Origin of the sequence: Lentzea flava (assembly GCF_014648475.1) — a bacterium.
Lineage (GTDB): Bacteria > Actinomycetota > Actinomycetes > Mycobacteriales > Pseudonocardiaceae > Lentzea > Lentzea flava.
The window spans coordinates 173014-228578 of sequence record NZ_BMRE01000008.1 but is presented as its reverse complement, the minus strand read 5'-3'; the positions used below and the strand labels follow the sequence as shown (position 1 = coordinate 228578).

Genomic DNA, 55565 nt, shown 5'->3' with positions numbered 1-55565 from the left:
TTGGGCGGCTTCGCCGACCCGGCACATGCCCTCCTTCGTCGGGCGTGTGCCGGACCGAATTTCTGTGGCTGGGTTGCGTAAGTGGTTGCGGGGCGTGGTCAGGTGCCGTGCGGCAGGCGCCGGTCGCGTAGGTGGTCACCAGGGCGCGGGTTGCGATTTGGAGATGTGCCTTGGGAGTTTTGGCTGCCGGTTGCGTAGATGGTCACCAAGGCGCGGGTTGCGTTCCAGAGATGCGCCTTCGGATTTCCGGCTGCCGGTCGCGTAGGTGGTCGCCACGAGCGGGGATTTCCCTTGTGAGATCTGGGTTGTTCGGCTTGCGGTTGAGTGAAGGGTCGCCGAAGAGGGCTGCGATCCGGAGATTTCCCTGGATCGCAACCCTGCGTGGCCGGTGGCCGTGGTCTAGAACGGTGGCGGGTCGTCGAAAACCGGTTCCGGTTCTCGCCGGTAGGTCTTCCCCGCCGGGCTGCGGAACTGGAACCTGCCGGGCGTGGGCTGGCCGACTTCCCAGGCCGTGCGGTGCTTGACCTTGTGGTGGTAGCCGCAGAACGCGCCGAGATTGGCCTCCGACGTCGGCCCTTGCGGGAACGGCACCGTGTGGTCGAGCTCGGACTTGTGCGCGGGCCGCATACAACCCGGGAACCGGCACGTCCGATCCCGCACCCACACGAACCGCCGCAACTTCGCCGGGGGCCGGTAGGTGCTGGTGCCGAACTCCAGAGCTTCGCCGGTGACCGGATCGGTGAGCAGGCGCCGCCAGGTCGCGTCGGCGGCCAGCTCCCGCGCCAGGTCGGCGGTGATCGGACCGTACCCGGCCAGCTCCCCCGGCTGCTCGGACAGGCCCATGAGGGTGGCGGCGGAGACGGTCACGTACAGCTCGACCTTCACCGCGCTGGTCTTGTCCGGCGTGGCCAGCAACAAATCCGCCACCACGTCCGCGCGGACCTGATCCAGCGTCCGCGGATCCTCGGCGGTGTAGACGCTGCGAGCGATGGTGTCGACGCGGTCGTAACACGCCGCGGCCCGCTCCAGCGGCAGATACGCCCACAACCGCGCCATCTGGTCGGCCTGCGGGTCGACGCCGGTGCAGCGCTGAGCCTTGCGCGTCTCGGCCCGGTCCCGGTGGCCGTCCGGGTCGACGCGCATCACCACCCGACTGGCCAGCCGCCGCACCTGCGCACCCGTCCTGCCCTCGGCCCGCGCCAGCACCCGCTCCTCCACCTGCGCCGCCAGATCCGCCGACAACGGCATCGTCGAGTCGTGCAGGACGCGAGCCTTGTACAGGTCGATCTCACCCTTCTCCAGGGCGTCCAGCGTGCGCGGCAGCTTGGAGGCCAAGTCCAGCGCCAGAGCGATCTGGTGGGACGTCCAGGCCGAGGTCCAGTGCATCGCGGCGGCGATCTCGGCGTCGAAGAACTCCTCACCCTCACACGCGAGGGCGTAATCCGCGAGAATCCACAAACCCTGCGCCTGATGATAGGCGACTTGTTTCTCGTGATAGGCGAGAGCATCGAGAACCTCGACGACGTCCATACCCCAATTCTATTCGAGATCAAAAACAAAAACGGACATCAAGCACCACACCATCGGGTGAAACCGCAGCTCAAACCCTATGGCACCGTATAGCAGCCATCTCTCTCGACGGCACGCAACCACTAGCAACCACGCACGCAACAAGAACACAAACAAAGCAAAACGACCACGCCCCGCAACCACCTACGAAAACCAGGCACAGAAATTCGGTCCGGCACACGCCCGACGAAGGAGGGCATGTGCCGGGTCGGCGAAGCCGGAACTCTCAGCTTCAGGGAGCTAGCGTCGGCACAGAAGGGGGCGAGATGAAGATCGTGATTCCAGGCGGCACAGGCCAGGTCGGTGGGGTGCTCCGCAGGGCACTGCAAGCGGCCGGGCACGAGGTGGTGATCGTCAGCCGGAGCAGCGGTGTGCGCTGGGACGGGCGGACGCTCGGTGCGTGGGCCGAGGAGATCGACGGTGCCGACGTGGTGATCAATCTGGCGGGGCGGAGCGTCAGTTGCCGGTACACCAGGGAGAACCTCGACGAGATGATGCGGTCGAGGGTCGACTCGGCGCGGGTGGTCGGGGAGGCGATCGCGCGAGCGGACCAGCCGCCGAAGGTCTGGCTGCAGATGAGCACCGCGACGATTTACGCGCACCGGTTCGACGCGCCCAACGACGAGGCGACCGGGATCATCGGCGGCGACGAGGAGGGCGTGCCGGGGTACTGGGCGTTCAGCGTCGAGATCGCGAAGAACTGGGAGGCGGAGCTTGAGAAGGCCGACACCCCGCACACGCGCAAGGTCGCGATGCGGGCGGCGATGGTGATGAGTCCGGACAGGGGCGGGGTGTTCGACTACCTGTCGTGGCTGGCGCGGCTCGGGCTCGGCGGGGCCGTCGCGGGTGGGCGGCAGTACGTGTCGTGGATTCACGACGACGACTTCGTGCGGGCGGTCGCGTTGCTGATCAGGGAGCCGATCGAGGGGGCGGTGAACCTGGCGGCGCCGGAGCCGTTGCCGCAGAAGGACTTCATGCGGGAGTTGCGCAAGGCCTGGGGCAGGCCGGTCGGGTTGCCCGCGACGAGGTGGATGGCGGAGGTCGGGGCGTTCGTCATCAGGAGTGACACCGAGTTGCTGCTCAAGAGTCGCAGGGTCGTCCCGCGCAGGCTGGAGCAGGCCGGGTTCGAGTTCCACTTTCCGAACTGGGCCGCGGCGGCGCAGAATCTGGTCGAGCGCAGGAGGTGAGATGCCGAGGATCAACGACGTCGGAGGGATGGACGGGTTCGGGCCGGTGGTCGAGGAGCCCGACGAGCCGATGTTCCACGCGGACTGGGAGGCGCACGTGTTCGCGATGAACCGGGCGCTGGTCGGGCGCGGTGTCTACAACCTGGACGAGTTCCGGGACGCGGTGGAGCGGACGATGTCGCACGAGTCGTCGTACTACGAGAACTGGTTCCGGGCGATCAGGACGCTTCTCGAGGAGAAGGGTCATGTCTGAGCGGTTCCGGGAGAGCGATCGGGTGCGGACGTCCACTGTGGACCCCGATCATCACACGCGACTGCCGAACTACGCGCGTGGGCGGGTGGGCACGGTGGTCGGCGGTGATGGCGTGCATCCGCTGGCGGACCTGAGAGCACAGGGGGTTGAACGGCCGCAGCCGGTCTATCTGGTGCGGTTCACCGCGCGGGAGTTGTTCGGGCACGGGGATCACACGGTGACACTGTCCCTTTGGGAGGATTACCTCAGCGATGAGTGACGATCACGACGACTCGCCGATCGCAGCGCGCGTGCGGGAGCTGGAAGCGGTCCTGGAGGAGAAGGGGCTGCTGGACGCGGCGGAGCTCGACCGGGCGCTGGAGGCGTTCGCGCACAAGGCCACGCCTGCCAACGGGTTCCGGGTGGTGGCGCGGGCGTGGGTGGATGAGGAGTTCAAGGCGAAGCTGCTCGACGACGCGAACGAGGCGTTGCCCGCGCTCGGGCTGTCGATGGGCGGCGGGCTGCAGGTGCAGCGGCTGCACGTGGTGGAGAACACCGAGAAGGTGCACAACGTGGTCGTGTGCACGTTGTGCAGCTGCTATCCGATCGCGCTGCTCGGGCCGTCACCGACCTGGTACAAGAGCCCGGCGTACCGGTCGAAGGTGGTCAGTCACCCGCGCGAGGTGCTGGAGCAGTTCGGGTTCGAGCTGCCGGGTGACACCGAGATCAGGGTGTGGGACGCGAACGCCGAGTCGCGGTACATGGTGTTGCCGCGGCGGCCGGAGGGCACCGAGCAACTGTCCGAAGAGGAGCTTGCGCGGCTGGTGACGCGCAACGGGCTGATCGGCACGGCAGCGGTGTGAAGAGGCCGCCCCCACCGCGTGGGGGCGGCCAGGGGAACTACAGGTTCTTCATGATGTTGTCGATCGCCTTGCCGAGCTTCGCGTACTTCTGCGTGTACAGCACGGGGAACACGCCGGGCGGGTCGGCCGGGCGGTCGGCGTCGACGTAGTCGGTGCCGAGGTTGCAGAACACGACGACGATGTAGTTGCGCTTGTCCTTGCCGCGGAACGACTTGACGATGCCCGCGTCGGAACCGGTGGTGTCGACCCAGCCGGTCTTGTGCGCGAAGGTCACCTCGGCGGCCTCGTTGCACGGGCGGACGTCACGGTCGTAGATCGCGTCGCCGACCTTCACGGTGCCGTCCGGCTGGATCCAGCGCGACGGCACCTGCTGCGGCAGGCCCTGCACCGGGTAGTCGCGGCCGCACCAGTTCGGGGTGGACAGCATCTCGTTGTGGCCCTGGCCGAGCAGCGTCTCCTGGAAGAACTTCCGCGAGGAGTACGACAGCTCGTTCCTGGTGACCGGCTTGCCCTTGTCGGTCGTCCACAGCACGTTGCCACCGCCGTTGATGAGCAGCAGCAGCTTCGCGGTGTCGAGGCCGCTCATGTTCGAGCCGATCCAGCGGCCACCGTTGCCGGGAATGGTGCCGGTGACCATCAGGGTCGGCATGCCGAGGTCCACGAACGTCTGGTTCACCTGGTCCCAGGCGTTCAGGTCGTGGATCATCTTGATCAGCGCGCAGGTCGACTCGTTCTGCGACTTCGTGATCATCTCGTCGAAGTGCTGGCGGATCTTCTTCACCGACGGCCCGCCGCACGCCTCGCGCACCGGGTTCGGGTTGTAGGCGTAGTCCGCGTCGAGGTCGACCTTGCCCTGGTCCGCCAGGCGCAGCACGCCGAAGCCCACCATCAGCTTCAGCACCGACGCCGGGTACGGCGAGGAGAAGTCGATCGGCGCGTTCTCCCGGCCGGCCAGCACGTCACGCGTGCCCTTGCCGCCGTTGACGTCCCACTCGGTGTCGTCCCACCAGCGGTACCGAACCTGGTCGGTCGACAGCGCCGGACGCTTGACCGGCACGACGACGCCGTTCGGGTACTGCGGGCTGAGCAGCACGTTCGCCACCGACTTCGGCTGGCCGTAGTCGTCGAGCTGGATGATCGCGGCGTCCATGTTCGGCGTCTGGTGCAGCGGCTTGCCCGCCGCCGCCGAGAGCGACATCCGCGCCTGAGGCCGGTTCATGAGCTCGGCCGGGCTCTGGTCGTACTTCTCCTTCTGGCCCGCCGACCTGGCCGTCGCCGTCGTCGCCGTCGTCGTCGGCTCCGGCGGGGTCAGGTCGATGACGTCCTTGAAGTTCTGCGCGACGATCGCCTCGCGCAGCCGCTCCGCCAACTTGAGGTGGCTGTCTTCCGCAGCCACCGCCGGTGCCACGGTGGCACCGGTCAGCGTGAGCGCGGTGCACAGCACGGTGAACCGCTTGAGCTTCATTCACTTCCCCAGTCGAATGATCTGGCACAGTCGTACTTGGTCAACTGTGCCACAACGTCTCCGCAACCCCTGCTGCGAAGATCCGCATCCTAACCAGCAAGCGCTTTCCCCCGTGAGGCCGCAGGGGTGTTCTCGACCGACCGCACGGACGGCGAGGCGGCCATCGCGGCCGTCGCGACCAGCTGGATCACCGCGCAGCCGACCAGGGCGGCCGTGACTCCGGCGGCACCGGACACCGGCCCGACCACGAGCTGGGCCAGCGGCACCGCGGCCATCGACCCCAGCATGTCGTAGGAGTAGACCCGCGCGAGCCGCTCGGCCGGCACGTGGTGCTGCAGCGAGGTTTCCCAGGCCACTCCGAACTGTTCCATGCAGACACCGCAGACGAACGAGGCGATCATGAGCAGCCACGGCGCCGGGTGCAGGGCGAGCGCCAGCGGCAGGCCCGCGAACGCCGCGATGCACACCACGCCGAGCAGCAGCAGGCGCCGCACGCGGATGCGCATCGCGACGAAGGCGCCGACGACCATGCCCGCGGTCTGCGCGGCGAGGACGAGGCCCCACGTCTCGCGGCCGATCACGGTGTCCGCGATGACCGGGCCGAGGACCATCGTGCCGCCCGCGTACGCCGCGTTGACGAAGAAGAAGGCCAGGACGACGACCCAGACCCAGGTGCGCGACACGAACTCCGTCCAGCCGAGCCGCAGCTCGCTCAGCACGCCCGGCTTGTGGTCGGCGGCGACGCGAGCGGCCGGCACGCGCACGAACGAGAACGCGAGACCGGCCAGGCCGAACGACACCGCGTCCACGACCAGGCCCCATCCCGGTCCGGCGAACGCGATCAGCAGGCCGCCGAGCGACGCGCCGGCGATCATCGAGGAGTTCTGGCCGAGGCGCTGCAGGGCGTTGGCCCGTTGCCGCAGCTCGGCGGGCACCGTCTGCGGGGCCAGCGCCGCGGAGGCGGGGAACGAGAAGGCGCTCGACATGCCGTTGACGGCCGCCAGCGCCACGAACATCGGCACGGACACGGTCCCGGTGAGCACCAGCACGGCGAGCAGGCCCTGGCTGGCCATGGACACCGTGCAGGACCCGACGAGCACGAACTGCCGGGGCAGACGGTCCGCGACGACGCCGCCCCACAGCAGGAACACCAGGTTCGCGATGGAGCGCGCCGCCACGACGAGACCGAGTGTCGTGACGGACTCGGTCACGTCCCGCACGGCGAACACCAGCGCGATCTGCGCCATCGAGCTGCCGGCCGTGTTCGTCACACGGGCCGTGAGCAGCCAACGAAAAGCTGGATGCGCCAATGGCGCAAAAGAATCCCCCATGGACCGCAACGTACAGCAACGGGAGCCGCCCGGCCTGGGGGTCGAGCGGCTCCCGCGCTATCGCACTTTCGAGTGCGATGAGGCGATGACCACCGCGGCGGCGACGGTCACCAGGTTCTTCAGGATGTACTGCGCTTCGAAGGACGCCTGCAGCGGACCGGCCCACATCTCGCCGGGGAACAACACCAGCGGTGTCGACACCAGCACGACGTGACCGATCAGCAGGACCGCGCACAATCGCGGTGCGCGGAAGCTCAGCAGAACCAGTGCGATCCCGATTTCGGTGATCGCGGCACTCAGTCTCGCCAAATCCCCGTGGATGATCCCGAACGTGAGCGCGGACACCGTGCGTTCGACGAGATCCTGGGCAGGGCTGCCACCGGGAAAGAGCTTCAGCACGCCGAACCAGAGGTACACGACCCCCAGTCCGATGCGGAGCAGCGGAATTCCCGCGTCCCGTGCGAAACGGGTGATGCGTTCTTCCGTGCTTTCGCGGCGTGTGGTTTCTGGACGCAACATCGATCTCCCTCTCCTGTCTGACTGCCACCACCCAGCCAGACAGGAGGGGCGAGAGAGATCAGTTGCCGGGCGCCGGCTGCGGGTCCCCGAGCGGGTTCAGCAGGTCGGCCTTGCCCTCGAAGGCGAACAGCAGCAGGTCGACCATGCGGAACGTGCTGGAGTCCGGGCCGAGCGTGGGCCGCCAGTACGGCGAGCGCACGATCGAGATCCGGCTGCCCTCCATCGCGCGGTGGAAGACCTCCGCGGTGATCCGCCCGCCGACCGGGCCCATGCGTCCGTTGCCGATCTCCGCCTCGCGCAGGATGTAGAACCACAACGGGGTCGCCTCGACCAGCCTGGCCTTCTGCTCCTCGGACAGCCCGTCGACGACGGCGCCGCCGTTGCCGACGAGGATCTGCTCGGCCGTGAGCGGCTCGACGCCGAACAGCTCGGCGATCTGCTGCCCGGAGGCGAGCTCCATCATCGAGGCCCTGGTCAGGTTCCGGAACGCGAGGTTGCGCTCGATCTCGGTGAACACCGTGCCGCGGCCGCCGAACGTGCCCGCCGGCAGCTGCGTCAGCGGGTCGACCAGCAGCGTGTCGATCCGCTTGGTGAGGTTGCCACCACCGAACTCGGCGGGCGGCACCAGGTCGTCGCGCTCCGCCTCGGTGAAGTCGTACAGCCGCCGGAAGTCCGCGATCCAGTTGCTGGGCAACGTGAACAGCGGGCCCCGGTTGACGTCGTCGAGGTCGGCGGGCGTCCCGGAGCTCGGGTCGAAGTTGCCGCTCACGCCGGTGAACGTGAACAGCTGGAACAACGTCGCGATCCCGCCGGGGCCGGTCGAGTTGAACACGCGGTTCCACTGGTACGCGCCGCGGACCTGGCTGTGGCCGAAGCGGTACGACGCGACCGAGAACTCGATCGGCATCGTCGGCGTGTTGTCCCGGCCGTAGTGCTTGCCGGGCACCTCGAAGAACCTGCGGCCGTTGGTGAAGACGTCGTCCACGATCGCCGGGTCGATGATCCGCGGCAGGTGGTCGGTCTTGAGCATCCACTGGTAGTGCCGCACGACGAGCTCCTTGGCGGCGCGGAAGAGCCGCTCACCCGTGAGGCCGGTGAGCGCGAGCTCGTCGACCACGCGGTTGTGGAAGCGGATGAACGCGAGGTGCGTCTGCGCCACCACGAGGTTCTCGTCGTTGCGGGAGTCCGGGATCAGCGGAAGCCGCCGATCCGCCGCCGTGCCGGCCGTCCCGCCGCGGCGCGGCAGGTCGAAGCCCTCGAACGGCACGTTGGTGCCCTCGTCCGGGAACGGCACCGGCGTGGTGGTGCCGACCTTGAGCTTCACGCCGTCCTCGGCGTAGAAGACCTGGTCGTCCTTGTCGCGCGGACCGCGGCCGTAGACCGAGTCGAGGTCCAGCGCGGGCGACCGGCCCTGCATGAGTTCGTCGAGGTTGACGTCCTGGCCGAGCTGCGACTCGGTCCGGTCCATCGTGAGGTCGTGGTCGACGAACTGACCGAGGTAGGTGAACCCGGCCGGGACGGCGGGATCCGCCGAGTCGGGCTGCGGGACGTTCGCGGTGATCGCGGTCGCGAGGGCGACCCGCGTCTCCTCGTCCGTTCGCGGGCCCTTCGGCCCCAGTCGCGAGAACCGGAACCTGCGCAACTCCTCCGCCGTGGAGGGCTGTCGCGTGGTGGCCTCACCTCTGTCGTCGATTTCCAGCACACCTTCGCCCACGACGAAGAAACTGTCGCGCACGTGCCTCTTCATATAATCCCCCTGTATCCCCTCTTCCAGGCGACCTGTTCTCCCCAACAAGCACCTGCCCCACCGCCAAGTCTCCAGACGGACGAAATTACCGTCGAAGGTTTTGGCCACAACCAAAACGTCGTCACACAGCGGATACGAGATGGTCCGCAACATTCGTGAACACCGGCAGTTCCGCCATCTCGGCGGCCAATGTCTCAGCCGTGTCGTGGTACGCCTTCGTGCCGAGAACCACTGTGATCTTTTCGGCCAGCGCGTCCGCGTTCAGACCTTTCACGCCGACGCTCAGGCCCGCTTTCAGATCTTCGACTTTGGCCGCGTTGCGCGGTTGGTCGGCGAACAACGGCACCGCGACCATCGGCACCGCGGCGGTCAACGCCTCGCGCACGCTGCTGTAGCCCGCGTGCGTCACGAACACCTTCGCGGTGTTGAGCAGCCGTTGTTGCGGGACTTCCGGTCGCAGCTCGACGTTGTGCGGCCGCGGGCCCGTCCACTCGCCCTCACCGATCGCGAGGATCGACCGCGCCGGGACCTGGCCCAGTGCCTCCGCGACGACGTGGAGGAGGGTCGATCCCCTCAGCAGCAGCCCGGCGTTGGTACCGAACGTGGCGATGATCTCCGGAGCGTCCGGAATCGTGGTCCGGTCGGTCGGCACGCGGTAGTGGTGCTGCGCCGGATGCCAGTACGGCGGTGCGAGGCCCGCGGTGAACGACGGTGCGGTGGCGACGGCCCTGAACCTGGCGCGCACCGCGTCCTTGCGTTCGTCGAGCCGGTCGATCTCCAGCGGCGCGAACGGCGCTATGTCGAGCACGGCGTGCGGGATGCCGAGCACCTCGGCCGCGATCTGGCCGCCGTACTCGTTGGTCTCGCGCAGGATCACGTCGGGGCGCCAGCGGCGGGCGAAGTCGAGGATGTTGGCGACGGCCCTGATCACCAGTTCCTCCGCCCACAGCGGCACGTCCAGCACGCCGTCGCGCTCCGGCGCCCACGGCGGTGGCGGGCCGAAGTCCTGCGGTGCCGGGATGTCCGGCATGACGGCCACGTGGTCGAGGTGCGCCATGGCCGGTCCGGTGGCGATCACGGCCTCGTGGCCCCGTTCGCGCAGCGCCGCGGCGAGAGGCACGACGGCCGGCATCAGGTGGGAGCGGATGGGCAACGAGGTCAGCAGCACGCGCACGTGGGTCCCCTTTCGCGTCTTCTGCGAGAGAACTCCTGCTGTGCTTGACTGGACAACTTGAAAACCGGTGAGCGGACCGCGTTTCACCTCGTGCTGCGCGGGTACCTGTGCGGGATGCTCGTTGTCACGGTCACCGAGTCGACGCCTGCCTCCACCACCCTCGTGGTTTCGGGGGAACTCGACACCTCCGGCGCGGAACGACTGCTCGCCCGGCTGGACCGCCTCCTCGACCAGGGCCACCGCTACGTCGTCCTGGACCTCTCCGCCGTTCCCTTCTGCGACTCCAGCGGCGTGTCCGCGCTCGTCCGCGGACACGCCCGCGCCTCGGCCGCCGCGGGAGGGCTGCGCCTGTCCGCCGCGTCCGCACAGGTGACACGCGTGCTCGAACTGTCGGGCCTCGCCAGGATGCTCGGGCTGAAGTCCACTGTGGACGCCGGGAACGCGGCGGGCGTGGCGGACTCCGTCACATCAGGCACCGTCACATCAGGTTGATCTACTCCGAACAGACCGTGCTCATCGCCTCGGCCAGCGCGTCCTCGTGCAACCGGTCGAGGCGGTGCAGCACGACCGCCGACCGTTCCGCGATCGTCGCGTGGATCTCGCACCGCAGCGTGGGCTTGCGGAGCTGCTCGGTGTCCTTGAGCTCGGTGAGGATGTCCGTGGTGAGGCGGTCGAGGATCGGCCGCACCTCGGTGCCGAGGTCGGGGCGCTTCGCCGGCACCTCCTCGGGGTGCTCGGTCCAGCGCGCGTAGAGGCCGCGCTGCACCAGCTTGTTCGCCTCGATCTGGGCGCGGAAGAACCTCGCGGCGTTCTCCGGGTCGAGGTTCAGCTGGACGGCCTTGGTGCGCACGGTGTCGAGCACCTGCTGTTCGCGCGCCGGGTCGTCGATGGGCTGCGGGGTGCCGAACTTGGCCGCTGCCACCAGGTCCGCGACCTGGACGCGCTGCACCGCGAGGCCGGTGAGCTCACCGAGCGGGCCGACGGGGGTGAGCGACGCGGCGAGGGCGAGAGTGACCGCCAGGATCTTCATGATCTCCGAGGGTGCCATGATGGCGGGGTGGAGTCCACGCGCATCGACCGCTGGCTGTGGGCCGTCCGGCTGACGAAGACCCGCCCGGACGCCGCAGCGGCGTGCCGTGGCGGGCACGTGCGCATCAACGACAAGCCCGCGAAGCCGTCGACGATCGTGGTGCCCGGCGATCACGTCCGGGCACGGGTCGGCGACCGAACCCGGATCGTCGAGGTCGTCCGGGTGATCCAGAAGCGGGTGGGCGCGGCGGACGCCGCCACGTGCTTCATCGACCGCACTCCCCCGCCACCGCCGGACATCCCCGTCGCGCGGCGCGATCGTGGTGCGGGGCGGCCCACCAAGCGCGAGCGGCGCGTGCTGGACCGCTTCCGGTCGCAGGGCTAGTGCGCGCACCCACAGGTAGCTCGCCGTCGATGAAGGGTCCCTTCATCCACCACCCGGCACGCCCTCAGAGGTCGGCGAGCTTGCCCACCTCGAGGTGAGCGATGTCGCCGCCCGAGTCCATCGCCGCGTCCAGCAGGTGCGCCAGCGACGTGCCGAGCACCGGCACGGTCGCGGGATCGTCGCCGTCGCGCAGCACGATCCAGTGCGAGTCCTCGGTCTCGGCGATCCGCCTGCCGTCCGCGAGATCGATCAGCGCCTGGGCGTAGTGCCGACCCGACTGCAGGTGGGCCCTCTCGGTGTGCGGGCGCAGTCGCCACGCCCCGTCGAACAACGAGGCCGAGCCGATCCGGTGGTACAGGGCGATCGCCTCGCCGCCGCCGGACGGTCCGAACACGTCGCCTTCCACCGGCGGGGTCGTCTCGTGCTCCGCGACGAGCCGGTCGAGCACCTCGTCGATGGCCGGCGGCGCGTCGACGAGCACCCACCCCGCCACTGGGCGGAGCGCGCCGTCCTCGTCCTGGGCCACGCCGACCAGGCCCGCGTCCAAAGCCACCACGCGGAGTGTGCCGAGGTCGTTGACGTTGATCGTGGCGCGGCACAGGGTGGCGGGCACCGTCTCCGTCCTGATGCCGGCGTCGGTCCGGTCGCGGGGTTCGCTGAGGCGCAGGTCGAGCATGGGGTTGGGGTGGCCGTTGGTGCCGCTGATCGCGAGGTACGGGTAGAACCGGGTGATCCAGCCCGTGACGATCTCGCCGCCGTACGCGTCGGCCGGGTTGTAGATGCGCTGCCAGAACTCCCGGCGCACGGTGCCCGAAGCGGCGCTCACGAACTGGTCCATGATCGGCGCGAGTGACCGCACCCACTTGCCCAGGCCGAGAACGCTCAGGTCGTCGACGCGGGCGCGGATCTTGCGCCAGTCGTCCGCGGTTCCGGTGAGCGTAATCGACGGGATGCCGCAGACGCACGTCATCCAGTAGGCGTAGTACGGCGAGTAGGCGTCCATCAGCGCCACGCGGCCCGCCACGCGTTCGACGTCCGTGCTGGTGCTGAAGTCGCATTCGAACGTCGTGTCGCCGATCTGCTTCGCGAACAGTTCCACGACGTGCGCCCACGAGCGTGCGTCGGTGGGCATCGGGCCGTCGAGCACGATTTCCAGGCGCTTCTTGCCGCTGTGGCTCACGAGCAGCTGGCGCAGTTCCTCGGCGTGCAGCTTCACGTGCTGTGCGACGCCGCGGGCGATGGTCAGCCAGACCGCGTCCGGGGTCAGCACGAGCGGACGGTGTTCGGCGAACGCCTTCGCGACGGCGCTCAGCAGCGGGTGGACACCGTCGGGAGCCAGGACCTCGGTGTCACCACCGACCACGAGCGCGTCCGGGAACCGCAGAGCGAACGGGCTCGTCGGCAGGGCATCGGTGACGGGCGTGACGTCATCGACCGGGAAGGTCACCATTCCCGGACTGTAGAACGACATCCGCCAGCTCGGTGAGCGATTTGCCCAACGGCAGGTCGACCCTGATGGACGCGTACGGGTCGCCACGCGTCTCACCGCGGTTGATGATCACGACCGGGATGCCGGACTCCGCGGCACGGCGGACGAACCTGAGGCCGGACATGACCGTCAGGGACGAGCCGAGGACGAGCAGCGAACGCGCGTTGTCGACGAGCGAGTAGCACTGCTCCACGCGCGGGCGCGGGACGTTCTCGCCGAAGAACACGACGTCCGGCTTGAGAACACCGCCGCACTCCTCGCAGCCCACCACCTCGAAGCCGCGGACCTGGTCCTCCGGCAGGAAGACGTCGCCGTCCGGGTTGATCTCGTCGGTGGTGGCGGCGAAGTCCGGGTTGGCCTCGCGCAGGCGGCGGTCCAGCTCGACGCGCGGCGAGAGCATCCCGCAGTCCAGGCAGATCACGCGGTCCAGGCCGCCGTGCAGTTCCACGACGTCCCTGCTGCCAGCGGCCTGGTGCAGGCCGTCGACGTTCTGGGTGATCACGCCGGACAGCTTCTGGCCGAGCCGGGTGACGGCGTGGTGGCCCGCGTTGGGGTGCGCGCGGGCGATGGTGCGCCAGCCGACGTGGCTGCGGGCCCAGTAGCGCTGCCGGCCGGCGGGACTCGTCGTGAACTCCTCGTAGGTCATCGGGGTGTGCTTGCGCAGCGACCCGCCCTCACCGCGGTAGTCCGGGATCCCGGACTCCGTGGACAGGCCCGCGCCGCTGAGCACCAGCACGCCGCCCTCGTCGACGATCGGGATCACGTCGGTGAGGGTGGTGGTGCGCGGCAGCGACGGGCCTGAAGGAGACCACGTCAGGGTCGGCCTGGTTCGCACTTCACCAGCTTACGTACCAGTTGCGCAGTTCGGCCTCAGCCGCAGCGACGTTCCCGCCCGACGCGGCCGTGACCAGCGCGAACTGCCGTCCCGCCCCACTGCGGAGCAGCAGCCTGTCGCCGTTGACCGTGGCCGACGCCGAGCTCACGACCAGCGGTGAGCGCAGCGACTCGGGCAGGTGCAGCTCGGTCGGCGCGGTGCCGCCGTCGGCGTCCCAGACGATGACCGCGAACGGCGCGTTGCCGACGAGGGTGCGGACGGCTGCCAGCGGGATCTGCTGCCAGGTCTGGTAGGCGCGGTCCTCGTAGGCGAAGGCGAGCGTGGTGCCCGCGACGGCCTGCGGGTAGACGCGGTCGACCAGAGCGCGGTCGACGGTGAGCACCGGGGTGCCGGACGCGTCGAGCTTGACCGCCGAGAAGTGCTCCTCGTTCATCGCGTCGCCGTCGGTCATGACCTTGTTCGGGTTGTCGTTCATCAGCTCGTGGTGGCGGCCGTAGTTGATGTCCCAGTGCCACTGGCTGCCCGAGATCGCGCTGCCGCGCGGCGCCGACCACCAGCGGGAGCCCTGCGAGGTCGAGTCGAGGCCCTGGTAGATCCCCTTGAGCACCGAGGAGAGCTTGTCCGAGGTGTTGCCGGCGACCGGGTGGCCGAACTCCGAGACGATCGACGTGGTGCCGAGCGCGGTGGCGCGATCGCGGATCGTGCGGAACGCCTGGGTGTACTGGCCGTCGGCCGCCTTGCCCGGCATCAGAAGCCCGGACTGCGCCTTGCCGTCGTAGAAGTGCGCGTTGAACACGAACCGCTCGCCCAGCGCCTGCACCAGCGCGAGACCGCCGGGTTCGGCGAAGAAGTCCACGTTCTGGTTCCAGAACACCAGCGGCTCGACGAACGCGGGCTTCGACGCCCAGCCCGCATCGTCCATCTTGGTCCGGAAGCGCTGGTAGAACGGCATCAGGAGATCGCGCTCCCACTGCTGCGAGGTCTGGCCGCTGTCGTACTTGCCCGCGTAGGGCTCGTTGAGCGGGTCGACGCCGACGACGAGCTTGAACTCGTTGGCGGGCAAGGCGTTCTTGACGTGCTTGAGCGCCTCCGCGGCCGCGTTGAGGAACGAGTCCTGCACGCCGTTGCGGTTGTGCCAGAAGTCGTAGGTGGCCGCGGTGACGGCGTTGTTGTTCTTCATGTTCTGGCCCCAGTGGAAGCAGAGGCCGCACGACTCCTTGGGGTACCCGCTCGCCGCCCACGCCGGCGCGCCGTCGCCGGTGTACCAGCTGCCGGAGTTGAACAGATAGCGCGAGTACAGGTCCTGGTGGAAGTCGAGGTAGACGCGGATCCCCTGATCGGTGAACGCCCGCAACTGCGCTGTGACCCCGTCGAGGTAGGCGTCGTCGATCTGGCCGCGCTGCGGTTCGATCCACGCCCACGTCAGCAGGAACCGCACCGCGTTGGCACCCGTCAGCTGCTTCATCGCGACGGCCGACTTGCGCGCGTCGGCGACGTTCGCGAACGGCAGGCCGCGGTATTCCGCGAGCTTCGCCGTGCCCGAGACGTTGAAGCCGCGCAACACCACCTCGCGGCCGTGCTCGTCGCGGAACACCCCGCCGGACACCCGGAGCTCGGAGCCGTCGAACGACTCCGCCCGCACCGGAGTGATCACGAACGAGAGCAGGAACAAGACCGTCAGGAGCACCGCTCGCCGCATCGCCGCCGCCTTCGCCGAACATGAACGGGATTCGCGTTGCACGGTAGCCGGTGAATTCGCGCCGGACTAGGGTCGGCGGAGCGCGTTCGACATATTCGACGCACCAATTCGGGAAGGCGCTTACCGTGGTCGCTCTCATCACCCGTGACGACGTCGAGGTGCTCGAGCACACCGTCGCCGACGAGCTCACCGCGATGAGCGAGGCGTGGGACTGGTTCGAGAACCTCGTCGGGCTCAAGGGCCGCAAGATGTTCGCGCGCATCGACGAGACGGCGGGCACCTACACCGTCTGCACGCCGCGCTTGCCCGGCGACTCGTTCGACCTCGCGGTCGGGGTGCTGCGCGGTGGGCGGTACCGGCGCACGGTCCTGGAAGGCGAGCCGCCCGCGTTGTACGGGCGGATCGGACCGGCCATGGAGGAGCTCAAGGCCGCCGGGCCCTGGGACTCCTCCAGGCCGCTCGTCGAGTTCTACCGCCGGCACACCGCGATCGAGCTGTGGGTGCCGGTCACCTGATGCTCGCGGTCAGCGCGTCCACCTGCAGACGCGTCGACGCCTCCGCGCGCACGGTGATGCGCACCCTCTTGGTCTCGCTGCGCAGCCGCACGTCGGATTGCTTGTACCGCAGGTAGTTCAGGCCCTCGCTGCCGACGGCGACCGGTTCGGTCAGCGTGGTGGCCACCTCTGCTCCTGCCTCGCTCAGCTCGGTGATCACGAGCCGTGCCGTGCCGTTGCCGCGCAGGATCGCGTTGGACGTGAGGATTCCGGGCCGTGCCTGGACGTTCGCGCTCACCTCCAGGGTCGTCGGCTGCGCCGACGTGGCCTCGCGGAGGGTGCCGCAGTCGGACACGAGACTCCAGCGCGAGCACAGCACGCCGTAACCCGGCTTCGCGCGGTTCTTCGTGAGGTAACCGAACGCGATGCTGTTCGGGTGCGGTGGCGTGCGCGGGTCGTCGTAGAGCTCCCAGGCCATCGTGAGCGGCACCTGCACGCTGTCCAGCGTCTTCCTGGTGTAGTCGGCCTGGTCGCGCTCCGCCTGCGCGTCCGGCGCGCTCTGCCCGATCTCGCCGACGATCACCGTGCTGGCCGGGAACTTCTCGCGCAGGCCGCGCACGGCCCCGTCGAGCAGGTCAAGAGTGGCGTAGGCGTGGACGTCGACGAAGTCCATCGGCTTGCCCACGAGCGCGGCGGCGAGATCAGGACCGTCGACCGCCGCGTGCATCACGGACACGCCGCGCTTGCCCCTCGGCGCTGCCGTGCGGTCGTACACCATTGCCACATAAGCGCTCTGGAGGTTCGGCTGGCTGCCGCGCACACCGGACGTCTCGTTCTGCAGGTCGTAGTACAGGACCGCGTCAGTCGGTTCCAGGGCGTTGATGTAGGTGTTCATCCAGGTCGCAGCGGAGACGGCGAACTCGGCCCACTTCGTGAGGCCGTTGTCGTCCCAGTTCGGGTTCGTGAGCCAGCTGTTGGCGAACGCGACGACGAGCCGGACGCCGCGTTGCTTCGCGATGCCCGCGAGGTCGGCGAGGTTGCGGGCCTGCGCCGCCGCGTCGGTGCTCTTCTCCGGCCACAGCACGATCCTCGCGACGGTGCCGCCGGTGGAGGCGATCACGTCGAAGTCACGCGCGACCTGATCGCGCACCTGCGGCCACACCGCGTCGTCGAGGTACTCCTGGTACCGCTTCTCGTGCTCCGGCAGGTAGTTGAAGCCCGCCCAGCCGCGTGCGTCGCGCAGGATCGTGACGCTCGCGTGCGTGACGACCTGACCGCCCTCGTAGACCCGCACGACCTTGCGGTCCGCGCCGCTCGTGCCGATCGCGGCCGACCCGCCGCTCAGCACGGTCTCGGTGCCGTCGTCGTTGACCAGCCGCGCCTCGCCGCCGGTCCACCGCACCGTGGCGGTCTCGTTCTGGCTGACCACGGGACGGTCGAACGAGACCGTGGCGCCGGAGTCGGCGGTGACGACGAGGGTGTCGAGCAGGTGTTCCTGTTTGACGCCCGCCCAGAGCGTGAACACGGTGGTGCCGCGGCTGATCCAGGTGATCCGGCCCTTCCCGGACGGCCCCTGCGCGTACAGCTTCTGCGGGTTTCCGTTGTGCGACACCCACACCTGGGCGTCGCTCAGTGCCGTGGTCCACGCCAGGTCGATCGTGCCGGTCGTGCCGGGTGCGAGCGCGAGATGGGTGCGATCGGCGCTCAACCGGCCGGGCGGCCGTCCCGTGCTGCTCGTGGTGCCCAGCACGGTGGCGAAGTTCGGCCCGCCGCGCAGCTCGAACGTCGTCGTGGTGTCGGGGCGGAGGTACGGCCAGGTGGCGCTGCCGTTGACCTCCTGCCGCCACAGCTTGGCGGCCTTGCCGGTCTCGCGGATCCAGATCTGGACGACCTGGTTGCCGTCGGTGGACCAGCTGACGCCGACCGAGGCCGCGTTCTGGCCGGGTGCGAGCGTGACCTCCGACGCCGACACGCTGATTCGGTTGCTCGCGTGCGCTGGGGCCACGAGGGTGGCGAGCAGCGCGACCGCGAGCACGAGTGATCTCCCCCAGGTGCTCATGCCGCCCATCTGACCAGATGAGCGGCCTGCCCGCTGGGGTTTCCGAGCTTCCGGCGGTACGGGACGCAGTCCCGGACCGATCAGCTGAACGCGCCGGCCACCAGTTCCGCGGTCTTGGCCAGCAGCGGCTCGTCGGCGGGCGCGTCCTGGACGGTCTTCGTGGACAGCACGGCGATCACGATCGGCGCCCGGCCCGGCGGGAAGGCGATGCCGGCGTCGTTGGTGGTGCCGTACTTGCCGGTGCCCGTCTTGTCGCCCCAGCGCCAGGCCGTGGGCAGGCCGGCGCGAAGGCGGTTGCCGCCCGTCGTGTTGGCGAGCAGCCAGCGGGTGAGCTGGTCGGCGTCGGTGCGGTTGAGAGCGTGGCCCAGCGTGAGACGGGCATAGCTCTGGCCGAGGGCGCGCGGCGACGTCGTGTCGGTCGTGCGGCCCGGCTCCGCCGAGTTCAGCTCCGGCTCCCAGCGGTCGAGGCGCGTCACCGGGTCGCCGATCGAGCGGCAGAAGCGGCTGATGGCCGTGGGGCCGCCGAGCTCTTGCAACAGCAGGTTCGCGGCGCAGTTGTCGCTGTAGGTGATGGTCGCCTCGCACAGGGCCGAGACGGTCATGCCGTTCGCGAGGTTCTCGGGCTTGCCGGTGATCGGGCCGTAGCCGGACTTGGTGACGTCGTCCTGCGTGTAGCGGATCACCTTGCCCAGCAACGAACCGTCGTGGTCGCGCCGCAGGATCGCCGCGGCCGCGAGGGTCTTGAAGGTCGAGCACATCGGGAACAGCTCGTCCGCGCGGTGCAGCACCGTGCGGCCGGTGCCCGTGTCGGTGGCGAACACGCCGAGACGCGCGCTGTGCTGCCGTTCGAGGTCACGCAGCTTGCCGCTGATCGACGACGCCTGCGCCTGGGCGGGCACGGCGACGGCCAGCGCGGCACCCGCGCCCAGTGCCAGAACCGAGCGACGGTCAACAACCAACGTCCTGTCCCCCTTCTTGCGAAACCTTTCCACCTGTCAGGACGCGCGGGAGATCAACTGGTTGTCACCGAAGTACGCGCGAGCGGGCCTCGCGACCCTGAAGCAGGAGCGCTAGCCCGGCCGTCGCTCCGTGGCGTGCCGGGCCACGTGCCTGCCCGGCTCCGGCCGCTTGCCCAGCAGCATCAGGACCACCGCGACGATCAGGCCGAGCGTCGCGAGCCCGGCGGCCACGGCTCGGGCGGCCGGGTGGTCCAGAACCAGCGTGGAGATCGTCAGTGCGAGCACGAGCGCGGCGATCGGGCCGATCACGGCGATGTCCTGGCGTTCCTTCGCAGGCTCGACCGGCTCGATCCGCTCGGCCGGCACGCGCGTTTCGATCGTCTCGAAGTGCTGCGAGTAGGCCGGTGGTCGCACGCCGGGAGGAACCGTCACGCCCAGCATGCTGCCCGAGGAGGGCGCGCCGCCGCAAACGTCGCATTTCGCGGCCGGTCCGTGTTCCCATGTAGCCGCTGGGCAAAGGGAGGTTCGTCATGTGCCGGTGGCTCGCGTATTCCGGTTCGCCGGTGCTGTTGGAGGAGCTGCTCTACGCGCCGGAGAACTCGCTGGTCATGCAGTCGAAGCACGCCCGGCTGGGCGCCACGGCGGTGAACGGGGACGGGTTCGGCATCGGCTGGTACGGCAGCACGAGCACGCCCGGCCTGTTCCTGAGCACCGAACCCGCGTGGAACGACCGCAACCTCCGCGAGCTGTCGGCGCAGATCACCGTCGACCGGGTCTTCGCGCACGTGCGGGCGTCGACCGGCGGCGCGGTGCAGCGGTCGAACTGCCACCCGTTCCGCTACCGGAACTGGTTGTGGATGCACAACGGGCTGATCGCGAAGTTCCCGCTGGTGCGCCGCGAACTGACGCTGGCGATCGATCCCGTGCTGTTCCCGCTGATCGAGGGCTCGACGGACTCCGAGATCATGTTCTACCTCGCGGTGAGCTTCGGGCTGGAGCAGGACCCGCCCGCCGCCATGGCGCGCATGGTCGAGTTCGTCGAGGAGGTCGGCAGGCGTGCGGGCGTCGAGTACCCGGTCCAGATGACCGTCGCGACCACCGACGGCTCGACGACCTGGGCGTTCCGTTATTCGAGCCGGGGTAGGTCGCGGACGCTGTTCCACAGCACCGACGTGTCGACGTTGCGGCGGCAGTACCCGGACAACCCCGCGCTGCAGAACGTGGCGGACGACTCGCGGCTCGTCGTGTCCGAACCGCTCGGTGACCTGGTCGGTGCCTGGCAGGAGGTGCCGGAGTCCACGTGCGTCGTCGTGCGGCCCGGCGTCGAGGAGGAGCTGGTGCCGTTCAAGCCGTGAATCGTCAGGGAAACGTCAGGTGGATCGCGACTACCGTCAAAGGTCGCCGCCGCCACGGACACCCTGGAGAGGTTCCTCATGCTGAACACGGCAGCGGCAGCACTCGTAGCTCTGTCCGCCCTCGCACCCGCGGACGCGGCGGACGAAGAACCCACGGCCGCACTCGAGGTCGTGACCGTCAACGGATCCGGCTGCCCCGCCGGTGACGCCGACGTGCAGACCAGCGACAGAACCTTCACGATCGGCTACCACACGTTCCTGGCGCGGGCGGGTGGCGGCTCGGCACCGACGGACATGCGCAAGAACTGCCAGATCAACATCCGCGTGTCCGTGCCGGAGGGCTACACCTACGGCCTCGCGCGCACCACGTACGAGGGCTACACGCACCTGCAGGAGGGCGCGACCGCCCTCAACCGCGTCAGCACCTACCTGCAGGGCACCTCGCCCACCGCCGTGGTGAACCACCCGTTCACCGGTCCGTTCAGCGACGACTGGGAGACCTCCTACCGCCCGAGCGCGGCGGAGATCCAGTGGTCGCCGTGCGGTTCGCCGCGCAACATCAACATCAACGCCGAGGTCCGCGTGCTGCTCGGGTCGGCGAATCCCGACCGGCTGAACTTCGCGATCGTGGAGTCGAGCCGCGGCCTGGTGCGGGTCAGGCGCTGCTGACCGCGACCCTTTCCCCCGGGCCTGGTGGCGGCCAGCAGTACGAGCGCGGCAATCGCGATCCACGTGTAGATGTCGCCGTAGACGTGCTGCCACCAGGTCCACAGCATCTCCTTGTCGCCGGTGCTGGGCAGCCAGTTGAACGGCCCGAGCAGGAACGGCACGAGCACCGCCCCGAGCGTCACCCGAGCCCAGGTCTTGCACACGAACCCCAGCGCCAGGAACGCCGGCACGCACCACACCCAGTGGTGCGACCACGAGACCGGTGAGACGAGCAGTCCCGCCGTGCCGATCGCGGTCAGCGCCACGACGTCGTTGCGCGCCCGCCGCGCGGCCACGACCGCGAGCACCACGACGACCGCCGACAACAACAGCCACAGCAGCGTTTCGGCCGGCTGCCCCGGGTTGATCCGGTGCAGCACACCGCGCAACGACTGGTTGGTCATGTAGGCGAGACCACCGACGCGGCTCGGGTCGAGCAACGCGTGGAACCAGTACTCGGTGGAATCCCCAGGGGCCAGCACGAACCCAGCAGCGGCGAGGCCCGCGAAGGTCGTGACCGTCGTGAGCGCCGCCCGCCAATCCTTGCGGAGCAGGAAGTACAGCACGAAGATCAACGGGGTCAGCTTGATCGACGCGGCCACGCCGACCAGCACCCCGCGCCACCGCCGATCGGTGACGGCCAGGCAGTCCACGACCACGAGGGCCATCAGCAGCAGGTTGATCTGTCCGAAGTGGAACGTCGACTGCACCGGTTCCAGTGCCAGGGCGGCGACGGAGACGACCGCCGCGACCGTCCAGACGACGTTCGCCCGCCGGGTCAGCTGCCTGATGACCAGGAAGCAGACCGCGGACAGGCACAGGAAGCTGACGATCACCACGAGCGGGTTCGCCGCCCACACCGGCAGGAGCGCGAGGCCGCTGAAGAGGACCGCCGCCACCGGCGGGTAGGTGAACGGCAGGCTCGGCCCGTCCAGCGTGCCGGGGAAGTCCACGTACAGCGGAACCCCTTCCAGCCAGGCCAGTCCGCCCGTGCGGTACACCTGCAGATCGATGAAGTGCTCGTCCGACACCGCGAGGAGGACCGGCAGCGCGGCCAGCGCCACGAACCACAGCACGCGGGTCGCCCTGCGCGCCTTCACCCACCGGTGCAGCGCGAGGATTCGCCGCCGTCCGGCCGCGAACGCCTCCGGAGACATCGGCGGAACGTCGTCGACGAGCTGTCTGATCAACACTGTCTCGTTCACACGTGCTTCTTGGCCGATGCTGGCTTTCGTGTTCCCGCACCAGGAATGTGACCGTCCTCATGGGAACGCTCCTGGACGCATCGACCATGAGGGAGCACGACCCATGACGAGGCGGCAGCGGCGAAGGGGGTGTCCGCTCTGGGGCCTAGTTCGTGAACACCCGGTGCAGCACGACCCAGATCTCGCCCGGCCGTTCCACCGCGCCGGGATACCAGCGCGGCGCGATGGCCTCGGTCAGCTCGTCCGCGCGGTCGAGGAGCGTGCTGACCGCGGGCTCGCCGACGACGATCACCGCCGACCAGTCGATGTGCGCCATCAGGTAGTCCTCGGTGACGCCGAACCGCTGTTCCAGCACGGTGATCAGCTCGTGGCCGGTGTCCGGGCCCGCGTCGACCTCGCTGACGTCGGGCACGCCCTGTTCCTCGATTTCGACGTCATCGGGGTCGTACGTGTCGTCGTCCTCGTCGTCCTCGTACTCGGACCAGACGTGCTTTTCGAGCGAGTAGATGCTCGACGTGAGAGCGTCCGCCTGTTCCTCGCTCATGATGAGCGTGACCGAGCGGCCGTCGGTCAGCGTGAAGGTCAGCTCGGCCTCCGGGACCCCGTTGGAGCCGGGGACCGCCTCCACCGTGCCGGCCACCTCGCCGAACAGCACGGAGTCCGCCGGGCTCTCGTTGCCCATGCGCATCGACGGCAGGTTCGCGGCCATGTCCACGACGAGACGGGCGGCGGTCCAGAAGTCGTCCTTGTCGCGGAACACCTTGCGGCTGCTGGTGAGCGTGCGGCCGATGCCGGTGGGATCGACGCGGGCCTCGATCTCACCGCAGCGCTCACGACCGTCCCATCTCGCGTAGACGGTGATGCCGTTGGCCATGCGCTTGCGGTAGTTCTCGTGGTGTCCGTGGCGGGCGAGCTCCCACCCTGCCACCGACGCTGGCCACTGGTCGTCGAACAACGGTTTTCCTCTCGACGGGGAAACCTTCGACGCGGGCGGCGCGAAGATCGTTCCCACGGGGGCACGACGAGCTGGAAGCGCGCAAGCACCTGCGGGCCATCAACACCACCAGTAGGACCGGACAGCGCCGCCGGAGGTGACTGTTGGCTGCGCGACATAGGATGCGAGGGTGTTCGTGAAGCTCTGCGGTCTGCGCACCGAGTCCGATGTCGCCGTGGCGGTCGAGGCCGGCGCCGACGCCGTCGGTTTCGTGCTGACCGCCAGCCCCCGTCAGATCGACGCCGGCCTGGCACGCAGCCTCGTCGCGGAGGTTCCGCCGCACGTCCTCACCGTCGCCGTCGTGCGCGGCATCACGGCCGCCGAGGCCGGCGAGCTGGCGTTGAAGACCGGCGTCGCGGCGCTGCAGCTGCACGGCGACTACTCGAAGGACGCGTTCGACGAGCTGGCTCACCACCCGTTCCAGCTGGTCAGGGCCACCGCACTGGGGCCGGAGACCGATGTGCGCACCGGCGCGTTCGGCGAGGAGCTGCTGCTGATCGACTCCCCCGTCGCGGGGTCGGGCGAGCAGTGGGACATCACCAGGCTCGAGGACAACCGGCCCAGCGGCAAGTGGGTGCTGGCGGGCGGGCTGGCACCGGAGACCGTCGCCGAGGCCATCAGCGTCGCCGCGCCGTGGGGCGTCGACGTGTCCAGCGGCATCGAGTCGAGCCGTGGCGTCAAGGATCACGGCCGGATGCGCGAGTTCGTGGCCGCTGCCCGCGGCTGAGGCAGTCAGCAGGGTGGTTCGTAGGTGTGGTCGCGGAACTGCGCCGACCACTCCTCGCTCGTGATCGGCGTGCCCGCCAGCTCGCACACGCGCCGGGCGGCGGCCTCGACGTCGGTGTCGGAGAACCTGATCGTCCCCTCGTCGGTCGTCGCGGCGACACGCCTGCCGTCCGGGGTGAAGAACACCCCGGCCACGGCGCCGCCAGGGCTGCGCAGAACAGCGGACATCGCGGGCTTCGCGGGATCGGTGACGTCCCACAGCCCGGCTGCGCGGTCTGCGCCGGTGAGGACGAGGGAACGGTTGTCGGGACTGAACTTCACGGTGCCGAGCGGTCCACTTTGGCCGGTGATGACCGACAGCGGTGCGGAGTCGGCGACGCGCCAGAGCCGGGCGGTGCGGTCGAGCCCGGCACCGGCGATCATCGTGCCGTCGGCGCTGAACGCGACGCTCATGACGGCCTCGCGGAAGCCGGTCAGCTTGGCGGTGGAGCGCGGGTGGGCGCGGTCGGTGAGGTCCCACACGCGGACGGCGCGGTCGGTGCTGGCTGAGGCGAGGCGGGTGCCGTCCTGGCTGAACGCGATGCCGTTGACGTTGCGGGCGTTGTCGCTGAGGGTCGTGAGCTTGGCCGGGGTGCGCGGTGAGGTGACATCCCACAGCACGAGGTCGCCCGCGTCGTCGCCGGTGGCGAGCGTCGTCCCGGCCGGGCTCCAGGCCAGGGTGCCGACCGTGTCGCGGAAGCCGTCGAGAACGGCGATCGGTGCGGCCGGGTGGGAGACGTCCCACAGGCGGACCGTGCGGTCGCGGCCGGCCGTTGCCACGAACGCACCGGACGGGTGAATGGCGGCGTACATCACCGCATCGGTGTGGCCGGTGAGGGTGGCAAGCGGCGTGAGCGTGCGGAAGTCGGTGCGCCACAGGCGGACCGTGTTGTCGAGGCTCGCGGTGGTGGCGACGAGTCCGTTGCCCGCGAAGATCGCCTCGACCGCGGTCGCGTGGCCGGCGGGGGTGGCGAACGGGTCGTGCCACAGGTAGGAACGGCCGGCGCTGCTGGAGCTCGCGAGCAGCGTGCCGTCGCGGCTCAGCGCGATGTCGCGGACGCGGTTGGGCTGGGTGAGGTGGCTGATCTCGCGGCGCGTGGCCACGTCCATGATCCGGACGACGCCGTTGTTCGCGCCCAAGGCGAGGCGGGTGCCGTCCGAGGTGAACGCGAGGCCGCGCACCAGCGAGTCCGGGCCGGGGAACTGCTCGGTTTCGCCGTCGTGGAGCCAGATCGCGTGGGTCTCGTCGGCGATCGCGAGCTTGCCGTCCCGGCTCCACGCGAGGCCGCTGATCGGGCCCTTCGCGGTCAGGACGAGCTTGTCGCCGACGAACACCCTGCCGTCCTCGCCCGCGGTCGCGAGCACGCCGGACGGGCTGTACTCGACGCGGTGGACCTCACCCTCGTGCGCCACCGGAACGGTCGTGGGTTGCCCCGACCGCAGATCCCACACCTGCGCCACCGGTCCCGCGGTCGCGAGCAGTGTCGCGTCGGGGCTGAACGAGACCCCGGCCACGCCGACGCCGGGCAGGAACCGGGTGAGCAGCCGCGGTTCGCCGGTGACGTCGAACAGCCGCACGCCGTCTTTTCCCGCCACCGCAAGGCTCTTGCCGTCACCGCTGAACGCCACGTCCATCACGCGGCCGGCGTTGGGCAGGGTGGCGATGCGCTGCGATCCCTTCCACAGCTCGACCACGCCGTCGACGGCGCCGGTGGCGAGCAGGCCGCCGTCCGGGGTCATCGCGATGGTGTCGATCTGGTCCCCCGCACCGTGCAGCCTGGTCGGGAACGGCGCGGCGAACGTGCTCAGCAGTGCGCTGCGCGCTTCGGGCGTGGGCGAGATCCGGTACGCGGCAAGGGCGATCTGCCCGGCGAGCGACGGGTCGGTGGCGAGCAGGCCCGCCGCGTGCTCGCCGCCCTGCCGGGACGTCGCGCGGTCCCTGTCCGCGACCGCCTGCCGCCACTGCACCACCGCCGCGGCACCGGCGACCGTGGTCAGCAGCACGAACACGGTCAGCGCCGCGACGAGCTGACGCAGCCGCCGGGTGCGCTTCCGCGCGCTCTCCTGCTCGGCGGCCTCGGCGGCCAGCGAGGCGGACAGGAACGTCTTCTCCCGCGGTGTCAACGCATCCGGGTTCGCCGCCGCCCAGTCGCGGGCCGACGCGAGCCGCACACCCCGGTACAGCGCGCCGTGATCGTTGCCGAGCGCGGCCCACGTCTCGGTCGCCTCGCTGAGCTGCCGGTGCAGCCTCAGTCCGGCGCGGTCGTCGGACAGCCAGTCGCGCAGCCGCGGCCAGCTGCGGATCAACGCCTCGTGCGTGAGCTCGACGGTGGTGTCGTCGATCGTGATCAGCCGTGCGGCGGCGAGCTTTTCCAGCACGTGCACGGTGAGGTCGCTGTCGTCCAGCGACTCCCGCGCCACCCGCCGCTTGGTGTCCGCCGCTCCCTCGCCGAGCGCGGTGAGGCGCACGAAGATCCGCCGCGCCGCCGCCTGCCCCGCCGGGTCCAGCGACGCGTAGACCTCCTCGCCGCTGCGGGTGATCGCGTGCTGAATCCCGCCAGCCTCGTCATACCCCTCGACGGTCAGCCGCAGTCCGCGTCGTCGTCGCCACGTCTCCAGCAACGCGTGTGACACCAGCGGCAACGCGGCAGGTTGCCCGGCCGCCTCCGCCACGAGCCGCGCCACCAGTGCGGTGTCGAGGACGCAGCCTTCGCGCACCGCCGGCTGGGTGATCGCCTGCCGGAGCTCGTCGGCGTCCATCGGCCCGACCAGGACCTGGCTGTCCTGCAACGCCTTCACCAGCCGCGGATACCGTCCACAGTGGCCGTAGAAGTCCGCGCGGACACCGAGCACGACCCTGGCGTGCTTCGCCGACGCGGTGATCAGAGCGTCCACGAACCAGGCGCGTTCGTCCGCGTCCTGGCACAGCGTGAAGATCTCTTCGAACTGGTCGACGACGACCAGCACCTCGTCACCCGCCATGCCGAGGTAGAGGTGCAGGGCGGCGGGGTCGGCCAGGTCGTGGAGGACCTGGCCGACCCGTGTGCCGGTCAGTTCGGCCATCCGCAGCGCGCATTCCTCGCGCGGACTCGTTCCCGGCGTGAACACCACGACCGGACCGTGCGTCCGTGCGACGAGACCCGCGCGCAGCAACGAGGACTTGCCGGAGCCGGACGCCCCGAACACGCCGAGGAACCGCCGTTCTCCCACGCGCCGGGTGAGCTCGGCGATCAGCGCGTCGCGTCCGAAGAACCTGTCGGAGTCCTCGATCTGGAACGCCGCGAGCCCCAGGTAGGGCGCGCGGACACCCTCGGCGGGTGGCGCGGCCAGCTGCTCGGACAGCTCGTGCCACCGCTGCCGCCACTCCTCGGCGTCTCCCCCGCACGCCTCGACGTACGCGAGCGTCACGGCCAGCGTCGGCAGCTTCCGCCCGCTCGCCGCGTCGGACAACACCGTCACCGAGTAGTGCGCCTGCCTGCTGAGCTCCCGGTAGGTGGGTCTGCCCGCCTTCTCCCGCAGCCGGCGCAGGTCGGCCGCGAAGCTCAGCAAGGGGCTGTCCTCAGGCCCGAGTGGCCGTTCCGGTCGAGGCATGGACTCCCCTTGCGCGCTTGCCGTTCCGTTAGGCGGAACGGTAGCCCGGAATGTCCTCCACTCGGTCGTACACCGGCAACCCGCGCTCCCTGGCGATTCGCACGTCCTGGTCGGCGCCGGCCGACTCACCGGGCAGCCGCAGCACCGCGTCGCAGTGCTCCAGCAGCCGTTCCGCGGTCGGGTACATGATCTCCGACGCGATCGGGTCCAGCGGCGAACTGCCACCGGCGCCGCGCAGAACAGGCAGCGCCACCCACTCGCCGATCATGGGCACGTGCCCGCTGCGGAAGATCGGCCAGGCGGCCTCCTCCAGCCGTTCGAGGTTGCGCGCCATCAGGTCGGGGTCGTCCCCGGTGCCCGATCGGTAGGGCCCCGCGATCAGAATCAGCATGCGATCGACCATAATGTGCAACACTCGGCAAAAACAAGGAGAAACGTGCATGCTCGCCGCCCAACGCCGTGACCTGCTGCTCGAACGCCTGCGCACCGACGGCCGCATCGTCGCCAAGGACCTCGCCGCCGAAGTCGGCATCTCCGAGGACACGATCCGCCGCGACCTGCGCGACCTCGCGGCAGCGGGCCTCTGCCAACGCGTGTACGGCGGCGCTTTGCCCGTGTCGCCCGCGATCGCCGATTACGCGACACGGCAAGAGGTCTCGGTCGACGGCAAGCAACGCGTCGCACGAGCAGCCGCGGCGTTGATCGAGCCCGGTGCCACGGTGATCCTCGACGGCGGCACGACCACCCTCGCCGTGGTGCGCGCGCTACCGCTCGATCTGGAGGCCACGGTCGTCACGCACAGCCCGACGATCGCGAGCGCGTTGGAAGAGCACCGGAACGTGGACGTCTACGTCATCGGCGGGCGGCTGTTCAAGCACTCGATGGTCGCGTGCGGTGCCGCCGCCGTGGAGGCCGCACGGGGCGTGCACGCCGATCTGTTTCTGCTCGGCGTCACGGGCGTGCACCCCGAGGCGGGGCTGACCACGGGCGATGCCGACGAGGCGGCGATGAAGCGCGCGCTCGCGCACCAGGCCGCCGACACGTACGTGCTGGCCAGCTCGGAGAAGATCGGCGCCGCGTCCCGGTTCGGCGTGCTGCCGTTCAGCGAGGTCGCCGGGGTGGTCACGGATGCGGACAACGCAATCGTGGCGGCGTTGGAGGTGCCGGTCATCCGGGCCTAGATCTGGAGCAAACCCTTGGGAGAACCGTAGGTCCTGCCGCACTGGGTCAGGGCGAGCACGCCGTGCCCCTCCACGTCACCCTCGAAGTACGTGGGATCGACCGACAGCTCCTCGGCGACCTCGGTCGCCCAGATGTCGTCGAGGTCGTCGTTCTCGTCGCTCCAGTCGTGCGGCAGGCCCCTGCCGTTCTCGACGTCGAGCTCACCGATCTGGTCCTCCGGCTTGAACGCGTCGTAGTAGCGGACGATCTCGCCGCTGTCCGCGATGCACCACGCCGTCCAGCCGTCACCGCAGCTCATGCCGTAGTAGTGCGCCTCGCCGAACACCGCGCTCAGCACCGCGCAGATCTCGGTGACCGGCCTTTCGGCGTGCGCGAACGGCTCGCCGAACACCAGAGTCCAGCCGTCCCACGCGCCGGTGACGTAGACCCGCGCGCACCGCACGTGTTCGTCGTCCTTGGCCCACGCGTGGTGGTCGTTGTTCCAGGCCGAGCCACCGAGGATCTTGGTGACCGGAGCCGGGTCCCGCAGGCCGCAGACCTCGAGCACGGCGGCCTGGTTGTCGGTCCTGATGGCGAACCAGCCGCCGCAGAGATGCATTTCCTCCGTGCCGTACATCTCTTCTTCGATCTTGACGCGGATGAACCGCTCGATCATCGTGCGATCTGCCGGGGACAACGCGTCCGGGCCGGCGACCTCGACGATGCCCGCCAGTGCTCCCCTGCGGACCGCGCCCTTGGCCGTCCGGCGCGTCTCGTGCAGCAACGGCAGCACGTCCGGGCCCATGGTTCCGAACGCCCACAACGCTTCCTGCCGCACGTGGTGGTCCTCGTCCGCCAGCAGGGGCAGCAGTTCGCGGGCGTGCCGCAGGGCTTTCTCACCGCGGAACATGCTCGCGGCCACGCGGCGCACCATCGCGTCCGGGTGCCGGGTCGCGGCGAGGTGGAACCCGGCGTCGTCGGACTGGGCGATCCGCGCTGCCAGTTCGTCGAACGGCGTGCCGTCCATGTCCATGACACGGCAGGGTACGCGTTGGTCCGAAGTGGACTCCCGGTTCCGCCGGACGGCCCACTCTTGACTCGCCGCGTCGCAGGAGGAACGCTGCGGAACTGATGAGTACCTCAACTCTCGCGGAGGAGCACGTCAAACCGGTGGTGCGCTGGGGCATCGGCCACGCGCTGCCACGGGCGGTGCTGCGCATGGCGGCCCGTCGCGGCGATCTGCAGGGCCGCATCACCGTCGAGGCGTCCACGGGCGCCGACCTCACCGGCCTGTTCGACGAGATCCGCTCGCGCGGCCCGCTCGCCGCGACGAAGGTCGGTCACACCACGACCAGGCACGCGATCGTCAGGGAAGTCCTCACCAACGACGCGTTCGTGACGACGCGTCCCCGTTTCGGCGCGGGAATCCTCGGCAAGCTCGCCGCCTGGTCGGCCACGGACGTGACGCATCCCGTGCAGCCGCCGTCGTTGCTCGTCGTCGAACCGCCGGCGCACACCCGCTACCGCAAGCTCGTCACGCGCGTCTTCACGGCCCGTGCCGTGGAACAGCTCCGCGAGCGCACACAGGCGATCGCCGACGAGCTGCTCGACGGCCTCGACCCGGCCAACCCGGTCGACCTCATCGAGACCTACTGCGGCCTGCTGCCGGTCACCGTGATCAGCGAGATCCTCGGTGTCCCGCCCCAGGAACGCGCGACCGTCCTGGCCCTCGGCGCCGCGGCCGCCCCGAGCCTCGACCTGGGCCTGCCGTGGCGGGTGTTCCGCAGCGTCGAAACCACCCTGAGCACGTTCGACGCCTGGCTGACCCGCCACCTCGACGCCCTGCGCGCCAACCCCGGCGACAACCTGCTGAGCCGCCTGATCACCGCGCGCGAGGACGGCGCCGGCCTCACCGAACGCGAGCTGAAGGCCACCGCGGGCCTCGTGCTCGCCGCGGGCTTCGAGACCACGGTCAACCTGTTGGGCAACGGCATCGCGTTGCTGACGAAGCATCCTGACCAGCTGGAGACCCTCCGCGCCCGGCCGGAGCTGTGGAGCAACGCCGTGGACGAGGTCCTCCGCTTCGACCCGCCGGTGCTGCTGACCGGCCGCATGTGCTCGCGCGACACGACGGTCGCGGGCGTTCCGGTGCGGCGCGGCCAGCTCGTCACCACCGTGCTCGCGGGGGCCAACCGCGATCCGGAGGTGTTCGAGAACCCGTTGACGTTCGACGTCACGCGCGCGAACGCCCGCGACCACGTGTCGTTCGGCGCCGGTCGCCACTACTGCCTCGGCGCGCAGCTCGCACGGATGGAGGGCGAGATCGGCCTGCGTTCGATCTTCGACCGGTTCCCCGACCTGCGACCGCTGGCCGGCGCGCGCCGCCGTCCGACCCGCATCCTGCGCGGTTTCGAAAGCCTCCCGACGCTCCTGCGTTAGACCGGACCGGCGACGAGGTCGGCGAGGTCGTCGAACCGCACGACCAGCACCGCGCCCACCACACCGACGGCCGCCGCCAGCCACAGGGCGGCAGGGTCGGCCGTTCCGTCCACAACGGACAGTGCGACGAGGCCGAGCGCGGCTGTTGCCAGGAGGAACGCGTTGCGCACGACGTGCCGGTGCGCGAGCGTGATGCGGGCACGCCCGAAGCACCGGCACACCGCGCCGGACCGCCGTGACACCGCGCGCCACACCACGACGGTCAGGACCGCGAACAGGCCCACCGCCAGCACCAGACCGGCAACGGCGGGCCAGTACCCGGCGAACACGGAGGCGAGCAGCAGCGCGGCGGTCACGGACTCCGCCGCGACCGTCAGCACGGCGAACAGGCGCGTCCAGCGGGCCGGAATCCCGAAGGCCGGCACGGACGCGACGAAATCGGCGTAGTCGGACTTGCTGCGCAGCTTGCTCACCGCGGAGATCGCCAGGACGAGTCCGCACAGGACGACAGCGGTTGTGGTCAGCACTGTGGTCACCTCTGTCCGAGTGGCCGGAGCACGACGCCGATCAGCGCGTCCGCCGGCAGATAGCCCAGTCGCCGGGAGTCGTTGCTGCGGGCGAGGTTGTCGCCGAGCACCAGGAGGCTGTCCACCGGCACGCGGTGCGCGCTTCTTCCGCACCCGCGCCGAGAGAGCTTCCCGCGCCCTGCCGATCGTTCGTCGGACGTGGACCCGAAGTGGCGCGGTTGCAGGCCTTGCTGTGCGGGAAGACGCCCGCCGTGGCGGTGGTGCACGGCCAGTTCGGTGTCGGCAAGAGCGCGCTGGCGCTGGAGGTCGCACACCGCGTCGCACCGATGTTCCCGGACGGCCAGCTCTACATCGACCTCCGCCAGGCGACCCGCGTTCCCCACCGGCTGCTGCGGCACCTCGGCGTGCCCGAGGTGCCGCACTCGGCGGACGAGGCCGCCGCCCTGCTGCGGTCGCGGCTCGCGGACCGCGCGGTTCTCGTGGTGCTCGACAGCGCGACCGATCCCGCGCCGCTGCGCGAGCTGATGCCCGCGACCGGGCCGGGTGCCGTGCTGATCACCAGCAGGGCGCCGCTCCTGCTGGACGGCGCCGAACACCACGCGCTCGGCCGTCTGTCCGATGTGGACGGAATGGAACTGCTGGCCAGGCTGGCGCCGCGGGCAGAGGCCGAACCCGGCGCCGCGGCCAGGATCGTCCAGTGCTGCCACGGGGTTCCGCTGGCGGTGCACATCGCGGGCGCGATCCTCGCGCACCGCCCCGCCCGCCCGCTGGCCTGGCTGGCCCGCCGGCTGGCAGCAGACCCGTTGTCCGAGCTCAGTTTCGGTGGCGAGTCGGTCCGCGCCGCCTGCGCCACCGCGTTCGGCGCCGTCGACGACCCGCTGGCAGCGGCGGCGTTCCGGCTCCTCGGCCGGTACGAGGTGTGCGACGCCGTCACCGCGGCCGGAGCGCTCGGCGCGGACCTGCTGGAAACCGAGGCCGCACTGGACCACCTGGTGGATCTCGGACTCGCCGAATGGGGTGACGGCGACACCTACCGCCTGCCGGGACTGATGAGGCTCTTCGCCACCGAGCTGGGTCCGTCGAGCCGGAGCCGCACGTCCTGCCGCTGACTCTCCGCACCGCCCACGAACACCTTCTCGACGTTGCCAGGATGCGCGGCGGTGACCACCGCGGCGATCGGGTCGTGAGCGCCGGCGAGGTTGAGGTCGTCGGCCCGCAGCACCACCAGATCCGCGTGCTTGCCCACCCCGAGCGACCCGATCCGGTCCTCCATGCCGATCGCCGCGGCGCCCTCGATCGTCGCCATCCGCAGCACGTCGGCGGGCGTGACGTGCGCGCCCTCGCTCAGGTGCGCGGAGAGCAACGTGGCGCGCATCAACGAGAACATGTCTCCCGCGACCGCCGTAACGGTGTCCACGCCGAGCCCGGTCGGCACGCCCAGCGCGCGGGTGCGGCGCACCATCGGCCCGCCGTGCCCCATCCGCGCCTCGACGGCGGGCGCGATCGACACGCCCGCACCGGCTTGGGCGATCAGCTTCAGCTCGTCGTCGCCGAGGTCGTTGCCGTGGACGAAGGTCGTGTTCGCGTCGAGCAAGCCGCGGTCGCGCAGCGCCGAGACCGGGTTGCCGTGCCCGGCGACGTGCGTGACCACCCGCAGCCCCAGCGACCGGGCGAGCCGCCAGTCCCGCTCTGCCACCTCGATGTCCGAAAAGGACGGACCGAGCGGCGCCAGCGCGATGTCGACCAGCCCGCCGCCGAGACCGGCGCCGCGCCGCACGTCCTCCTCCGCGCAAGCGGGCCCGAACACCGGCTGCCCGTAGCCGTACAGCGCGCGGATGCCCGACTCGCGCAGCGCCCGCACGGCCGCCTCGGCGTGGCCGAAGGTCGGCGCGAACGAGAAGTCCTGCACCGTCGTGATTCCGGACGCGAGACATTCGAGAGCACCGGCGAGCGTGCCGATCGCCAGGTCCTCCGGTGACAGCACCGCCTGCACCGGCCGCAGCATCTTCTCCAGGTACTCGCCGAGCGTCATGTCGGCGCAGAACGACCGCACCAGCACCTGCCACAGGTGCCGATGCGTGTCGACGAAACCGGGCAGCACGATCCGGTCCGTGCAGTCGATCACGGTCTCGGCCGCCAGCCCCTTGCCCACCGCGGCGATCCGGCCATCCCTCACCAGCACGTCGGTGCCGGGCAGAACCACCACCGGGTCGGTGTCGATCACCAGCGCGTTGCGCAGCACGAAGTCCATCAGATCCCCTCAGTCGAAAGCTTTCTTAAAAGCTATCACGGTGTGCAATAGGCTTTGACCTGTGACGGACCGCGTGGAAGAACTCCTGGACAAGTGGCGAACCGAACTCCCGGAGGCCCTGGTCGCCAGCTCGGAACTCGGCAAGCGCGTCATGGTGCTGTCCGGGCTGCTCGGCGAGGCCACCCGCGCGACCGTGACCAGGTTCGACCTGACCGGCGCCGACTTCGACGTGCTGGCGGCGTTGCGCCGCAGCGGCAAGCCCTACCGCCTCAAGGCGAACGAGCTCAGCCGCTCGCTGCTGCTGTCGACCGGCGGCACGAGCAACGTCGTGAACCGCCTCGTGGGACGGGGCCTGGTCGAACGCGAGCCGGACCAGACCGACGGCCGCAGCACCTACGTGCGCCTCACCCCGCGCGGCCGGTCGCTCGCCGAGGAGGTCGTGATCGCGAACAGCAAGGCGCACGACGAGGTGCTGGCGGGCATCCCCGCCGAGCTGCTGGAGCGGGCCACGGCCGCGTTGCGCGAGCTGTTCGAACACCTTCCGCGCTGATCAGGCCATGAATGGCCGGTCTATGGCCTGTTCTCCGACCGGCTCCGCCATCATGATCAAGCCCATGATCCGTCTTTCTGTCGCGGTGATCGCCGTGCTGGCGCTGTGCAGCCCCGCGAGCGCCGCCGAAGCCACACCTCCGCAGTTCGCCGACGGGTTCGGCCTGACGGTGACGAGCCGGCCGAGATGGGTCGACGACCAGCACCGCACGTTCGTCTTCAGCGTCTCCACGAACCAGGTGCCCACGCCGACCCTGCTGGACGGCCAGGAACCCGGCCGGCACACGATCGTCGTGACTCTGCCCGACAACTACGACCGGACGGCCCGCTATCCGGTGCAGTACTACCTGCACGGCCACCCGGACCGGCCGGACGCGGCGTGGAACCAGCGCGTCGTCGAGAACGCGACGCGCGGCGCCGGGCTGATCACCGTGCAGCCCAACGGCAGCGGCCGCGGCTGGTACTCGAACTGGGTCAACCCCGGCGCCGCCGGCCCGCAGAACTGGGAGACGTTCCACCTGGAGCAGCTGATCCCGTTCGTGGACGCCAACCTGAACACGATCGCGACCAGGGACGGCCGGGCGATCGTGGGCCACTCGATGGGCGGCTTCGGCGCGTTCCACTACGCCGAGCACCGCCCCGACCTCTTCAGCTACGTCGGCAGCTTCTCCGGTGGCCTCGACCTGCGGAACTCCGAGATGCGCGCGGCCGTGGTCGCGAGCGAGCTCAATCCCGGCTCCGGCTCCCCCACCGTCGGCGCCGACGCGATCTTCGGCCCGCCGGTCTGGCCGTTCGACGGCGTGTGGAACGCCCAGAGCCCTGCCCAGCACGTCGCGTCACTGCGCGGCATGGGCATCGCCCTCTACACCGGCAACGGCGGCGACCTCACGATCAACCCGATCCAGGCCGTGCTGGAGAACCGGGCGCGGGAGACGGCACTCGTGACCGCCTCCCACCTCACCGCCGCGGGCATCCCGTTCCACTTCTCCGACTACGGCAACGGCAGCGGCTGGGCGCCGGGGTGCACCGGCAAGCACGCCGAGGAGGCGTGCGTGCAGGCGGACATGAACCACTTCGTCGGGCTGATCACCCGTCGCTGACGTGCGACGTTCGGCCTGAACCGAACGGAGCATTTCTGCAACGACGCGTCCCGAATCCGGGCTGACCTCCTCTAATGCCGATGACGGGCCCCTGCACCCGCGCACCTGCGCGGGCATCGCCCGCTAGGGAGTGTTGGAGGAACAGTGTTCTTGCGTTCACGATCACGCCTGCGCACCGCGGTCATCGCCGCGGTCGTGGGCGCCGGTGTCCTGACGGCGGTCACCCCCGCCGCCGCGGCGCCTCTCGCGGGCACACGCGCGTACCTGGTCATCACGGCGCCGGGCGCCACCAGCGGTGCCGCGTCGGCGATCACCAGCAACAGCGGCACGGTCTTTGCCACGTACGACGCGATCGGCGTCATCGTGGCGCACTCGGGTGCGACCGACTTCGCGAGCCGGATGCGCACCGTCACCGGCGTGCAGAAGGTGGGCGCCACCCGCACGACGGACATCCCCGCCGAGGCGGCCAACCCGCCGATCCCGGCCGCGAAGCCGCAGGACCCGCTGTCGACCAGTGAGCCGGCGCGCTCCGACATGACGCAGATCGGCGCCGACAAGGCGTGGGCGGTCAACCAGGGTTCTGCGAGCGTGACCGTCGGCGTGCTCGACACCGGCGTCGACGACCTGCACGACGACCTCAAGCCGAACTTCGACGCGGCCAACTCCGCGTCCTGCGCCTACGGCAAGCTCGACACCCGCGCCGGCTCGTGGCGGGACACCGACACCCACGGCACGCACGTCGCGGGCACCATCGCGGCGGCCAAGAACGGGCGTGGCGTGGTCGGCGTGGCGCCGGGCGTGAAGATCGCCTCGGTGCGCATCGCGGAGGAGCCGTCCGGGTACTTCTTCCCCGAGAACACCATCTGCGCCCTGGTCTTCTCCGGTGACCGCGGGTTCGAGGTGACCAACAACAGCTACTACACCGACCCGTGGCTGTTCAACTGCCCGGACAACGCCGACCAGGACGCGATCCTGGAAGGCGTGAAGCGGGCCGTGGCCTACGCCGAGGGCAAGGGCGTGCTGAACGTCGCCGCGGCGGGCAACGAGAACTACAACCTCGCCAACAAGACCCGTGACACCACGAGCCCGGACGACTCGACCCCGGTCACGCGCACCATCACCAACGCGTGCCTGAGCGTGCCGACCGAGGTTTCCGGCGTCGTCACCGTCTCGTCGATCACCTCGACGAACACGAAGTCGGCGTTCTCCAACTACGGCACCGACAAGATTCACCTGGCGGCGCCCGGTGACAGCGTCTACTCGACGCTGCCGGAGGGCAAGTTCGGCACCAAGTCCGGCACGTCGATGGCCGCCCCGCACGTGGCCGGTGTGGCCGCGCTGCTCAAGTCGGTCAACCCCACGGCCACCCCGGCCCAGCTGCGTCAGCTGCTGGCCACCCAGGCCGACGACCTGAGCTGCACCGACAGCCGGTGCACCGGCACCACCGCGAAGAACAACTTCTTCGGCGAGGGCCGCGTCGACGCGCTGGCCGCCGTCGGCACCGGCACGCCCGGCACGTCGTTCGAGAACACCGCCGACGTCGCCATCCCGGACAACGGCGCGGCCGTGACCAGCTCGATCACGGTCTCGGGTGTGGCGGGCAACGCCCCGGCCACGCTCAAGGTCGACGTCAACATCGTGCACACCTACCGCGGTGACCTGGTCGTCGACCTGATCGCCCCGGACGGCACGGCGTACCGGCTGCAGAACTCCAGCAACGACAGCGCCGACAACATCGTGCAGACCTTCACGGTCAACGCCTCCAGCGAGGTCGCGAACGGCACGTGGAAGCTGAAGGTGCAGGACGTGGCCGCCGTCGACACGGGCTACATCAACTCCTGGAAGCTCACGTTCTAGATCATGTCGCCTGATCGGCCGTCCATCGCGGACGGCCGATCAGGCATATGGTGCGAAAGTGCTCGACACCCGCCAGCTCGAAGTGTTCGCGACCGTCGCCAGAACGGGCTCGTTCAGCGCGGCCGCGCGGGAGCTGCACTGCACCCAGCCGGCGATCAGCCAGCAGATGCGAGCACTGGAACGGCAGGTGGGCGGGCCGCTGTTCGTCCGCACGGGCCGCGGCCTGACCCTCACCGAGGCGGGCCGCATCCTCGCCGAACGCGGCACGGCGCTGCTGGAACAACTGGCCGCGACGCACCAGCAGATCAGCGCGATCGCCACCCACGACATCGGCACCATCCGGATCTGCGCGTTCCCCAGCGCCAACGTCTCACTCGTGCCCGTGGCGGCCGCCATCCTCGCCAAGGAACGCCCGCACCTGCGGCTCGAACTGGTCGAGGAGGAGCCGCCGGACTCGTTCTCCCTGCTCCGCAGCGGCACGGCCGACGTGGTGATCAGCTTCAGCTATCGCGGCGAGCCGCAGGACGACGCCGCCGTCGCCGGAATGCTGCGGGTGCCGTTGATGCGGGAGCCGCTCGCGTTGCTCCTGCCCGCCGGGCATCGGCTCGCGGGCCGTTCGAGGGTGTCGCTCGCCGAGACCGAGGGTGAGCGCTGGATCGCCGGGTGCCCGCGGTGCCAGCGTGCCCTCCACGACGCGTGTGCCGAGGCCGGGTTCACGCCGGACATCACCTGTTCCACCGACGACAACCTGGCCATTCAGAGTCTCGTCACGGCCGGGCTGGGGGTGGCGCTGGTGCCGCGGTTGCTGTTGTCGTTCCTGCAGCACCCTGGGCTGACCACGGTCGAGGTGGAATCGAGTGCGGAACGGGAGACCGCGCTCTACACGTGGCCGGATCTGATCCGGTTGCCGCTGATGCGCGCGACTGTGGACGCGATGGTCACGGCGGCCGCAGCCACCTGACGGGACCGCGTCACAGACGTGACAGACATGAGCGCCACCGCCGCCGCAGCCACCCGACGGCCTGCGTGAGACATGACAGGCATGAGGGCCTGTCGCCGCAGCCACCGACGGACCCATGACCACCTCACACACGACGGCCACCGCCGCAACAGCCGCCCGATGGACCTACGACCACCGTCGCCACACGACACACACGACGGCCACCGCCGCCGCAGCCACCTGACGGGGCCAATCGCCACCACCGCCACACCACGGACCCGACCATCCTGCACACATAACGCTGGCTTATACCCACCCAAGGAACGGCCATCTTCTGCGCATAGCTCAGCGGGGTGATGGTTGCTGTCATGGGCAGCATCCGGACAACGCCGCGCGCGATCGACTCACCGGTACCCGGTCTGACCGTGGTCGCCGGCGGTGTCACGGTCGCGATGTTCGCCGCCTGGGTGCTGCCCTCTGTCAGCGCGTTGACCGTGGCGGTCCTGCTGGGTGCCGTCGTGGCCAACGTCGTGCGGCTGCCCGCGTCGTTCGCGCCGGGTTTCCAGCTCGCCGGACGGCGGCTGCTGCGCGCCGGCATCGTGCTGCTCGGGCTGAAGCTGGTGATCAGGGACGTGCTGGCGCTCGGGTACGAGGTGCTGGCGCTCGCGGTCGTCGCCGTGGTGGTGACGTTCGTCGTGACCCGCTGGCTCGGCCGGGTGCTCGGGGTCGGCGAAGGGCTGTCGTTGCTGATCGCGACCGGGTTCTCGATCTGCGGCGCGTCGGCCGTCGCCGCGATGAACGGGGTGCGTGAGCAGGACGAGGAGGACGTCGCCAGGGCGCTCGGCCTCGTGACGCTGTTCGGCACCGTGGCGATGTTCGGCCTGCCCGCGTTGCACCCGCTCACCGGACTGTCGCCCGCCGGGTACGGCGTGTGGGCGGGCGGCAGCGTCCACGAGGTCGCGCAGGTGGTCGGCGCCGCGGGGCCGGTCGCCGGTGCGCTCGCCATCGCGGTCGCGGTGAAGCTGACCAGGGTCGTGCTGCTGGCTCCGATGCTCGCCGCGGTGAGCATCGCCGAACGCCGCAGGTTCACGGGTACACGGCCGCCGATCGTGCCGTTGTTCGTCGTCGGGTTCCTCGTCGCGGCCGCCGTGCGCGCCACCGGGCTGGTGCCGGACGTGGTGCTGTCGTTCGCGACGTTCGTGGACAACCTGCTGCTGGCCGCCGGCATGTTCGCCCTGGGCACGGCCGTGCGCCTGCGTTCCCTCGTCCGCTCCGGTCTTCCCGCGCTGGTGCTGGGCCTGCTCTCCACGGTCCTGATCGCCGCGGTCGCGCTGACGGGCGCTCTTCTGATCACGTGACCCAGCGAAGGAGTCACCGCCATGCCTCGTTTGCTCTCCCCCACCGCCGCTCTTCTGGTCGGCGACATCCGCGCCGCCGTGACCGCCGGTGGTGACGACACCGCCGTCGCCGCACGGGTCGCCAGGGCCCTGACCGGTCATCTCACCGACCAGGACCTGCTGGACCCCGCGCACCGCGAACCGGACCCGGACCACTACCGCCAGCACCTGCTGCACGTGGAGCCCGACGGCAGCTTCTCGGTCGTCGCCCTGGTCTGGTTGCCCGGTCAGGAAACGTGCATCCACGACCACGTGTCGTGGTGTGTGGTCGGCACGTACGTCGGTGAAGAAGAAGAGACCACCTATCGGCTGGTGGGCGACCGGCTGATCCCGTTGCAGGTGAACCGGACGCCGCAGGGGGTGGCGTCGTACCTGGTGCCGCCGGGCGACATCCACAAGGTCTGCAACCACTCGGACTCGGTGGCGATCTCGATCCACGTCTACGGCGCCGACATCGGCGTGCTCGGCACCAGCATCCGGCGCAGGTACGACCTTCCGGTCGTGCCGAGGCCGCGTGACGAGAGCCATTGAGACCAACATCGGCCAGGTGGCTAACCAAGGTCCACGCCTGGAGCGATAGCAGGGACGTGGAACCCGATCTGTGGTCGGCGGCTGCCGCGGCCCTCGACGAGCACGAGCACGACCAGGTACTGGCACGGCTGGCGGGCACCGTCGTGCAGCCGGGCCAGACCGAGCGCCTCGCCCGCGGCGAGCGCGACGTGGTGTTCCTGCTGCCCGACCGGCTCGTGCTGGTGCGGCCAGAGCCGTTCTGGACCGGGTCCTACCAGCGCAAACAGGTCGTCCGCATCATGTTCGTCGCGGGGCACGTCCAGTTCGACCTCCTCGGCGGCGACAGCCTCGAGTTCTGGATCGACACCGCGCTGAGCGAGCCGGAGCCGTTCGTGGAGCAGGCCCAGAACTGGCTCGCGCCGCGCAAGAGCTCGTCGGGCGGTGCGATCGTCGCGTTCGGCCTCGCGATCATCGTGGCGCTGCTGTTCGTCGCCGGGCCGGTGGACCTGATGCCGGAGGACGGCCGGCTCACGGTCCGGTCGACCTGCAGCGATTTCCTGCGGGTCGGCCTCGACGAACAGGTGGAGCTGCTGAGACGGCTCTTCGGGGAAGCCGGCCGGGAGGACGAGGCGGACAAGCAGGCCACCCTCGACGCGTCCCGCAAGCACTGCGGCGAGCACGGCGGCGCCACGCTGGACTCGCTCGTCACCGGGAAATGACGCCCCGCTCGATCGCGGCGGTCGCGAACTCGACGAGGTGCGCGGGCTTCACCCGGTTCGACCGCGCGCCCTGCAGCAGCAGGTCGTCCGCGAGCCCGATCAGCGAGTCCCACACCCAGTGCGGCAGCGCCGGGTCGTCGATCAGCGTCTGGCCGCTGGCCGCCGCGGTCTCGGTCAGCGCCTTCGCGAGCGCCTTGATCGTCTTGCGGTAGTCCTGCGCGGACCCGGCGACCTCCTTGCCCCTGCGGCCGCCGGAGAGCACCTTCGCCTCCCACTGCGCGGCCGACCGCCCGAACCGCCGCCACAGCTCGGTGACCTGGGGCTCGATCTCGCGCAGCACCCCCGCGATGCCGAGGCTGCGGTCGACCTGCGCGAGCGTGCGCTGCAGCTCGTCCAGGCGGCGTTCCATCAGCGCCGCGAACACGTCCTCCTTGCCGGAGAAGTACTGGTACACGGTGCCGGAGCTGACGCCGGCCCCCACCGCGATCGCGCGCATGGTCAGGCCCGCGTAGCCGCTCTGTTCGAGGATCAGCTCGGCTGACGACAGGATGTCCCGCCGCCTGCCCTCCGCGTCACCCCACGCCGTTTGCTCGGTGCTCACACCGGGATCCTACTTTGAACAACGTTCAAAAGCATATTGAACGTTGTTCGGTTTGGTTGCTACCGTCGGTGCGTGGACCACCTCGACCGGCTCGAAGCCGACAGCATCGACATCTTCCGCGAGGCGGTCGCGGAGAGCGAGCGACCGGTGCTGCTGTACTCGATCGGCAAGGACAGCTCGGTGCTGCTCCACTTGGCGCGCAAGGCTTTTCACCCGTCGAAGCCGCCGTTCCCGTTGCTGCACGTGGACACCACGTGGAAGTTCCGCGAGATGATCGAGTTTCGCGACCGGACCGCGGCCGAGCTCGGGCTGGAGCTGATCGTGCACCGCAACCCGGAGTGCGTGGCGCTCGGCATCAACCCGTTCGACCACGGTTCCGCGCGGCACACGGACATGTGGAAGACCCAGGGGCTGCGGCAGGCGCTCGACGAGCACCGGTTCGACCTCGCGTTCGGCGGGGCGCGGCGGGACGAGGAAGCCTCTCGGGCCAAGGAAAGGGTGTTCTCGTTCCGGACCGCGCAGCACCGGTGGGATCCGAAGAACCAGCGGCCGGAGCTGTGGCGGCTCTACAACACGCGGGTCGCGCCCGGCGAGAGCATCAGGGTGTTCCCGCTGTCCAACTGGACCGAGCTGGACGTGTGGCGCTACGTCGAGCGCGAGGGGATTCCCGTTGTCCCGCTGTACTTCGCGGCCTGGCGGCCGGTCGTCGACCGCGACGGCCTGCTGATCATGGTGGACGACGACCGGATGCCGCTCACCGAGTCACCGCGGCACGAGCTCGTCCGGTTCCGCACGCTGGGCTGCTATCCGCTGACCGGCGCGGTGCGCAGCGAGGCGCGGACGGTGCCCGAGATCGTCGAGGAGATGCGCGCCGCCACCACCTCCGAGCGGCAGGGGCGGCTGATCGACCACGACCAGAGCGGCTCGATGGAGCGCAAGAAGCGGGAGGGCTACTTCTGATGGAGCTTCTGCGGTTCATCACCTGCGGCAGCGTCGACGACGGCAAGAGCACGCTGATCGGACGGCTGCTGTACGAGTCGAAACTGCTGTACGCGGACCATCTCGCCGCCCTCGAAGCCGATTCGCGGCGGGTCGGGACGCGTGGCGGCGAGCTGGATTTCGCACTGCTGGTGGACGGGCTCGCGGCAGAACGCGAGCAGGGCATCACGATCGACGTCGCCTACCGGTTCTTCGCCACGGAGGCGCGGCGGTTCATCGTCGCGGACACACCGGGGCACGAGCAGTACACCCGCAACATGGTCACCGGGGCGTCCACCGCTGATGCGGCGGTGATCCTGCTCGACGCGCGCAAGGGTGTGCTCAGCCAGACACGCCGGCACGCGCGCATCGTGTCGTTGCTCGGCATCCGGCACGTCGCGCTGGCCGTGAACAAGCTGGATCTCCTGGGCTACTCGCGGGAGTCCTTCGAGAAGGTGTGCTTCGAGTTCACGGAGTTCGCCGCCGACCTGGGCTTCGCCGAGATCACCTGCGTGCCGATGTCGGCGACCGAGGGCGTCAACGTGGTCGGCCACAGCGAGCTGACGCCGTGGTACGACGGGAAAACGCTGCTCCAGTGGCTGGAGACGGTCGTCGTCGACACCGAGGAGAACGGCCCGTCCCGGTTCCTCGTGCAGTGGGTCAACCGGCCGGACGCGACGTTCCGCGGCTTCTCCGGACGGGTGCTGCGCGGAACCCTGCGCCGGGGTGACGAGGTCAGGGTGTTGCCGGGAGAACGCACATCCACTGTGGATCGGATAGTCACGATGGACGGCGATCTCCTCGAAGCACCAACAGGATCGTCGGTCACAGTGGTGCTCACCGACGACGTGGACGCGAGTCGTGGTGACGTGCTGGCGTTCGCGGCCGATCCAGCGGGTGTGGCCGACGCGTTCCAGGCGCACCTGGTGTGGCTGAACGAGAACGGCCTGCTGCCCGGCAGGCAGTACCTGGCCAAGATCGGCGCGCGGACCGTCGGGTTCACCGCCACTAAGGCGTTGCAGCTCAACGAGATCGGCGTCGACAGCGTGCACTTCGACACGCCCGTGCCGTTCGAGAGCTACCGCACCAACGCGACCTCGGCTCGTTCGTGGTGCTCGACCGGCTGACGAACGCCACGGTCGGCGCGGGGATGATCGACTGCGCGCTGCGGTCGGCGAACCTGCGCTGGCAGACGCTGACCGTGGACAAGCAGGCGCGGATCGCGCGCAACGGGCACCGGCCGTGCGTGGTGTGGCTGACCGGGTTGTCCGGCGCGGGCAAGTCCACGATCGCCGACCTGGTCGAGAAGGCCCTGCACGCCGACGGCAGGCACACGTTCCTGCTGGACGGCGACAACGTGCGGCACGGGCTGAACTCCGACCTCGGGTTCAGCGACGCCGACCGCGTCGAGAACATCCGGCGCATCGCCGAGGTGGCCGCGCTGATGGTCGACGCTGGGCTGATCGTGCTGGTCTCGTTCATCTCGCCGTTCCGGGCCGAGCGGGCGCTCGCCAGAGAGCTGGTCGCCGAGAACGAGTTCTGCGAGGTCTTCGTGGACACACCGCTGGAGGTGGCAGAGCAGCGCGACCCCAAAGGCCTCTACGCACGGGCCCGGCGGGGCGAGCTGCCGAACTTCACCGGCATCGACTCCCCCTACGAACCACCGGAGAACCCCGAGATCAGGCTCGACACGACGGCGCTGAGCCCCGAGCAGGCAGCCGAGGCCGTGGTGGCAGGGCTGCGCACGCTCGGGGTCTGTTGAACGTTGTCCAGAATCGGGTATGTTCAGCTAGAACACGTTCTAAATTCGGGAGGGTTCCGTGCCGGATCAGGCGTGGTCGCAGTTCTGCCGGGCGCTGGAGAAGGCCGGTGAGGTGATCGAGTCGGGACCCGGCACCCCGCTCGACCGCGCGGAGGGGTACCGCTACCTCGCCCGGCTGACCCGCGAGATGCTGTACTCCTGCCTGGACAACGCCGATCCCGACTTCCCGCGCTTCCACCAGCTCGACCTGGTGAAGATCGGCGCGGACAACCCGGACAACGTCTACCTGTCGGCGAACATCCGGGGCGACAGGACCTACCGGATCACCGGGACGCGCGGCAGCATCGCGTACTTCAGCATCGGCTCCAAGGCCAACCGGTACGCCAAGGACGGCACGATGGCGTCGACCGGTGAGCTGTCCGACTCCGATCTGGTGATCGCGCCGGACGGCACGGTGGAGATCATCGCGAGCGCGGAACGCCAAGGCACGAACTGGCTCCCGCTCGCCCCGGATTCCACGGGTCTCGTGGTGCGCCAGACGTATCTCGACCGCACGACGGAAGTGCCGGGCGACTGGCACATCGAGCAGATCGGCGGGCCCGCCGAACCCGCCGGACTCACCCCGGAGTTCCTGGCGAAGGCACTGCAACGGGCGGCGATGTCGGTGCACGGCACCGCGGCGACGTTCGCGCACTGGACGCGGACGTTCATGGCGCGCCCCAACGAGCTCCCCGACTTCGGCCAGGAGATGTTCCAGCGCGCGGGCGGCGATCCGGAGATCTTCTACCTGCACGGGTACTGGACGTTGCGACCAGGCGAGGCGTGGGTGATCGAGACCGACGTGCCGGACTGCCCGTACTGGAACTTCCAGCTCGACAACTGGTGGATGGAGTCGCTCGACCATCACCGCAGGATCACCGTGAACAAGCACACCGCCGTCCTGGACGCCGACGGCCGGCTCACGATCGTGGTGGCGGAACGGGATCCGGGTGCCGCGAACTGGATCGACACGTGCGGGCACAGCTCCGGCACCGCGTTGCTGCGCTGGCTCGGCGCGGCCGAGCACCCGATCCCCAAGTGCCGCGTGGTTTCCCTGGAGGAGCTTCGATGACGGTGACGACCGCGCTGAACGTCCCGGAACTCATGGCGAAGGCCTGTGCGAAGACGGGGCTCTCCGACTTCGGCGACGACTGGTTCCGCGAACCGCTGGACGTGCTCGTGACGAGCCTCAACACGGAGGCCGCGCTGTCACCGCTGGGCTTCGAGCTGACCAGGCACCGGCTGACCGCGTTGCTCGCGGACCGGCTGCGGCTCCGCGCGCTGCAACGGCAGCACCCGGCGGTGCTGGAGCAGGAAGTGCGCGTGGCGGCCGAGATCTGCGGTCTGCCCCGCACCGGCTCGACGCTGCTGCACCGGCTGCTGTCCGCGTCACCGCAGGTCACCTCGACGCTGTCGTGGGAGGTCGCGTACCCGATCCCGTTCCCCGGCGAGGGACCGGACGCGGCGGTGCGCAAACGCCGCGCCCAGGAACGCATGGAGATGTTCGCGCAGCTCTCCCCCGACTTCGGCGACCTGCACACGGTCGTGTGGGACGGGCCGGAGGAGGACGTGCTCCTGCTCGACCGGACGTTCGTGTCGATGAGCTACGACTCGTTCTACTGGGTGCCGTCGTACGGCGACTGGCTGCGCTCCGCCGACCAGTCGAAGGCCTACGCCGAGCTGCGCGAGTGGCTGCAGGTGCTGCAGTGGCAGAACCCCGGCCGCGACCGGCCATGGGTGCTCAAGTCACCGCACCACCTCACCGCGGTCGGCACGGTGTTCGACACCTTCCCGAGCTGCAAGATCGTGATGACGCACCGCTCGCCGGTCAACGCCGTGCCGTCGTACGCCTCGATGGTCCGCGCGATGTCGTCGCAGTACAGCGAAAGCGTCGATCCGGTCCGCATCGGACGGTACTGGTCGCGCCGGTTCGCCAAGACGCTGCAGGACTTCGCTTCCGCCCGCGAGGCGCACCCCGGCCGGTTCGTCGACGTGCGGTTCGCCGACACGGTCAGCAAACCCGTGGAGGTCGCCCGTCAGGTGCTCGACGCGCTGGGCCTGCCCGCCGGTCCCGCCGACGACGCCGCGTTCGAGGCCTACCTGGCGCAGAACCGCACCGAACGGCACGGCTCGCATTCCTACACGCCGGCGGACTTCGGGCTGTCCGAGGACCAGCTGCGCCGCGACTTCGCCTTCTACTCGGAGGTCTACCTGTGATGCTGCAAGACGAGGTCGTGGTGATCACCGGCGTCGGTCCTGGCCTGGGCTCGAAGCTCGCCGTCCGCGCCGCCGCCGAGGGCGCGAAGGTCGTGATGGCCGCCCGCTCCGCCGACGTGATGAAGCAGGTGGAGAAGGACATCGCGGCGGCCGGTGGCGAGGCCGTCGGTGTGCAGTGCGACGTGCGCAGGCCCGAGGAGGTCGCGAACCTGGTGTCGACCGCGGCCGACAGGTTCGGAAAGATCACCGGCCTGGTCAACTCGGCGTTCGGCCACCCCGGCTTCTTCGACCTGCTGGAGACGCCCGAGAAGGCGATCCGCCGGTCGATGGACATCATCCTGTTCGGCGCCTTGAACGTGACCCGCGAGGTCGTGCCGCACATGAAGGCCGCAGGGCGTGGCTCGATCGTCAACATCGGCACCATGGCGACCCGCAAGCCGATGCGCGGCGAGGCCGGGTACGCGGTGGCGAAGGCCGCGATGGCCACGGCGACCCAGTTCCTCGCGCTGGAGCTCGGTGAGCACGGCATCCGCGTGAACCAGGCGATCATGGGCTGGCTGGACGGACCGGGTGTGCGGTTCTACCTCAAGTTCACGGCGGACTCGCGCGGGGTGAGCGAGCAGGACGTCTACGACGAGATCGCGGCACGCAACCCGCTCGGCCGCATCCCGACGGACGAAGCGTGCGCCGGTGCGGTGCTGTTCCTGTTGTCCCGCTTGGCTTCCGAGGTCACGGGCGCGGTGCTGGACGTCAACGGTGGGGAGTACATGCCGGCATGAGCTTTTTCATCGAGTCCGTGACCGTGGAGATCGACGCGCCCGCGGAGGTCGTCTGGAGTGTGCTGATCGACTACGCCAACTATCCACAGTGGAATCCGTACACCCTGGCCGTCGACACGAAGCTGGCCGTCGACTCGCCGATCGACCTCACGCTGCCCAAGCCGGACGGCAGCGAGGGCACGTGGGTCAGCCGCGAGTACATCCGCGTCGTCGACGCGCCTCGGCTCCTGCGCTACGACACCGGTGACACGTTCCCGGGGCTGCTCGGCACGCGGGACCAGGTGATCACGCCGCTCGGCCCGCAGCGGTGCAGCTACCGCACGTTCGAGACGTTCACCGGCAAGTACGCCGAGGCCGTGTTCACCGCCCAGGGCGAGTACGTGAAGAAGGGATTCGATTCCGTCGCACACGCCCTGCGCGACCGCGTTCGCGTCATCCGGACGGGTCAGTCGGCACTGTGATCCTTGGGACTGCCGCCGGACCGCTTGGTCATGACCCGTTCGACGGCCTTGCCACCGAAGTAGAACCCGAGCATCACCAGCATGAACGTGTTGAAGCTGTCGTAGACGTGCCGGCCGAAGCCGTTCTGGTCGTTCATCATCGTGACGAACTCGGTGTTGAAGGTGGCCGAGACGAAACCGAGGTACAGCACGGTGAACGCGCCCATCACCGCGGTTCTGATGTCCCGGTGGTCGGTGAAGAGGACGATGAACGTGCACAGGCTGGTGGCGGGCAACGCGACCGCGAGTCCGGCGACCCCGATGTTCGCGCCGAAGAACCAGAACGACGACGCCACACCCGCCACGAGCAGCGCCAGGTTGACCACGACCAGCAGAAGCGCCGCGTGTGTCCGGAAACCGCCTTGTTCGTCCCTGGAGGAGAAGACGTCCCCGGCGACAGCAGATCCGTTCATGTCGATCACCCCGCGAGCCGGCGGACGGAGGACTGGACGTCCAGGAACTCCTGGGCTGCCCGCCGCCCGTTGTCGAACAGCTTCTCCTGCTCGGCGCGGGAGATGCCGAAGTCGGTGGCCGAGATGCTCATCGTGTCCACGAACATCGTCCGGCGGCCGACGCCCTCGCTGTCGAGCCGGTGCCGGTTCCAGTCACCGGTCAGCGTCCGCAGGCAGTTGACGGCGATGCCCGGCACCGTGCGGACGGGGAGGTCCTGACCGGGCACCGGGCGGCCGGAGAGCTTGACGCCCCAGGTGGGCCACCTGGCGGCCTCGCCGTCGGTGCGGTCGAACACGGTGATCGGGAAGTTGGCGAGCAGGCCCCCGTCGACCCACGTGCAGGTTCCTCGCCGGGTCGCGACGTGGACCGGCCGGAAGTAGAACGGGATCGCCATCGACGCGCGCACCGCGTCCACGACGCTCTGGTCGTCCGCGTTCAGGTCGTACAACGCGTAATCCCAAGGCAGGCGCACGAGTGCACGGCGTGAGAGGTCGCTCGCGTGCACCACGAGCGAGTACTTCTGGTGGTCCTGCAGCGAACCGCCCTCGTCGGGGCAGCGGAGATCGGCGAACCTGTGCACGCCGGCGTCCGCGAGCAACGGCGTCAACCACTCCACGAGGTAGTCACCGCCGTGTGATCCGCCGTGCACGAAGGCGGACAGTGCGTCGCCCACCACGCCGGTCGCCCGCTGCGGCCAGGGCTCGTCCGCGAACCGGCGGTAGTCGACCTCGCGCATGACGTCGGCGAGCTCCGCCAGGTTCTTCCCCTCTTTCTGGTACGCGGCAACCAAAGCCGCCACAATCGCGCCGGCGCTCGTCCCGGCGATTCGCTGGAACCGATATCCCGCATCGGCCAGCACCAGCACCGCGCCCAGCAGCGCGATGCCCTTCACTCCCCCGCCTTCCAGCACGAGGTCCACCGACTTCTCACTCAACGCGACCGCCCCTCCCCGAATGCGAAATGCGTTCACCGGCAGAGAGGTGTGCGAAGCGACCTTTGATACGCCGGCACCAGCGCGGTAACCGTCCGTGACCTGGCTGCGGCAGCGATAGGCCGAACGGGTTCCACGCGGAAAATCTTGATTGGCGTCGAAATGACTGCCCTCGGCGCCGCGATATCTTGGTTGGCACCTGTTGGGCGGGGCGAGGTAGTGCGATGACCATGCCGGATGCACCGATGGCGTTCCGCCTGCTCGGCGACGTCGAGGTGAGCGTCGGCGGTCAGCGGCTGGAAATCGGTCCCCCGCAACAACGAACGGTGCTCGCCTGCCTCGCGATCGAAGCCTGCCGGCCGGTCTCCCTGCAGACCCTCGGTGACCGGTTGTGGGGCCAGGACCAGCCAGGTGGCGCACGCGCGTCGCTGCACGCCCACCTGACCCGGATCCGTCAGATCCTCGCCGCGGGAGCGACCGCCGCGGGCGCCGACGTGCGCCTGGAGCGGCGGACGGGCGGGTACGTGCTCGAGGTCGACCGCGACTGGGTGGATCTGCACCGCTTCCGCAGGCTCGCCCGCGCTCCCTGCGCCACCGACGCCGAACGGGTGACGTCGCTGCGATCCGCACTCGACCTGTGGCGAGGCCGGCCTCTCGCCGGAACGTCGGGCAGCTGGGCGGTGCGGATCAGCGACACGCTCGTGAAGGAACACCTCGACGCGGTCACGCTGTGGGCCGACGCGCTGACGCACCTCGGCCGCGCGGGCGAGGTCATCGGGCCGGTGCGCGAGGTCGTGACGGAGCATCCGCTGGCGGAGCCGCTGGTAGCCGTCCTGATGCGGGCACTCGCGCTGTGCGGCCGCGACGCCGAGGCGCTCGAGCTGTTCACGTCGGCGCGGCTGCGGCTGGCCGACGAGCTCGGCATCGATCCCGGCCCGGAACTGCGCACGGTGCACGAGGCACTGCTTCGCGGCGAGATCAGGCACACGGCCGAGACCCCCGAGCAGAACCCGGTGGTGGAGGTTCCCCCGCAGCCGGCCCGCCGGGTCCCCGCGCAGCTGCCGGCCGACGTGTACGCCTTCACCGGCCGCGAGCACGAACTGTCCACGTTGGACAAGATGCTGGTCGAGGCCGATGGCACGTCGACCGCCGTCGTCGTCTCCGCCGTCTCGGGCACCGCGGGCGTCGGCAAGACCTCCCTGGTCCTGCGGTGGGCGCACCGGGTGCGGGACAGGTTCCCGGACGGCCAGCTCTACGTCGACCTCCGCGGCTACGACGCCGAGCGCCCGCTGACCGCCGCGGACGCGCTCACCCGGTTCCTCTCCGCGCTCGGCCTGGGCGGCAGGGACATCCCGCTGGACGTCGAGGACCGCGCCGCCCGGTACCGCACGGAGCTCAGCGGGCAGCGGATGCTCATCCTGCTGGACAACGCGGCCACCGTGGACCAGGTCCGCCAGCTGCTGCCCGGCACCCCCGGCTGCCTCGTCCTGGTGACGAGCAGGGACTCGCTGGCCGGCCTCGTCGCCCGGCACGGGGCGCGGCGGCTGGACCTGGACCTGCTGCCGCTGCCGGACGCCGTGCAGCTGCTCGGCAGGCTGATCGGGCAGCGGGTGACCGCCGAGCCGGACGCCGCCCGGACGCTGGCCGAGGAGTGTGCCCGGCTCCCGCTCGCGCTGCGCGTCGCGGCGGAACTCGCGGCCGCGCGGCCGTCGACCCCGTTGTCCGTCCTGGTCGAGGAGCTGGCGGACCAGCAGATGCGCCTGGACCTCCTGGACGCCGACCTCGATCCGCGCACCGCTGTGCGCGCGGTGTTCTCCTGGTCGTACCAGAACCTCGCGCAGGACGCGGCCGCGATGTTCCGCCTCCTCGGTCTGCATCCCGGACAGGACTTCGACGCGCACGCGGTCGCCGCACTCGGCGGCATCGGCCTGCAGCAGGCGCGACAGCTCCTCGACCGCCTCGCCCGCGTCCACCTCGTCCAGGCGCAGCGCCACAACCGCTACGGGATGCACGACCTCCTGCGCGCCTACGCGGGCGACCTGGCCGGTGCCCTGGACCCGGCGTCCGACCGGCGTGCGGCGATCACCCGGTTGTTCGACTTCTACCTGTCGACCGCGGCGGCGGCGATGGACACCCTCCATCCCGCCGAGCGGCATCGGCGGCCGCAGGTCGAGGTGCTGCCGACGCCCGCTCCCGTGTTCGCCACCACCAAGTCCGCACAGGACTGGCTGAACGACGAGCGGGCGAACCTCGTCGCGGTGTGCGTGCACGCCGAAGCGCACGAGTGGCCCGCGCACGCGGTCAACATGGCGAACACCCTCTTCCGGTACTTCGACGCCAGTGGCCTCAACACCGAGGCCTTCAAGATCCACAGCCTGGGCCGGCAGGCCGCCGTGCGGATCGGCGACCACGGCGGCGAGGCACGGGCACTGGTCAACCTCGGTCTCGTGTACTGGCACCAGGGTCTGCTCGATCAGGCGGAGGAACACCTGCGCCTCGCGCTGGGCCGCTACGCCGACGTGCACGACGACATCGGGCGGGCGTGCGCACACAAGAACCTCGGTGTCGTGCTCTGGCGCAGAGGTGATCTCGAGGAGGCGACAGGGCACCTCACCGACGCGCTCGTCATCTACCGGCGCCTCGACGACGTGCTGGGACAGGCGGAGGCGCTCGGCAACCTCGGCCTGGTGCACCAGAGCCTCGACCAGCTCGACCTGGCACTGGCACACCACCGGCAGGCCCTCGACCTCTTCGAGGGGATCGGGTACCGCGTCGGCGAGGCCTACGCGTTGAACGACCTCGGCATCGTGCACCTGCGCTCGGGCCAGCCCGCCGAAGCCGTCGAGAAGCTCGGCCGCGCCCTCGACCACTTCCGGCGCATCGGGGAGCGGGCCGGCGAGACCGAGGCGCTCAACGGTCTCGGACAGGCCCTGTGCGCCGCGGGCCTGCTCGACGACGCGGAGGCGCGGCACACGGAGGCGCTCGCCGTGGCGGGCACGATCGACGACCGGTTCGAGCAGGCCCGCGCCCACGCCGGTCTCGCCGCGGTCAGGGAGGCGGTCGGTGACCTCGAACGCGCCCGCGCCCACCGGGAGACGGCGCTGGCCGGGTACACCAGCCTCGGCGTACCGGAAGCGGACGCCGTGCGCGCCCTGCTGGCGCGGGCGGACGAGCCCGAGGATCAGAAGGTCGGCTGGTAGGTGCTCCACACCGGTGCCTGGCGCAACCGCAGCAGAATCCGCTGCCTGGTCGGCCCGATGGAACCGGTGGCGATGCCGAGCATCTCGCTGATCCTCGCGTAGGGCGTCGGCGGGTCGGAGAAGAGCAGCGAGAGCAACCGGCGGTCCTGCTCGGTCAGTCCCTCGGTGGCCTGTCGCAACAGGACTCGCTGCTCCTCCGCGAGCATCTCCTCGTCGGCGGGCGCCTCCGCCGGGTGCGCGACGGTCTCGTCGTCGAGCGGGGTGTCGTGCTTGTTCTCCTTCAACAGCAGCAGGCACTGCCGCCGGGTGGTCGTCCGCAGCCACGCGGCCAGCGCCGCCGGTTCCCGGATGCGCGAGATGCCGAGCAGCAGCCGCATCCACACCCGGCTGCTCACGTCGTCGGAGTCCGCCCCGGTCAGGCCGTGTTCACGGCAGACCGCCCGCACGAGCGGGGTGTACGACCGCACGATGTGCCTCCAGGCGATTTCGTCGCCCTGCACCGCTTCGCTGACAAGATTGCTGATGGACTTCGCTTCGCGCATGGCTTTCACCCTCAGACGGAATATCTGCCTCTCGCCGATCACCAGTCCGTCAAGGGTTGTGCGCGCGTCCTGCAATTCTCTTGTCGCGGCCTTGCCGTCACATTGTTCTGCGCTGCGTGACGGCGACGTCACTGCCGGTTCCCTGGACCGGTACACCGCCTTTTTGTGCACGACCGGGCGTATCACGCCGTCCGAACAGAGGGTCATAGTCGGTGCGGCCGGCTTGGCCGCACGGATGTGGAGGTGTGCACGATGTCTGACGATTTCACCAATGAGAGCGACAGGGAGATTGTCGTCGATCTGCCCTACGTGAAACTCGTGGCCGAACACCTTTCGAAGTACGACCGCGGCGCCAGACCGGACCCGGAGAAGCACAGCACCGTTCTCGGGCTCGGCGTGGTCAGCCTGCCGGGACTCGAGGACGCCGCCTCCACGCTCCGCACCCTGCGCGAGGAACGCGAGGCCCGCGGCGATCGCGGCAGGTTCGACCGAGGCGAACCGCCGGACAGCGACCTCGACGAGATCCTCCACGAGCTCCGCAGAACCTTCCGCGAGGAGCACGGCGGGTGGGCGCCCGAGATGGGCAAGAACCGCACCGTCGCGTCCGTGTACGGCACCCCGCACATCGGCGGCGACGGCTACCCGCTGAAGGCGGAGAACGCTTTCGAGCTGGCGGGGAGCTCGAGCTACCCGAAGGTGCAGGTCGGCCTGATCGACACGAGGGTCTATCCGCACCCGCAGTTCGCCGGGCGGCTGATCGCGGCCGGGAGCGCGCTCCTCCCGACCGGCGAGGACGCCGTGTACCAGGACCTCGACCTCCACGCCACGTTCTCGGTGGGCCGGATCCTGCGCGAGGCACCCGAGGCCTCGGTGATCGTGGAGGCCGTGCTGAACCACGACGGCGCTAAGTCCACCGTCTGGGAGGTCGCCATGGCCATGACGCGCTTCGCCGACCGCGACGTGAGCGTGCTCGCGATGCCGTTGGTGTGCCACACGGACGACGGCGAGCCACCGCTCGTGCTCAAGCGAGCGGTCGACCTGCTGCGCAACAAGGTCGTCGTGGTCGCCGCCGCGGGCAACTACGGGCGAGAGAAGCCCGACGACAAGGGCGTCCAGCAGAACAACCGGCCCGGTTTCCCTGCGGCCTGCGACGGGGTCGTCGCCGTGGGGTCGGTGAACGACAACGGGGAGCCGTCCGACTTCAACCCGCAGGGCGCCGAGTGGATCGACGTGTTCGAGGTCGGCGAGCGGGTGCTGAGCACGTCGGTGCGCGGAACGGTCAGGTACACGCCGTTGGAGGACGGCGCCCAGCCGCCGGCCGACTCCGCATTCGAGGGAACCGCCGAATGGACCGGGACCTCGTTCGCCGCGACGACCATCGCCGGCAAGATCGCGGCGGAGATGATCGCCACGAAGAAATCGGCGTTCGACGTGGCCAGGGAATTGACGGGCGGACGCGGAATCTGATTCAGGTTTCACGCGGAAGAATTCACCTGCTGCCGGACGCCTTCGGATTCGAGGGCGTCTGGCCGGTGACCGCGTGGCCTCCTTGAGCACTGGAACCCCGCCTGACGCGGCTACGGCGTGGACGCCCCGAGGATCTGGCTCACCGCGGTGGCCATGTGCTCGCGATGCCCGTTGAGCGCTTCCGCCGTGATGCCGTTTGCGCTGGCCCGGGCGACGTCGTCGGTCGCGACCCGGAGAACCGCGCTCGCGGCGGCGGCACGCACGCGGACGTCGATCGAGTCCGCCGGCAGGCCCATTCGTTCCGCCAGCACGTCAGCCAGCGCGTGCTCCGCCCGTTCGCGCAGAACGAGGTAGGCGGCGCGCAACGCGGGCTCGTCGTGGGTCAGCCGCACCACGGCGAGCACGGCGTCGACGTCGTCGTCCGACGCGGTGTCGAGCACCGGCGAGTACGCGTCCCGCAGGTGGTCGATCAGCTCCCGCTCGGGTGGCCAGGCCCGCAGCACCACGCAGAACGCGTCCACCATCTTGGTGAGCAACGGCTCGACGCAGCTCTCCTTGTGCGGGAAGTAGCGCCAGAACGTGCGCTCGGAGACACCGGCGGCCTGGGCGATCTGCTCGCCGGAGGTGGCCGCGACGCCCTGCTCGGCGAACAACCGCACGGCGTGGCGGGAGATGTCCAGGCGCTGCTGCTGACGTTGCTCGGCACTCACCGGCGGCCGGCCGCGGCGAGGCTTTTCTGACACAACGTCCGTCATCGGGCGATTTAAGCACGTCACTCATCCGGACCATTTAGTGGCAGAGAGTGCCACTAATCGCTACGGTCGAGGCATGAGCACTGCCACCGAACGACTTCAGCTGCCGCTGCCCCGGCCGAACGTTCTCGAGCTCGCCCCGCTCTACGAGGTCCTGCGCCGCGAAGCGCCGATCACCCCGGTCACCACACCGGCCGGTGATCCCGCCTGGCTCGTGACCCGGCACGAGGAGGTCCGCCT

55 protein-coding genes and 1 pseudogene (1 of these 56 running past the window's edge) are annotated in these 55565 nt (G+C 69.9%); 30 read left to right on the top strand and 26 right to left on the bottom strand.

Annotated elements, in window-relative coordinates; all coding sequences use genetic code 11:
• Nucleotides 1-399: 399 nt before the first annotated feature.
• On the bottom strand, nucleotides 400-1530 hold the full coding sequence (locus tag IEZ09_RS13280; protein WP_189253951.1) for an HNH endonuclease signature motif containing protein: 1131 nt from the start codon (nucleotides 1528-1530) through the stop codon (nucleotides 400-402).
• Between the two features lie 305 nt (nucleotides 1531-1835).
• Here IEZ09_RS13280 and IEZ09_RS13275 point away from each other — a divergent pair, with 305 nt between their 5' ends.
• From IEZ09_RS13275 to IEZ09_RS13265, 4 genes are read left to right on the top strand one after another with little or no spacing between them, the layout of a single operon-like run.
• Nucleotides 1836-2756, top strand: a complete 921-nt coding sequence (locus IEZ09_RS13275) for a TIGR01777 family oxidoreductase (RefSeq protein ID WP_189253950.1) — start codon at nucleotides 1836-1838, stop codon at nucleotides 2754-2756.
• A 1-nt stretch (nucleotide 2757) separates the two neighbouring features.
• A complete protein-coding gene (locus IEZ09_RS47855; protein ID WP_368856147.1) occupies nucleotides 2758-3009 on the top strand; it encodes a hypothetical protein in 252 nt (83 codons plus the stop codon).
• A complete protein-coding gene (locus tag IEZ09_RS47850) occupies nucleotides 3002-3268 on the top strand; it encodes an SH3-like domain-containing protein (RefSeq protein ID WP_368856146.1) in 267 nt (88 codons plus the stop codon). Before IEZ09_RS47855 ends, IEZ09_RS47850 begins: the two co-directional genes overlap by 8 nt.
• A complete protein-coding gene (locus tag IEZ09_RS13265) occupies nucleotides 3261-3851 on the top strand; it encodes a nitrile hydratase subunit alpha (protein ID WP_189253949.1) in 591 nt (196 codons plus the stop codon). The genes IEZ09_RS47850 and IEZ09_RS13265 overlap by 8 nt, the downstream gene beginning before the upstream one ends.
• A gap of 37 nt (nucleotides 3852-3888) precedes the next feature.
• On the opposite strand, the gene IEZ09_RS13260 is transcribed toward IEZ09_RS13265, so the two are convergent.
• The 5 genes from IEZ09_RS13260 to IEZ09_RS13240 all read right to left on the bottom strand — a co-directional run bounded on the left by IEZ09_RS13260 (nucleotide 3889) and on the right by IEZ09_RS13240 (nucleotide 10087).
• Nucleotides 3889-5316, bottom strand: coding sequence for a serine hydrolase (locus tag IEZ09_RS13260; protein WP_189253948.1), 1428 nt, complete (start codon nucleotides 5314-5316; stop codon nucleotides 3889-3891).
• A gap of 89 nt (nucleotides 5317-5405) precedes the next feature.
• Nucleotides 5406-6647 (bottom strand): MFS transporter, encoded by a 1242-nt coding sequence (locus IEZ09_RS13255; protein WP_189253947.1) that lies wholly within the window; start codon nucleotides 6645-6647, stop codon nucleotides 5406-5408.
• Nucleotides 6648-6704: 57 nt separating this feature from the next.
• A complete protein-coding gene (locus tag IEZ09_RS13250) occupies nucleotides 6705-7166 on the bottom strand; it encodes a DoxX family membrane protein (protein WP_189253946.1) in 462 nt (153 codons plus the stop codon).
• A 58-nt stretch (nucleotides 7167-7224) separates the two neighbouring features.
• Entirely contained in the window at nucleotides 7225-8913 is a 1689-nt protein-coding gene (locus IEZ09_RS13245; protein WP_189253945.1) for a peroxidase family protein, read from the bottom strand.
• Nucleotides 8914-9034: 121 nt separating this feature from the next.
• Complete coding sequence (locus IEZ09_RS13240) at nucleotides 9035-10087, bottom strand: glycosyltransferase (RefSeq protein WP_189253944.1); 1053 nt, start codon at nucleotides 10085-10087, stop codon at nucleotides 9035-9037.
• A gap of 57 nt (nucleotides 10088-10144) precedes the next feature.
• On the opposite strand from IEZ09_RS13240, the gene IEZ09_RS13235 reads away from it, so the two are divergent.
• Nucleotides 10145-10579, top strand: coding sequence for an STAS domain-containing protein (locus tag IEZ09_RS13235; protein WP_189253943.1), 435 nt, complete (start codon nucleotides 10145-10147; stop codon nucleotides 10577-10579).
• Nucleotide 10580: 1 nt separating this feature from the next.
• On the opposite strand, the gene IEZ09_RS13230 is transcribed toward IEZ09_RS13235, so the two are convergent.
• A complete protein-coding gene (locus tag IEZ09_RS13230; protein WP_189253942.1) occupies nucleotides 10581-11117 on the bottom strand; it encodes a chorismate mutase in 537 nt (178 codons plus the stop codon).
• A 27-nt stretch (nucleotides 11118-11144) separates the two neighbouring features.
• On the opposite strand from IEZ09_RS13230, the gene IEZ09_RS13225 reads away from it, so the two are divergent.
• On the top strand, nucleotides 11145-11501 hold the full coding sequence (locus tag IEZ09_RS13225) for an RNA-binding S4 domain-containing protein (RefSeq protein WP_189253941.1): 357 nt from the start codon (nucleotides 11145-11147) through the stop codon (nucleotides 11499-11501).
• A gap of 64 nt (nucleotides 11502-11565) precedes the next feature.
• Here IEZ09_RS13225 and IEZ09_RS13220 read toward each other — a convergent pair whose 3' ends face one another.
• From IEZ09_RS13220 to IEZ09_RS13210, 3 genes are read right to left on the bottom strand one after another with little or no spacing between them, the layout of a single operon-like run.
• Nucleotides 11566-12951 (bottom strand): DUF4419 domain-containing protein, encoded by a 1386-nt coding sequence (locus IEZ09_RS13220; RefSeq protein WP_189253940.1) that lies wholly within the window; start codon nucleotides 12949-12951, stop codon nucleotides 11566-11568.
• The gene (locus IEZ09_RS13215; RefSeq protein ID WP_189253939.1) at nucleotides 12929-13825 is read right to left on the bottom strand and encodes an NAD-dependent protein deacetylase; all 897 of its coding nucleotides are present in this window, start codon (nucleotides 13823-13825) and stop codon (nucleotides 12929-12931) included. The genes IEZ09_RS13220 and IEZ09_RS13215 overlap by 23 nt, the downstream gene beginning before the upstream one ends.
• Before the next feature lies 1 nt (nucleotide 13826).
• On the bottom strand, nucleotides 13827-15524 hold the full coding sequence (locus tag IEZ09_RS13210) for a cellulase family glycosylhydrolase (protein WP_189253938.1): 1698 nt from the start codon (nucleotides 15522-15524) through the stop codon (nucleotides 13827-13829).
• A 125-nt stretch (nucleotides 15525-15649) separates the two neighbouring features.
• Here IEZ09_RS13210 and IEZ09_RS13205 point away from each other — a divergent pair, with 125 nt between their 5' ends.
• Complete coding sequence (locus IEZ09_RS13205) at nucleotides 15650-16039, top strand: hypothetical protein (protein WP_189253937.1); 390 nt, start codon at nucleotides 15650-15652, stop codon at nucleotides 16037-16039.
• Here IEZ09_RS13205 and IEZ09_RS13200 read toward each other — a convergent pair.
• The 3 genes from IEZ09_RS13200 to IEZ09_RS13190 form a co-directional block, all read right to left on the bottom strand.
• A complete protein-coding gene (locus IEZ09_RS13200) occupies nucleotides 16032-18077 on the bottom strand; it encodes a fimbrial biogenesis chaperone (protein WP_189253936.1) in 2046 nt (681 codons plus the stop codon). The genes IEZ09_RS13205 and IEZ09_RS13200 overlap by 8 nt on opposite strands.
• An 80-nt stretch (nucleotides 18078-18157) precedes the next feature.
• Entirely contained in the window at nucleotides 18158-19036 is an 879-nt protein-coding gene (gene bla, locus IEZ09_RS13195; protein WP_189253935.1) for a class A beta-lactamase, read from the bottom strand.
• A gap of 111 nt (nucleotides 19037-19147) precedes the next feature.
• Nucleotides 19148-19468: a hypothetical protein gene (locus IEZ09_RS13190; RefSeq protein ID WP_189253934.1), complete on the bottom strand. Its 321-nt coding sequence runs from the start codon at nucleotides 19466-19468 to the stop codon at nucleotides 19148-19150.
• Nucleotides 19469-19566: 98 nt separating this feature from the next.
• On the opposite strand from IEZ09_RS13190, the gene IEZ09_RS13185 reads away from it, so the two are divergent.
• Together IEZ09_RS13185 and IEZ09_RS46395 are read left to right on the top strand one after the other, a co-directional pair.
• Nucleotides 19567-20391 (top strand): class II glutamine amidotransferase, encoded by an 825-nt coding sequence (locus IEZ09_RS13185; protein ID WP_189253933.1) that lies wholly within the window; start codon nucleotides 19567-19569, stop codon nucleotides 20389-20391.
• 78 nt (nucleotides 20392-20469) lie between these two features.
• Entirely contained in the window at nucleotides 20470-21060 is a 591-nt protein-coding gene (locus IEZ09_RS46395) for a DUF4360 domain-containing protein (protein ID WP_229812513.1), read from the top strand.
• Nucleotides 21061-21332: 272 nt separating this feature from the next.
• Here the strand turns inward: IEZ09_RS46395 and IEZ09_RS46390 are convergent.
• Both IEZ09_RS46390 and IEZ09_RS13175 read right to left on the bottom strand, forming a co-directional pair.
• Nucleotides 21333-22256: pseudogene (locus tag IEZ09_RS46390) on the bottom strand (glycosyltransferase 87 family protein); the annotation flags it as partial.
• A gap of 193 nt (nucleotides 22257-22449) precedes the next feature.
• Nucleotides 22450-23316 carry a hypothetical protein gene (locus tag IEZ09_RS13175; protein WP_308202389.1) on the bottom strand — a complete coding sequence of 289 codons (867 nt, stop codon included), beginning with the start codon at nucleotides 23314-23316 and terminating at the stop codon, nucleotides 22450-22452.
• Nucleotides 23317-23428: 112 nt separating this feature from the next.
• On the opposite strand from IEZ09_RS13175, the gene IEZ09_RS13170 reads away from it, so the two are divergent.
• The gene (locus tag IEZ09_RS13170; protein WP_189253931.1) at nucleotides 23429-24025 is read left to right on the top strand and encodes a phosphoribosylanthranilate isomerase; all 597 of its coding nucleotides are present in this window, start codon (nucleotides 23429-23431) and stop codon (nucleotides 24023-24025) included.
• A gap of 5 nt (nucleotides 24026-24030) precedes the next feature.
• On the opposite strand, the gene IEZ09_RS13165 is transcribed toward IEZ09_RS13170, so the two are convergent.
• Together IEZ09_RS13165 and IEZ09_RS13160 are read right to left on the bottom strand one after the other, a co-directional pair.
• Nucleotides 24031-27612, bottom strand: a complete 3582-nt coding sequence (locus IEZ09_RS13165; RefSeq protein ID WP_189253930.1) for an nSTAND1 domain-containing NTPase — start codon at nucleotides 27610-27612, stop codon at nucleotides 24031-24033.
• Nucleotides 27613-27682: 70 nt separating this feature from the next.
• A complete protein-coding gene (locus IEZ09_RS13160; RefSeq protein WP_189253929.1) occupies nucleotides 27683-28045 on the bottom strand; it encodes a DUF4406 domain-containing protein in 363 nt (120 codons plus the stop codon).
• A 49-nt stretch (nucleotides 28046-28094) separates the two neighbouring features.
• Between IEZ09_RS13160 and IEZ09_RS13155 the strand changes: the two genes are divergently transcribed.
• Nucleotides 28095-28835: a DeoR/GlpR family DNA-binding transcription regulator gene (locus IEZ09_RS13155; protein WP_189253928.1), complete on the top strand. Its 741-nt coding sequence runs from the start codon at nucleotides 28095-28097 to the stop codon at nucleotides 28833-28835.
• Here IEZ09_RS13155 and IEZ09_RS13150 read toward each other — a convergent pair.
• On the bottom strand, nucleotides 28832-29848 hold the full coding sequence (locus IEZ09_RS13150) for a HEAT repeat domain-containing protein (protein ID WP_189253927.1): 1017 nt from the start codon (nucleotides 29846-29848) through the stop codon (nucleotides 28832-28834). The two genes, IEZ09_RS13155 and IEZ09_RS13150, sit on opposite strands and share 4 nt — an antisense overlap.
• 98 nt (nucleotides 29849-29946) lie before the next feature.
• Between IEZ09_RS13150 and IEZ09_RS13145 the strand changes: the two genes are divergently transcribed.
• Entirely contained in the window at nucleotides 29947-31254 is a 1308-nt protein-coding gene (locus tag IEZ09_RS13145) for a cytochrome P450 (protein WP_189253926.1), read from the top strand.
• On the opposite strand, the gene IEZ09_RS13140 is transcribed toward IEZ09_RS13145, so the two are convergent.
• Entirely contained in the window at nucleotides 31251-31781 is a 531-nt protein-coding gene (locus IEZ09_RS13140; RefSeq protein WP_189253925.1) for a MauE/DoxX family redox-associated membrane protein, read from the bottom strand. The two genes, IEZ09_RS13145 and IEZ09_RS13140, sit on opposite strands and share 4 nt — an antisense overlap.
• Before the next feature lie 5 nt (nucleotides 31782-31786).
• The gene (locus IEZ09_RS48250) at nucleotides 31787-31912 is read right to left on the bottom strand and encodes a S26 family signal peptidase (RefSeq protein WP_229812512.1); all 126 of its coding nucleotides are present in this window, start codon (nucleotides 31910-31912) and stop codon (nucleotides 31787-31789) included.
• A gap of 78 nt (nucleotides 31913-31990) precedes the next feature.
• On the opposite strand from IEZ09_RS48250, the gene IEZ09_RS13135 reads away from it, so the two are divergent.
• A complete protein-coding gene (locus IEZ09_RS13135) occupies nucleotides 31991-32890 on the top strand; it encodes a tetratricopeptide repeat-containing protein (RefSeq protein ID WP_189253924.1) in 900 nt (299 codons plus the stop codon).
• Here the strand turns inward: IEZ09_RS13135 and IEZ09_RS13130 are convergent.
• Nucleotides 32812-34032, bottom strand: a complete 1221-nt coding sequence (locus tag IEZ09_RS13130) for an amidohydrolase family protein (protein ID WP_189253923.1) — start codon at nucleotides 34030-34032, stop codon at nucleotides 32812-32814. The genes IEZ09_RS13135 and IEZ09_RS13130 overlap by 79 nt on opposite strands.
• Nucleotides 34033-34093: 61 nt before the next feature.
• On the opposite strand from IEZ09_RS13130, the gene IEZ09_RS13125 reads away from it, so the two are divergent.
• From IEZ09_RS13125 to IEZ09_RS13095, 7 genes are all read left to right on the top strand, one after another.
• A complete protein-coding gene (locus IEZ09_RS13125; RefSeq protein WP_229812511.1) occupies nucleotides 34094-34582 on the top strand; it encodes a MarR family winged helix-turn-helix transcriptional regulator in 489 nt (162 codons plus the stop codon).
• A 64-nt stretch (nucleotides 34583-34646) separates the two neighbouring features.
• A complete protein-coding gene (locus IEZ09_RS13120) occupies nucleotides 34647-35681 on the top strand; it encodes an alpha/beta hydrolase (protein ID WP_229812510.1) in 1035 nt (344 codons plus the stop codon).
• A 144-nt stretch (nucleotides 35682-35825) separates the two neighbouring features.
• The gene (locus tag IEZ09_RS13115) at nucleotides 35826-37538 is read left to right on the top strand and encodes a S8 family peptidase (protein ID WP_189253921.1); all 1713 of its coding nucleotides are present in this window, start codon (nucleotides 35826-35828) and stop codon (nucleotides 37536-37538) included.
• Between the two features lie 58 nt (nucleotides 37539-37596).
• Nucleotides 37597-38499 (top strand): LysR family transcriptional regulator, encoded by a 903-nt coding sequence (locus IEZ09_RS13110; RefSeq protein ID WP_229812508.1) that lies wholly within the window; start codon nucleotides 37597-37599, stop codon nucleotides 38497-38499.
• A 347-nt stretch (nucleotides 38500-38846) separates the two neighbouring features.
• Nucleotides 38847-39836, top strand: a complete 990-nt coding sequence (locus tag IEZ09_RS13105) for a YeiH family protein (RefSeq protein WP_229812507.1) — start codon at nucleotides 38847-38849, stop codon at nucleotides 39834-39836.
• A 21-nt stretch (nucleotides 39837-39857) separates the two neighbouring features.
• Nucleotides 39858-40406 carry a cysteine dioxygenase family protein gene (locus IEZ09_RS13100; protein ID WP_189253919.1) on the top strand — a complete coding sequence of 183 codons (549 nt, stop codon included), beginning with the start codon at nucleotides 39858-39860 and terminating at the stop codon, nucleotides 40404-40406.
• A 56-nt stretch (nucleotides 40407-40462) separates the two neighbouring features.
• Nucleotides 40463-41104: a hypothetical protein gene (locus IEZ09_RS13095; protein ID WP_189253918.1), complete on the top strand. Its 642-nt coding sequence runs from the start codon at nucleotides 40463-40465 to the stop codon at nucleotides 41102-41104.
• Here IEZ09_RS13095 and IEZ09_RS13090 read toward each other — a convergent pair.
• Nucleotides 41091-41705, bottom strand: a complete 615-nt coding sequence (locus tag IEZ09_RS13090; RefSeq protein WP_189253917.1) for a TetR/AcrR family transcriptional regulator — start codon at nucleotides 41703-41705, stop codon at nucleotides 41091-41093. The genes IEZ09_RS13095 and IEZ09_RS13090 overlap by 14 nt on opposite strands.
• Before the next feature lie 72 nt (nucleotides 41706-41777).
• On the opposite strand from IEZ09_RS13090, the gene cysD reads away from it, so the two are divergent.
• From cysD to IEZ09_RS13060, 7 genes are read left to right on the top strand one after another with little or no spacing between them, the layout of a single operon-like run.
• Complete coding sequence (gene cysD / locus IEZ09_RS13085) at nucleotides 41778-42665, top strand: sulfate adenylyltransferase subunit CysD (protein ID WP_189253916.1); 888 nt, start codon at nucleotides 41778-41780, stop codon at nucleotides 42663-42665.
• On the top strand, nucleotides 42665-43810 hold the full coding sequence (locus tag IEZ09_RS46380; protein ID WP_229812505.1) for a sulfate adenylyltransferase subunit 1: 1146 nt from the start codon (nucleotides 42665-42667) through the stop codon (nucleotides 43808-43810). Before cysD ends, IEZ09_RS46380 begins: the two co-directional genes overlap by 1 nt.
• On the top strand, nucleotides 43795-44445 hold the full coding sequence (gene cysC, locus IEZ09_RS46375) for an adenylyl-sulfate kinase (protein ID WP_253730367.1): 651 nt from the start codon (nucleotides 43795-43797) through the stop codon (nucleotides 44443-44445). Before IEZ09_RS46380 ends, cysC begins: the two co-directional genes overlap by 16 nt.
• Before the next feature lie 58 nt (nucleotides 44446-44503).
• Entirely contained in the window at nucleotides 44504-45556 is a 1053-nt protein-coding gene (locus IEZ09_RS13075) for a DUF1214 domain-containing protein (protein ID WP_229812504.1), read from the top strand.
• Nucleotides 45553-46701 (top strand): sulfotransferase family protein, encoded by a 1149-nt coding sequence (locus IEZ09_RS13070; protein WP_189253915.1) that lies wholly within the window; start codon nucleotides 45553-45555, stop codon nucleotides 46699-46701. The genes IEZ09_RS13075 and IEZ09_RS13070 overlap by 4 nt, the downstream gene beginning before the upstream one ends.
• Nucleotides 46701-47480 (top strand): SDR family oxidoreductase, encoded by a 780-nt coding sequence (locus IEZ09_RS13065; RefSeq protein ID WP_189253914.1) that lies wholly within the window; start codon nucleotides 46701-46703, stop codon nucleotides 47478-47480. The genes IEZ09_RS13070 and IEZ09_RS13065 overlap by 1 nt, the downstream gene beginning before the upstream one ends.
• Nucleotides 47477-47941, top strand: coding sequence for an SRPBCC domain-containing protein (locus IEZ09_RS13060; protein ID WP_189253913.1), 465 nt, complete (start codon nucleotides 47477-47479; stop codon nucleotides 47939-47941). The genes IEZ09_RS13065 and IEZ09_RS13060 overlap by 4 nt, the downstream gene beginning before the upstream one ends.
• Here IEZ09_RS13060 and IEZ09_RS13055 read toward each other — a convergent pair.
• Together IEZ09_RS13055 and IEZ09_RS13050 are read right to left on the bottom strand one after the other, a co-directional pair.
• The gene (locus IEZ09_RS13055; RefSeq protein WP_189253912.1) at nucleotides 47926-48393 is read right to left on the bottom strand and encodes a hypothetical protein; all 468 of its coding nucleotides are present in this window, start codon (nucleotides 48391-48393) and stop codon (nucleotides 47926-47928) included. The genes IEZ09_RS13060 and IEZ09_RS13055 overlap by 16 nt on opposite strands.
• 5 nt (nucleotides 48394-48398) lie before the next feature.
• Nucleotides 48399-49367 carry a patatin-like phospholipase family protein gene (locus IEZ09_RS13050; RefSeq protein WP_229812503.1) on the bottom strand — a complete coding sequence of 323 codons (969 nt, stop codon included), beginning with the start codon at nucleotides 49365-49367 and terminating at the stop codon, nucleotides 48399-48401.
• A gap of 221 nt (nucleotides 49368-49588) precedes the next feature.
• On the opposite strand from IEZ09_RS13050, the gene IEZ09_RS13045 reads away from it, so the two are divergent.
• Nucleotides 49589-52564: an AfsR/SARP family transcriptional regulator gene (locus IEZ09_RS13045; RefSeq protein WP_229812502.1), complete on the top strand. Its 2976-nt coding sequence runs from the start codon at nucleotides 49589-49591 to the stop codon at nucleotides 52562-52564.
• Here IEZ09_RS13045 and IEZ09_RS13040 read toward each other — a convergent pair.
• A complete protein-coding gene (locus tag IEZ09_RS13040; RefSeq protein ID WP_189253911.1) occupies nucleotides 52546-53106 on the bottom strand; it encodes an RNA polymerase sigma factor in 561 nt (186 codons plus the stop codon). The two genes, IEZ09_RS13045 and IEZ09_RS13040, sit on opposite strands and share 19 nt — an antisense overlap.
• 252 nt (nucleotides 53107-53358) lie before the next feature.
• On the opposite strand from IEZ09_RS13040, the gene IEZ09_RS13035 reads away from it, so the two are divergent.
• The gene (locus IEZ09_RS13035) at nucleotides 53359-54573 is read left to right on the top strand and encodes a S8 family peptidase (RefSeq protein WP_189253910.1); all 1215 of its coding nucleotides are present in this window, start codon (nucleotides 53359-53361) and stop codon (nucleotides 54571-54573) included.
• Nucleotides 54574-54683: 110 nt separating this feature from the next.
• Here IEZ09_RS13035 and IEZ09_RS13030 read toward each other — a convergent pair whose 3' ends face one another.
• Entirely contained in the window at nucleotides 54684-55328 is a 645-nt protein-coding gene (locus IEZ09_RS13030; protein WP_229812501.1) for a TetR family transcriptional regulator, read from the bottom strand.
• Between the two features lie 73 nt (nucleotides 55329-55401).
• Between IEZ09_RS13030 and IEZ09_RS13025 the strand changes: the two genes are divergently transcribed.
• A protein-coding gene (locus IEZ09_RS13025; protein WP_189253909.1) for a cytochrome P450 crosses the window boundary here: on the top strand, nucleotides 55402-55565 show its 5' end (the start). It continues 1057 nt past the right edge of the window; 164 of the gene's 1221 nt are visible here — the first part of the coding sequence; the start codon lies at nucleotides 55402-55404; its stop codon lies beyond the right edge, outside the window.

What these genes read in the sequence shown, in the direction of transcription:
- IEZ09_RS13145 (WP_189253926.1), top strand. Translation starts at nt 29,947, where the DNA reads ATGAGTACCTCAACTCTCGCGGAGGAGCACGTCAAACCGGTGGTGCGC.
- IEZ09_RS46380 (WP_229812505.1), top strand. Translation starts at nt 42,665, where the DNA reads ATGGAGCTTCTGCGGTTCATCACCTGCGGCAGCGTCGACGACGGCAAG.
- IEZ09_RS13060 (WP_189253913.1), top strand. Translation starts at nt 47,477, where the DNA reads ATGAGCTTTTTCATCGAGTCCGTGACCGTGGAGATCGACGCGCCCGCG.
- IEZ09_RS13265 (WP_189253949.1), top strand. Translation starts at nt 3,261, where the DNA reads ATGAGTGACGATCACGACGACTCGCCGATCGCAGCGCGCGTGCGGGAG.
- IEZ09_RS13040 (WP_189253911.1), bottom strand. Translation starts at nt 53,106, where the DNA reads ATGCGCGAAGCGAAGTCCATCAGCAATCTTGTCAGCGAAGCGGTGCAG.
- IEZ09_RS13120 (WP_229812510.1), top strand. Translation starts at nt 34,647, where the DNA reads ATGATCCGTCTTTCTGTCGCGGTGATCGCCGTGCTGGCGCTGTGCAGC.
- IEZ09_RS13035 (WP_189253910.1), top strand. Translation starts at nt 53,359, where the DNA reads ATGTCTGACGATTTCACCAATGAGAGCGACAGGGAGATTGTCGTCGAT.
- IEZ09_RS13150 (WP_189253927.1), bottom strand. Translation starts at nt 29,848, where the DNA reads ATGGACATGGACGGCACGCCGTTCGACGAACTGGCAGCGCGGATCGCC.
- IEZ09_RS13260 (WP_189253948.1), bottom strand. Translation starts at nt 5,316, where the DNA reads ATGAAGCTCAAGCGGTTCACCGTGCTGTGCACCGCGCTCACGCTGACC.
- IEZ09_RS13230 (WP_189253942.1), bottom strand. Translation starts at nt 11,117, where the DNA reads ATGAAGATCCTGGCGGTCACTCTCGCCCTCGCCGCGTCGCTCACCCCC.
- IEZ09_RS46395 (WP_229812513.1), top strand. Translation starts at nt 20,470, where the DNA reads ATGCTGAACACGGCAGCGGCAGCACTCGTAGCTCTGTCCGCCCTCGCA.
- IEZ09_RS13210 (WP_189253938.1), bottom strand. Translation starts at nt 15,524, where the DNA reads ATGCGGCGAGCGGTGCTCCTGACGGTCTTGTTCCTGCTCTCGTTCGTG.
- IEZ09_RS13105 (WP_229812507.1), top strand. Translation starts at nt 38,847, where the DNA reads ATGGGCAGCATCCGGACAACGCCGCGCGCGATCGACTCACCGGTACCC.
- IEZ09_RS13030 (WP_229812501.1), bottom strand. Translation starts at nt 55,328, where the DNA reads ATGACGGACGTTGTGTCAGAAAAGCCTCGCCGCGGCCGGCCGCCGGTG.
- IEZ09_RS13220 (WP_189253940.1), bottom strand. Translation starts at nt 12,951, where the DNA reads ATGGTGACCTTCCCGGTCGATGACGTCACGCCCGTCACCGATGCCCTG.
- IEZ09_RS13160 (WP_189253929.1), bottom strand. Translation starts at nt 28,045, where the DNA reads ATGCTGATTCTGATCGCGGGGCCCTACCGATCGGGCACCGGGGACGAC.
- IEZ09_RS13045 (WP_229812502.1), top strand. Translation starts at nt 49,589, where the DNA reads ATGACCATGCCGGATGCACCGATGGCGTTCCGCCTGCTCGGCGACGTC.
- IEZ09_RS13070 (WP_189253915.1), top strand. Translation starts at nt 45,553, where the DNA reads ATGACGGTGACGACCGCGCTGAACGTCCCGGAACTCATGGCGAAGGCC.
- IEZ09_RS13065 (WP_189253914.1), top strand. Translation starts at nt 46,701, where the DNA reads ATGCTGCAAGACGAGGTCGTGGTGATCACCGGCGTCGGTCCTGGCCTG.
- IEZ09_RS13245 (WP_189253945.1), bottom strand. Translation starts at nt 8,913, where the DNA reads ATGAAGAGGCACGTGCGCGACAGTTTCTTCGTCGTGGGCGAAGGTGTG.
- IEZ09_RS13100 (WP_189253919.1), top strand. Translation starts at nt 39,858, where the DNA reads ATGCCTCGTTTGCTCTCCCCCACCGCCGCTCTTCTGGTCGGCGACATC.
- IEZ09_RS13275 (WP_189253950.1), top strand. Translation starts at nt 1,836, where the DNA reads ATGAAGATCGTGATTCCAGGCGGCACAGGCCAGGTCGGTGGGGTGCTC.
- IEZ09_RS13185 (WP_189253933.1), top strand. Translation starts at nt 19,567, where the DNA reads ATGTGCCGGTGGCTCGCGTATTCCGGTTCGCCGGTGCTGTTGGAGGAG.
- IEZ09_RS13250 (WP_189253946.1), bottom strand. Translation starts at nt 7,166, where the DNA reads ATGTTGCGTCCAGAAACCACACGCCGCGAAAGCACGGAAGAACGCATC.
- IEZ09_RS13155 (WP_189253928.1), top strand. Translation starts at nt 28,095, where the DNA reads ATGCTCGCCGCCCAACGCCGTGACCTGCTGCTCGAACGCCTGCGCACC.
- IEZ09_RS47850 (WP_368856146.1), top strand. Translation starts at nt 3,002, where the DNA reads ATGTCTGAGCGGTTCCGGGAGAGCGATCGGGTGCGGACGTCCACTGTG.
- IEZ09_RS13280 (WP_189253951.1), bottom strand. Translation starts at nt 1,530, where the DNA reads ATGGACGTCGTCGAGGTTCTCGATGCTCTCGCCTATCACGAGAAACAA.
- IEZ09_RS13055 (WP_189253912.1), bottom strand. Translation starts at nt 48,393, where the DNA reads ATGAACGGATCTGCTGTCGCCGGGGACGTCTTCTCCTCCAGGGACGAA.
- IEZ09_RS13255 (WP_189253947.1), bottom strand. Translation starts at nt 6,647, where the DNA reads ATGGGGGATTCTTTTGCGCCATTGGCGCATCCAGCTTTTCGTTGGCTG.
- IEZ09_RS13130 (WP_189253923.1), bottom strand. Translation starts at nt 34,032, where the DNA reads ATGGACTTCGTGCTGCGCAACGCGCTGGTGATCGACACCGACCCGGTG.
- IEZ09_RS47855 (WP_368856147.1), top strand. Translation starts at nt 2,758, where the DNA reads ATGCCGAGGATCAACGACGTCGGAGGGATGGACGGGTTCGGGCCGGTG.
- IEZ09_RS13200 (WP_189253936.1), bottom strand. Translation starts at nt 18,077, where the DNA reads ATGAGCACCTGGGGGAGATCACTCGTGCTCGCGGTCGCGCTGCTCGCC.